Source organism: Dietzia massiliensis (genome assembly GCF_018390595.1).
In the GTDB taxonomy this organism is placed as follows: domain Bacteria; phylum Actinomycetota; class Actinomycetes; order Mycobacteriales; family Mycobacteriaceae; genus Dietzia; species Dietzia massiliensis.
Window position 1 is genome coordinate 1 of sequence record NZ_JAHBAV010000019.1, and the last position, 55,492, is coordinate 55,492.

Annotated in this window: 57 protein-coding genes (1 of these 57 cut by a window edge); 33 read left to right on the forward strand and 24 right to left on the reverse strand. The window is 71.0% G+C overall.

Annotated elements, in window-relative coordinates; all coding sequences use genetic code 11:
• Positions 1 to 2 precede the first annotated feature (2 nt).
• Entirely contained in the window at positions 3 to 734 is a 732-nt protein-coding gene (gene thiE / locus KHA85_RS07275) for a thiamine phosphate synthase (RefSeq protein WP_213185303.1), read from the reverse strand.
• Between the two features lie 41 nt (positions 735 to 775).
• Here thiE and thiO point away from each other — a divergent pair, with 41 nt between their 5' ends.
• From thiO to KHA85_RS07290, 3 genes are all read left to right on the forward strand, one after another.
• On the forward strand, positions 776 to 1,963 hold the full coding sequence (thiO, locus tag KHA85_RS07280; protein ID WP_213185304.1) for a glycine oxidase ThiO: 1,188 nt from the start codon (positions 776 to 778) through the stop codon (positions 1,961 to 1,963).
• Between the two features lie 62 nt (positions 1,964 to 2,025).
• Positions 2,026 to 2,226 carry a sulfur carrier protein ThiS gene (thiS, locus tag KHA85_RS07285; RefSeq protein WP_043566308.1) on the forward strand — a complete coding sequence of 67 codons (201 nt, stop codon included), beginning with the start codon at positions 2,026 to 2,028 and terminating at the stop codon, positions 2,224 to 2,226.
• A 61-nt stretch (positions 2,227 to 2,287) separates the two neighbouring features.
• A complete protein-coding gene (locus KHA85_RS07290) occupies positions 2,288 to 3,058 on the forward strand; it encodes a thiazole synthase (RefSeq protein WP_063973891.1) in 771 nt (256 codons plus the stop codon).
• Positions 3,059 to 3,083: 25 nt separating this feature from the next.
• Here KHA85_RS07290 and KHA85_RS07295 read toward each other — a convergent pair whose 3' ends face one another.
• Positions 3,084 to 3,737 (reverse strand): DUF1707 SHOCT-like domain-containing protein, encoded by a 654-nt coding sequence (locus tag KHA85_RS07295; protein ID WP_236885335.1) that lies wholly within the window; start codon positions 3,735 to 3,737, stop codon positions 3,084 to 3,086.
• 87 nt (positions 3,738 to 3,824) lie between these two features.
• Here KHA85_RS07295 and KHA85_RS07300 point away from each other — a divergent pair, with 87 nt between their 5' ends.
• The 4 genes from KHA85_RS07300 (at position 3,825) to KHA85_RS07315 (ending at position 6,561) form a co-directional block, all read left to right on the forward strand.
• Entirely contained in the window at positions 3,825 to 4,739 is a 915-nt protein-coding gene (locus tag KHA85_RS07300) for an ABC transporter ATP-binding protein (protein WP_063973888.1), read from the forward strand.
• Positions 4,736 to 5,497 carry an ABC transporter permease gene (locus KHA85_RS07305; RefSeq protein WP_007627314.1) on the forward strand — a complete coding sequence of 254 codons (762 nt, stop codon included), beginning with the start codon at positions 4,736 to 4,738 and terminating at the stop codon, positions 5,495 to 5,497. The genes KHA85_RS07300 and KHA85_RS07305 overlap by 4 nt, the downstream gene beginning before the upstream one ends.
• A 124-nt stretch (positions 5,498 to 5,621) precedes the next feature.
• Positions 5,622 to 5,918: a GNAT family N-acetyltransferase gene (locus KHA85_RS07310; protein WP_007627316.1), complete on the forward strand. Its 297-nt coding sequence runs from the start codon at positions 5,622 to 5,624 to the stop codon at positions 5,916 to 5,918.
• Positions 5,919 to 6,051: 133 nt separating this feature from the next.
• Positions 6,052 to 6,561, forward strand: coding sequence for a CD225/dispanin family protein (locus tag KHA85_RS07315; protein ID WP_061227930.1), 510 nt, complete (start codon positions 6,052 to 6,054; stop codon positions 6,559 to 6,561).
• A gap of 61 nt (positions 6,562 to 6,622) precedes the next feature.
• Here the strand turns inward: KHA85_RS07315 and KHA85_RS07320 are convergent, their stop codons facing one another.
• The 5 genes from KHA85_RS07320 to KHA85_RS07340 all read right to left on the reverse strand — a co-directional run bounded on the left by KHA85_RS07320 (position 6,623) and on the right by KHA85_RS07340 (position 10,687).
• Positions 6,623 to 7,039 carry a CoA-binding protein gene (locus tag KHA85_RS07320; RefSeq protein WP_213185305.1) on the reverse strand — a complete coding sequence of 139 codons (417 nt, stop codon included), beginning with the start codon at positions 7,037 to 7,039 and terminating at the stop codon, positions 6,623 to 6,625.
• Positions 7,040 to 7,193: 154 nt separating this feature from the next.
• Positions 7,194 to 8,087 (reverse strand): polyphosphate kinase 2, encoded by an 894-nt coding sequence (gene ppk2, locus KHA85_RS07325; protein ID WP_007627323.1) that lies wholly within the window; start codon positions 8,085 to 8,087, stop codon positions 7,194 to 7,196.
• Positions 8,088 to 8,093: 6 nt separating this feature from the next.
• Positions 8,094 to 8,894 carry an exodeoxyribonuclease III gene (locus KHA85_RS07330; RefSeq protein ID WP_063973757.1) on the reverse strand — a complete coding sequence of 267 codons (801 nt, stop codon included), beginning with the start codon at positions 8,892 to 8,894 and terminating at the stop codon, positions 8,094 to 8,096.
• 10 nt (positions 8,895 to 8,904) lie between these two features.
• Positions 8,905 to 10,023 (reverse strand): GNAT family N-acetyltransferase, encoded by a 1,119-nt coding sequence (locus KHA85_RS07335; protein ID WP_213185306.1) that lies wholly within the window; start codon positions 10,021 to 10,023, stop codon positions 8,905 to 8,907.
• Positions 10,016 to 10,687, reverse strand: coding sequence for a peptide deformylase (locus KHA85_RS07340; RefSeq protein WP_213185307.1), 672 nt, complete (start codon positions 10,685 to 10,687; stop codon positions 10,016 to 10,018). Before KHA85_RS07340 ends, KHA85_RS07335 begins: the two co-directional genes overlap by 8 nt.
• Before the next feature lie 167 nt (positions 10,688 to 10,854).
• Here KHA85_RS07340 and napA point away from each other — a divergent pair, with 167 nt between their 5' ends.
• From napA to KHA85_RS07355, 3 genes are all read left to right on the forward strand, one after another.
• Positions 10,855 to 11,184, forward strand: coding sequence for a nucleoid-associated protein NapA (gene napA, locus KHA85_RS07345; RefSeq protein WP_213185308.1), 330 nt, complete (start codon positions 10,855 to 10,857; stop codon positions 11,182 to 11,184).
• Positions 11,185 to 11,199: 15 nt separating this feature from the next.
• Positions 11,200 to 12,024, forward strand: a complete 825-nt coding sequence (locus KHA85_RS07350) for a LytR C-terminal domain-containing protein (protein ID WP_308936890.1) — start codon at positions 11,200 to 11,202, stop codon at positions 12,022 to 12,024.
• Positions 12,025 to 12,117: 93 nt separating this feature from the next.
• Positions 12,118 to 12,465, forward strand: coding sequence for a hypothetical protein (locus KHA85_RS07355; RefSeq protein WP_213185309.1), 348 nt, complete (start codon positions 12,118 to 12,120; stop codon positions 12,463 to 12,465).
• 129 nt (positions 12,466 to 12,594) lie between these two features.
• Here the strand turns inward: KHA85_RS07355 and KHA85_RS07360 are convergent, their stop codons facing one another.
• The 10 genes from KHA85_RS07360 to KHA85_RS07405 all read right to left on the reverse strand — a co-directional run bounded on the left by KHA85_RS07360 (position 12,595) and on the right by KHA85_RS07405 (position 25,284).
• Entirely contained in the window at positions 12,595 to 12,963 is a 369-nt protein-coding gene (locus KHA85_RS07360) for a cation:proton antiporter (protein ID WP_061227938.1), read from the reverse strand.
• Positions 12,960 to 13,253: a monovalent cation/H+ antiporter complex subunit F gene (locus KHA85_RS07365; RefSeq protein WP_213185310.1), complete on the reverse strand. Its 294-nt coding sequence runs from the start codon at positions 13,251 to 13,253 to the stop codon at positions 12,960 to 12,962. The genes KHA85_RS07360 and KHA85_RS07365 overlap by 4 nt, the downstream gene beginning before the upstream one ends.
• Positions 13,250 to 13,990 carry a Na+/H+ antiporter subunit E gene (locus KHA85_RS07370; RefSeq protein WP_213185311.1) on the reverse strand — a complete coding sequence of 247 codons (741 nt, stop codon included), beginning with the start codon at positions 13,988 to 13,990 and terminating at the stop codon, positions 13,250 to 13,252. Before KHA85_RS07370 ends, KHA85_RS07365 begins: the two co-directional genes overlap by 4 nt.
• A 1-nt stretch (position 13,991) precedes the next feature.
• The gene (locus tag KHA85_RS07375; RefSeq protein ID WP_061227941.1) at positions 13,992 to 15,617 is read right to left on the reverse strand and encodes a Na+/H+ antiporter subunit D; all 1,626 of its coding nucleotides are present in this window, start codon (positions 15,615 to 15,617) and stop codon (positions 13,992 to 13,994) included.
• On the reverse strand, positions 15,614 to 16,213 hold the full coding sequence (locus KHA85_RS07380) for a Na(+)/H(+) antiporter subunit C (protein ID WP_061227942.1): 600 nt from the start codon (positions 16,211 to 16,213) through the stop codon (positions 15,614 to 15,616). Before KHA85_RS07380 ends, KHA85_RS07375 begins: the two co-directional genes overlap by 4 nt.
• Positions 16,210 to 19,254, reverse strand: coding sequence for a Na+/H+ antiporter subunit A (locus KHA85_RS07385; protein WP_131885411.1), 3,045 nt, complete (start codon positions 19,252 to 19,254; stop codon positions 16,210 to 16,212). Before KHA85_RS07385 ends, KHA85_RS07380 begins: the two co-directional genes overlap by 4 nt.
• Before the next feature lie 130 nt (positions 19,255 to 19,384).
• Positions 19,385 to 19,960, reverse strand: a complete 576-nt coding sequence (locus KHA85_RS07390) for a hypothetical protein (protein ID WP_213185312.1) — start codon at positions 19,958 to 19,960, stop codon at positions 19,385 to 19,387.
• Positions 19,961 to 20,150: 190 nt separating this feature from the next.
• Positions 20,151 to 22,457 carry an AAA family ATPase gene (locus KHA85_RS07395; protein WP_213185313.1) on the reverse strand — a complete coding sequence of 769 codons (2,307 nt, stop codon included), beginning with the start codon at positions 22,455 to 22,457 and terminating at the stop codon, positions 20,151 to 20,153.
• A 38-nt stretch (positions 22,458 to 22,495) separates the two neighbouring features.
• Positions 22,496 to 23,719 carry an alpha/beta hydrolase gene (locus KHA85_RS07400; protein WP_213185314.1) on the reverse strand — a complete coding sequence of 408 codons (1,224 nt, stop codon included), beginning with the start codon at positions 23,717 to 23,719 and terminating at the stop codon, positions 22,496 to 22,498.
• Positions 23,720 to 23,832: 113 nt separating this feature from the next.
• Positions 23,833 to 25,284: a M20/M25/M40 family metallo-hydrolase gene (locus KHA85_RS07405; protein WP_213185315.1), complete on the reverse strand. Its 1,452-nt coding sequence runs from the start codon at positions 25,282 to 25,284 to the stop codon at positions 23,833 to 23,835.
• A gap of 82 nt (positions 25,285 to 25,366) precedes the next feature.
• On the opposite strand from KHA85_RS07405, the gene KHA85_RS07410 reads away from it, so the two are divergent.
• The gene (locus KHA85_RS07410) at positions 25,367 to 26,119 is read left to right on the forward strand and encodes a hypothetical protein (RefSeq protein WP_236885336.1); all 753 of its coding nucleotides are present in this window, start codon (positions 25,367 to 25,369) and stop codon (positions 26,117 to 26,119) included.
• A gap of 21 nt (positions 26,120 to 26,140) precedes the next feature.
• Here KHA85_RS07410 and KHA85_RS07415 read toward each other — a convergent pair whose 3' ends face one another.
• Together KHA85_RS07415 and KHA85_RS07420 are read right to left on the reverse strand one after the other, a co-directional pair.
• Positions 26,141 to 26,860, reverse strand: coding sequence for a DUF8017 domain-containing protein (locus tag KHA85_RS07415; RefSeq protein WP_213185316.1), 720 nt, complete (start codon positions 26,858 to 26,860; stop codon positions 26,141 to 26,143).
• Positions 26,861 to 26,867: 7 nt separating this feature from the next.
• Positions 26,868 to 27,344: an SRPBCC family protein gene (locus KHA85_RS07420; protein WP_213185317.1), complete on the reverse strand. Its 477-nt coding sequence runs from the start codon at positions 27,342 to 27,344 to the stop codon at positions 26,868 to 26,870.
• A gap of 295 nt (positions 27,345 to 27,639) precedes the next feature.
• On the opposite strand from KHA85_RS07420, the gene groL reads away from it, so the two are divergent.
• From groL to KHA85_RS07455, 8 genes are all read left to right on the forward strand, one after another.
• On the forward strand, positions 27,640 to 29,262 hold the full coding sequence (gene groL, locus KHA85_RS07425) for a chaperonin GroEL (RefSeq protein ID WP_106385087.1): 1,623 nt from the start codon (positions 27,640 to 27,642) through the stop codon (positions 29,260 to 29,262).
• Positions 29,263 to 29,552: 290 nt separating this feature from the next.
• A complete protein-coding gene (locus KHA85_RS07430) occupies positions 29,553 to 29,696 on the forward strand; it encodes a hypothetical protein (protein WP_007628063.1) in 144 nt (47 codons plus the stop codon).
• A gap of 48 nt (positions 29,697 to 29,744) precedes the next feature.
• Complete coding sequence (locus KHA85_RS07435; protein WP_007628061.1) at positions 29,745 to 29,900, forward strand: hypothetical protein; 156 nt, start codon at positions 29,745 to 29,747, stop codon at positions 29,898 to 29,900.
• A gap of 397 nt (positions 29,901 to 30,297) precedes the next feature.
• Complete coding sequence (locus KHA85_RS07440; RefSeq protein ID WP_213185318.1) at positions 30,298 to 30,471, forward strand: hypothetical protein; 174 nt, start codon at positions 30,298 to 30,300, stop codon at positions 30,469 to 30,471.
• 114 nt (positions 30,472 to 30,585) lie between these two features.
• A complete protein-coding gene (locus tag KHA85_RS07445) occupies positions 30,586 to 30,759 on the forward strand; it encodes a hypothetical protein (RefSeq protein WP_213185319.1) in 174 nt (57 codons plus the stop codon).
• A gap of 368 nt (positions 30,760 to 31,127) precedes the next feature.
• On the forward strand, positions 31,128 to 32,252 hold the full coding sequence (locus tag KHA85_RS07450; protein ID WP_213185320.1) for an alpha/beta hydrolase: 1,125 nt from the start codon (positions 31,128 to 31,130) through the stop codon (positions 32,250 to 32,252).
• A 175-nt stretch (positions 32,253 to 32,427) separates the two neighbouring features.
• Entirely contained in the window at positions 32,428 to 32,763 is a 336-nt protein-coding gene (locus KHA85_RS17930; protein WP_236885337.1) for a hypothetical protein, read from the forward strand.
• A complete protein-coding gene (locus KHA85_RS07455) occupies positions 32,733 to 33,323 on the forward strand; it encodes an alpha/beta fold hydrolase (protein ID WP_236885338.1) in 591 nt (196 codons plus the stop codon). Before KHA85_RS17930 ends, KHA85_RS07455 begins: the two co-directional genes overlap by 31 nt.
• On the opposite strand, the gene KHA85_RS07460 is transcribed toward KHA85_RS07455, so the two are convergent.
• A complete protein-coding gene (locus KHA85_RS07460; RefSeq protein WP_213185321.1) occupies positions 33,283 to 35,463 on the reverse strand; it encodes a prolyl oligopeptidase family serine peptidase in 2,181 nt (726 codons plus the stop codon). The two genes, KHA85_RS07455 and KHA85_RS07460, sit on opposite strands and share 41 nt — an antisense overlap.
• Before the next feature lie 182 nt (positions 35,464 to 35,645).
• Here KHA85_RS07460 and KHA85_RS07465 point away from each other — a divergent pair, with 182 nt between their 5' ends.
• Positions 35,646 to 35,792 carry a hypothetical protein gene (locus KHA85_RS07465; protein WP_165001061.1) on the forward strand — a complete coding sequence of 49 codons (147 nt, stop codon included), beginning with the start codon at positions 35,646 to 35,648 and terminating at the stop codon, positions 35,790 to 35,792.
• A 122-nt stretch (positions 35,793 to 35,914) separates the two neighbouring features.
• On the forward strand, positions 35,915 to 37,306 hold the full coding sequence (lpdA, locus tag KHA85_RS07470) for a dihydrolipoyl dehydrogenase (RefSeq protein ID WP_061227954.1): 1,392 nt from the start codon (positions 35,915 to 35,917) through the stop codon (positions 37,304 to 37,306).
• Between the two features lie 216 nt (positions 37,307 to 37,522).
• Here the strand turns inward: lpdA and KHA85_RS07475 are convergent, their stop codons facing one another.
• Positions 37,523 to 38,314, reverse strand: a complete 792-nt coding sequence (locus tag KHA85_RS07475) for a hypothetical protein (RefSeq protein ID WP_213185322.1) — start codon at positions 38,312 to 38,314, stop codon at positions 37,523 to 37,525.
• A 262-nt stretch (positions 38,315 to 38,576) separates the two neighbouring features.
• On the opposite strand from KHA85_RS07475, the gene KHA85_RS07480 reads away from it, so the two are divergent.
• Positions 38,577 to 39,311 (forward strand): HAD family hydrolase, encoded by a 735-nt coding sequence (locus KHA85_RS07480; protein ID WP_213185323.1) that lies wholly within the window; start codon positions 38,577 to 38,579, stop codon positions 39,309 to 39,311.
• Entirely contained in the window at positions 39,308 to 41,800 is a 2,493-nt protein-coding gene (locus KHA85_RS07485; protein WP_213185324.1) for a glycoside hydrolase family 65 protein, read from the forward strand. The genes KHA85_RS07480 and KHA85_RS07485 overlap by 4 nt, the downstream gene beginning before the upstream one ends.
• Positions 41,801 to 42,407: 607 nt before the next feature.
• Here the strand turns inward: KHA85_RS07485 and KHA85_RS07490 are convergent.
• Complete coding sequence (locus tag KHA85_RS07490; protein WP_213185325.1) at positions 42,408 to 43,001, reverse strand: carboxymuconolactone decarboxylase family protein; 594 nt, start codon at positions 42,999 to 43,001, stop codon at positions 42,408 to 42,410.
• 5 nt (positions 43,002 to 43,006) lie between these two features.
• Positions 43,007 to 44,461, reverse strand: a complete 1,455-nt coding sequence (ramB, locus tag KHA85_RS07495) for an acetate metabolism transcriptional regulator RamB (RefSeq protein ID WP_043566714.1) — start codon at positions 44,459 to 44,461, stop codon at positions 43,007 to 43,009.
• Positions 44,462 to 44,655: 194 nt separating this feature from the next.
• On the opposite strand from ramB, the gene aceA reads away from it, so the two are divergent.
• From aceA to KHA85_RS07540, 9 genes are all read left to right on the forward strand, one after another.
• Complete coding sequence (gene aceA / locus KHA85_RS07500; protein ID WP_007628038.1) at positions 44,656 to 45,945, forward strand: isocitrate lyase; 1,290 nt, start codon at positions 44,656 to 44,658, stop codon at positions 45,943 to 45,945.
• Between the two features lie 192 nt (positions 45,946 to 46,137).
• A complete protein-coding gene (locus KHA85_RS07505) occupies positions 46,138 to 47,058 on the forward strand; it encodes a 3-hydroxybutyryl-CoA dehydrogenase (RefSeq protein WP_213185326.1) in 921 nt (306 codons plus the stop codon).
• A gap of 1 nt (position 47,059) precedes the next feature.
• A complete protein-coding gene (gene metE / locus KHA85_RS07510; RefSeq protein WP_213185327.1) occupies positions 47,060 to 49,426 on the forward strand; it encodes a 5-methyltetrahydropteroyltriglutamate--homocysteine S-methyltransferase in 2,367 nt (788 codons plus the stop codon).
• Positions 49,427 to 49,443: 17 nt separating this feature from the next.
• Positions 49,444 to 49,752, forward strand: a complete 309-nt coding sequence (locus tag KHA85_RS07515; RefSeq protein ID WP_061227963.1) for a hypothetical protein — start codon at positions 49,444 to 49,446, stop codon at positions 49,750 to 49,752.
• Positions 49,753 to 49,793: 41 nt separating this feature from the next.
• Positions 49,794 to 51,050, forward strand: a complete 1,257-nt coding sequence (locus KHA85_RS07520) for a DUF445 domain-containing protein (RefSeq protein WP_213185328.1) — start codon at positions 49,794 to 49,796, stop codon at positions 51,048 to 51,050.
• A gap of 131 nt (positions 51,051 to 51,181) precedes the next feature.
• Complete coding sequence (locus KHA85_RS07525; RefSeq protein WP_174705754.1) at positions 51,182 to 51,712, forward strand: helix-turn-helix domain-containing protein; 531 nt, start codon at positions 51,182 to 51,184, stop codon at positions 51,710 to 51,712.
• 81 nt (positions 51,713 to 51,793) lie between these two features.
• Positions 51,794 to 53,023: a hypothetical protein gene (locus KHA85_RS07530; protein ID WP_213185329.1), complete on the forward strand. Its 1,230-nt coding sequence runs from the start codon at positions 51,794 to 51,796 to the stop codon at positions 53,021 to 53,023.
• A 165-nt stretch (positions 53,024 to 53,188) separates the two neighbouring features.
• Positions 53,189 to 53,470 (forward strand): DUF2516 family protein, encoded by a 282-nt coding sequence (locus tag KHA85_RS07535; protein ID WP_061227966.1) that lies wholly within the window; start codon positions 53,189 to 53,191, stop codon positions 53,468 to 53,470.
• The gene (locus KHA85_RS07540) at positions 53,467 to 54,177 is read left to right on the forward strand and encodes a MerR family transcriptional regulator (RefSeq protein WP_213185330.1); all 711 of its coding nucleotides are present in this window, start codon (positions 53,467 to 53,469) and stop codon (positions 54,175 to 54,177) included. Before KHA85_RS07535 ends, KHA85_RS07540 begins: the two co-directional genes overlap by 4 nt.
• Before the next feature lie 36 nt (positions 54,178 to 54,213).
• Here the strand turns inward: KHA85_RS07540 and purU are convergent, their stop codons facing one another.
• A complete protein-coding gene (gene purU / locus KHA85_RS07545; protein WP_213185331.1) occupies positions 54,214 to 55,080 on the reverse strand; it encodes a formyltetrahydrofolate deformylase in 867 nt (288 codons plus the stop codon).
• A 53-nt stretch (positions 55,081 to 55,133) separates the two neighbouring features.
• Between purU and deoC the strand changes: the two genes are divergently transcribed.
• On the forward strand, positions 55,134 to 55,492 hold the 5' portion of the coding sequence (gene deoC, locus KHA85_RS07550) for a deoxyribose-phosphate aldolase (RefSeq protein WP_213185332.1). Its footprint extends 340 nt past the window's final position; only the first 359 of its 699 coding nucleotides appear in the window; it begins with the start codon at positions 55,134 to 55,136; its stop codon lies beyond the right edge, outside the window.

Here is a 55,492-nt window from a genome sequence, read left to right on the forward strand (position 1 = left end):
GCTCAGGCCAGGGCGGCCCGGAGTTCGCGGGCTGTGGCGGTGGGGTCCGGGGCCGCGGTGATCGCGCGGACGACGACCACGCGGCTCGCCCCGGCGGCCAGCACCTCGGGCAAGGTGTCCGGGTCGATCCCGCCGATGGCGAACCACGGCTTGGGCGCCGCGGCCGGCCCGCCGCCCAGCCCGGCCGCGTGCCGCACGAGCCCGAGCCCCGGGGCGTGGCGGCCCGGCTTGGTCGGAGTCGGCCACACGGGGCCGGTGCAGAAGTAGTCCACCACCGGGTTCGCCGCCGCGGCGTCGACCTCGTCCGTCGCGTGGCACGACAGGCCGATCACCACGTCGTCGCCGACGATCCGCCGCGCCCACTCCACGGGTAGGTCGTCCTGCCCGACGTGCAGCACGTCGGCGCCGGCGGCCACCGCCACGTCGGCGCGGTCGTTGACCGAGAGCAGCGCACCGTGGGCGTCGCAGACCTCACGCATCACCGCGAGCGCGCGCAGCTCGTGCCCCGCCTCCAGCGGCCCGAGGTCGCGGTCGCCGGCCGAGTTCTTGTCCCGCAGTTGCACGATGTCGACGCCGCCTGTCAACGCGGCCGTGACGTCGCGGCGCAGGGCGGGGAAGTCGCCCGTCCAGCCCTGCGCGCGGGCGTCGTCGTCGAGGTGTCGGCGGGCGTCGATGCAGAGGTAGAGGAGGGCGTCGGCGAGGCGGGCACGGAGGCGGTCGGCGCGGGCGGTCATGGGTTCAACGGTAGGTGATGGCCCCTACTAGGCTGGCCGCCATGACCGTCGACCCCGCCCCGCCCGCCGCCCGTATCGGTGCGGGGCGGGTCGTGGTGGTCGGCGGCTCGGTGATCGGCCTGGCCTGCGCCTGGGCGATCGCCCGGTCCGGGGCCGCCGATGAGGTCGTCGTCCACGAGCCCGACGATTCCGGGCCCGGCGGCGTCCCCACCTCGGGCGCCGCGTGGGTCGCGGGCGGCATGCTCGCCCCGTTCAGCGAGGCGTGGCCGGGGGAGGAGGCGGTGTTCGCGCTCGGCGTGGACTCGCTCCGGAGGTGGCCGGGCTTCCTCGACGCGCTCGCCCCCCACGTCCCACCCGGTCCGCCCGTCCGCACGGCCGGGTACACGCACATGCTGGCGGTCGACGAGGCCGACGCCCGGGACCTCGACATGGCCATGGAGTGGGCCGCCAGCCAGCCCGACCCGACACGGGGCACCGACCCGGCCGGCACCAACGGCGGCGTCACCGAGGCCGATCTGCGTCGCGTGACCCGCCGCGAGCTCCGGGAGGCCGAGCCGTCCCTGGCCCGGGTCGCCCGCGCCGCCTACCGGATGGACTCCGAGGGCGCCGTCGACAACCGGGTCCTGCTCGCCGCCCTCACCCGTGCCTGTCGCGCCGAGGGAGTGACGTGGGTGCGCGGCGCCGTCTCCTCTCTCGACGACCTCGACGCGGACCGCGTCGTCCTCGCCGCGGGCACCGGCTCCGCCGACCTGGCGGGCCTGCCCGTGCGCCCGGTCAAGGGCGAGGTCCTCCGCCTGCGGTCCCGCCCCGGGTGTGAGGACCCGCCCCGCGGCGTCGTGCGGGCCTTCGTCCGGGGCCGGCCGCTGTACCTGGTGCCGCGCGCCGGCGGTCTCGTCGTGGGCGCCACCCAGTACGAACACGGCGACGACCGGCAGGTGACCGTCGCCGGGGTCCGCGACCTGCTCGCCGACGCCGAGACGATCTTCCCCGGCATAGGCGAGTACGAGCTGGCCGAGACGATCGCCGGGCTGCGGCCGATGTCGCCGGACAATCTGCCGATCCTCGGGGCCGACCCCCGCGACCCGCGGATCGTCCACGCCACCGGGCACGGCCGCAACGGGATCGCGTTGACGCCGGTCACCGCTGCGACCGTCGTCGCGACGCTGCTGGGGCGGGCCGTCCCGGAGTCGGCGGGCGCGGCGTCGCCCGACCGCTTCGCCCGCTCCTGACCCCGGTCGTGCCCGGCGGCTACGGTGGTGCCGTACGTCACGACTTCCTGCAGGAGGCCCCCATGATCGTCACCGTGAACGGTGAGGACCGCACCCTGGCCGATGGCGCGACCGTCCGCGCGCTCGTCACCGAGCTCGACCTGCCCGACGAGGGCGTCGCGATCGCCGTCGACGGCGTGGTGGTGCCCAGCTCGGGGTGGGACGACGCCGCGCTCGGCGCCGGCGCGGAGATCGACGTCCTCACGGCGGTCCAGGGTGGCTGAGGCCGCCCCCGGCCCCGTCGACGCGCCCGCCGCCCCCGACCACGGGGCGCGCGTCGCCGAGGTGCTGGACTCGCCGCTGGTCATCGCCGGTGAGGAGATCGGCTCCCGGCTCATCACCGGTACCGGCGGTGCCGGCAATCAGGAGGTCCTGCGTGAGGCGTTGATCGCCTCGGGCACCGCCCTGACCACCGTGTCGATCCGCAAAGTCGACCTGCGCCTCGGCTCGGACGGCCTCGGACTACTCGGGCTGCTGCGCGAGCTCGGCATCCGCCCGCTGCCCAACACCGCCGGGTGCCGGAGTGCCTCAGAGGCGGTCAAGACGGCCCGCCTGGCCCGCGAGGCGCTCGGCACCAACTGGGTCAAGCTCGAGGTGATCGCCGACGAGCGCACGCTCCTGCCCGACGGACTGGAACTCGTCGAGGCGGCCGAGGACCTGGTCGACGACGGATTCGTCGTCCTCCCCTACACCACCGATGATCCCGTCCTGGCCCGCCGACTGGAGGATGTGGGCTGCGCGGCCGTGATGCCCCTGGGCGCGCCGATCGGCACCGGCCTGGGGATCTGTAACCCGCACAACCTGGAGATGATCGTCGAGCGCGCCGGGGTGCCGGTGATCTGCGACGCCGGGATCGGTACCGCCTCCGACGCCGCCCTGGCCATGGAGCTCGGCTGCGACGGCGTCCTGCTCGCCACCGCCGTCACCCGCGCCGAGAACCCGCCGCTCATGGCCGCCGCGATGCGCGAGGCGGTCCGCGCCGGGTACGCCGCCCGCGTCGCCGGGCGCATCCCCAAGCGCTTCTGGGCGCAGGCCTCCAGCCCGCCGATCGACTGAGACGCCCGGGGCTCCGCCCGCCGGATCACTGCTCGACGCGCGGTACTCGGCGTACCTCGACCCCGCCCATCAGCGCGAGACCCGTGATCCTCAGGACAGGAGCGCCGGGCGGCGCTTGACGGACCGGCCGGGGATCGGGCTTCCATCGGCCCGACTCCTCCGCGAAACCGCCCATGAAGCCGATCCCGTCGACTTCCACGTGGACGTCGTCCGGGACGTTGATCTCGATACCGCCCATGATCGCGAACGCCCGGAGCACGGTCTCGCGGGACTGCAGCGACGCGCGCCTGAGGTCGATCTCGATACCGCCCATCAGCGCGACCGCGGTGTGTTCGGCCGGCAGGGTCCACGACCCGGTGCGCTCCACGCCGCCCATGACCGCGATGGAGGTGGCGGGCCCGCTGCCGCCCGTGACCCGCCGTTCGGGTGCGCGGTGCGGCCGCTCCGCCAACGTCGACTCGAGCTGATGGTGCGCGACCGGCAGGTCGTGGGTCAGCTCCAGCAGTTCGGACCGGAACCGGGCGCCGTACGCCGCAGCGGTCCGCTCGTCGAACTCGGCGAGGGTCAACCGGCCCTCCGAGTACGACTCCTGTAGTAGCTGAGCGGTCGCCTCCCGCTCGGCGTCCGAGGCGCGGACCGCCGGCAGCCGGCGGTCCGGTTCGGGCGTGACATCGTCCATGGTCAGGAGCCTAGACCTGCTCTTGCTGTACGCGGGCTGAGTAGGTGGACACACGACGCCGGGTCTGCGGCAGGCACACTGATGGCCATGATCGAGGTACGGAATCTCACCAAACGCTACGGCGGCTCCCTCGCCGTCGACGACCTCAGCTTCACCGTCCGCCCCGGCGTCGTCACCGGCTTCCTCGGCCCGAACGGTGCCGGTAAGTCCACGACGATGCGCATGATCGTCGGTCTGGACAATCCGACGTCAGGGGAGGCGCTCGTCAACGGCAGGCCGTACCGCGAACTCGAGCAGCCCGCGCACACGGTCGGGTGTCTGCTGGACGCCTCCTGGACGCACGCCAACCGTTCCGCGTCCGCGCACCTGAAGATGATCGCCGCAGCGGCCGGCCTGCCCGCGACCCGCGTCGACGAGGTGCTCGCCCTGGTGGGCCTGAGCGACGTCGCCGGCCGCAAGGTGGGCGGGTACTCGCTCGGCATGCGTCAGCGACTGGGCCTCGCCACCGCCATGCTCGGTGACCCCGAGGTGCTGCTGTTCGACGAGCCCGTCAACGGGCTCGATCCGGAGGGCATCCTGTGGATCCGGCGCTTCATGCACGCCCGCGCCGCCGAGGGCCGCACGGTGCTCGTGTCCTCCCACCTGCTGTCGGAGATGGCGCAGACCGCCCAGGACCTCGTGGTGATCGGTCGCGGCAAGCTGCGCGCGCAGACCTCGGTCGAGGAGTTCCTCTCGGCCGCCAAGTCCTCGGTCATCCTGCGCACGCCGCACGTCGACGAGTTCACCCAGGCCGCGCGTTCCGAGAACGTCCAGGCCACGTTCGACCCCCAGCAGGGCGTGTTCCTGATCGACGGCCTGCGGGCCCCCCAGGTGGGCGACCTCGCCGCCAGCCTGGGCATCACCGTCCACGAGCTGCACGAGAAGCGGGCGTCGCTGGAGGAGGCCTTCATGGCCCTCACCGACCAGGACGTCGAGTACCACGGTCAGGAGTCCACCCGATGAACCTGCTGAAGTCCGAGTGGATCAAGGTCACCACCACCAAAAGCGCCTACTGGCTGTACGCGATCGGTATCGCGTTGGCCGTCCTGCTGGCCGTGATCATCGGCCAGTTCGACCAGTCCGCCACCGACCCGATCGCCGGTGAGGCCGGCGGCGGCAGCGACCCGCTGTTCGCCATCCTCGGGGTCAGCGCGTTCACGGTACTGCTGGTGTGGATCGCCGCGATCGTCGGCGTCACCGGCGAGTACCGCTACCACACCGCCAAGGCGACCTACCTGACGACGCCGTCGCGCTGGCCCGCGATCGTCGCCAAGACCGTGCTGTTCACGATCCTGTCGATCGTCGTCACCGCCGTCTCGGTGATCGTCGCGCTGCTGGTGGCTGGGGCGCTGTCCGGCAACGAGTCGTGGACGCCGTTCTCCGGTGACGGACTCACCTACCTCTGGCGTTTCCCCGTCTACGCGGCACTCGGCACGCTCGCGGTCATGGGACTGGCGTACATCATGCGCAACGCCGCCGGGACGATCTCCCTGTTTCTCGTCTGGATTCTGGCGCTGGAGGGGATGGTGTCGCTCATTCCGAGGGTGGGTGAGGACCTCGCGGGATGGATGCCGTTCGCTAACGGTGATTACTGGACCCAGGGTGAGGCGGCCAAGGGCTACATCACCTGGGGTGAATGGCCGGCGTTCGCGCTCTACGCCGCGGTGTGCGTCGTCCTGTGGGCCGTGGGCCTGGTGATGACCCTGCGCCGCGACGCCTGACCTCGCGCCGCGACCTCTGACCCGCGCCGGGGTGCCCGCGGATTCACGCTCGCGATGCGCCGGACTGGGCCGCCCTTCAGGGGTAGGGTTGGAATCGATACTCGGTCGGCCCTAAGGAGTCGAGATGACCGGCGGAACTTCGCTCAAGCTCGTCCACAACACCGATAGAGACCGTTTCGAGCTGTGGGACGGCGAGACCTTCATGGGACTGGTCGGGTACGAGAAGGACGGCGACGTCTACATCCTCCTGCACACCGTGATCGAGGAGCGGTTCGGTCAGCAGGGCATCGCCCGACTGCTGGTGAGCCTGGTCCTCACCCGCCTGCGGCTCGACGGGCTGAAGATCCGCCCGGTGTGCAGCTACGTGCGCCGCTTCCTCGTGCGGTTCCCCGAGTACCAGTTGCTCGTCGCCCCCAACTGACACGCCGCGTCACGCCGCGCGCACCACGGCCGGCTTCGCCACGGCGGGGAGGATGCTCGCCACGACGGGGGAGGATGTCCGACCCGATCCGTAGTGTGGGCGGCGGAAGACCGGCCAGCGAACAGGACACCTCATGACTTACCCGCCGCAGGGCGACAACGCCGACAACGCCGACAACACCTCCTCGTCCGGGTACACGGACTACTCCGCACAATCCGGATACGGCGGCCAGTCCGGAGCGGGGCAGGGCTCGTACGGGACAGGCGGCTACGGCCAGGAGGCGTACGGGCAGCAGGCGTACGGGCAGGGCTCCTACGGGCAGGGTGGCTACGGCTCGCAGACGCCCGCGTACTCCGGTTCGGGCGGCTTCGCCGCGGCTCCCGGTGCCCGCCCCGGGCCGCCGTCGAACGTGGGGTGGGCGGTCGCCTCGATCCTGTTCTTCTGGCCCCTGTCGTTCATCGCGATGACGCGGGCGCTGGAGGTCTACCCGCTCTGGGCCGCCGGGCGGTACGCCGAGGCCGAGGCCGCCAGTGCGACCGCCAAGCGGCTCGGGATGATCTCGCTCGCGATCGTGGCGGTCCTCATCATCCTGTACCTGATCTTCATCTTCGCGATGGTCGGCCTGGCCTCGAGCGGCTACTAGCGCTCCGCCGAGGCGGGCGCGCTGCCGACCCGGTATCGAGTCGGCAGAACGCCCGGCCGCGTCAGGCCAGGCCCAGGCGCGGGGCCTCGATCGCCGGGCACGCGTCCATCACCACGTCGAGGCCCGCATCCCTCGCCCGCTTCGCGGCGGCCTCGTCGATCACGCCCAGCTGCAGCCAGACGGCCTTCGCGCCCGCGGCGATGGCGTCGTCCACCACGCCCCCGGCGAGCTCGGAGTTGACGAACACGTCCACGACATCGATCTCGCCGGGGACCGACGCCAGGTCCGGATACCCCTGTTGGCCGTGGACCGTCTCCGCCTTCGGGTGGACGGGCACGATCTCGTGACCGAGGTCGCTGACGAACGCGCCGATCCGGTACGCGGTGCGCGAGGTGTTCGAGGACAAGCCGACGACGGCCCACCGTCCCTTCTCGGACAGCAGACGCTCGATGACGGCCGGATCATTGGAATGGCTCATACCCCGTGCAAGGCCCCACGGCGCCCAGACATTCCCGCGCGAGCAATCAGTCCCCGACGGCGTCTGCGCGCGGGGCGCTTCCTTCGCAGGCTCAGTCAGTCCCCGACGGGCCTTATGCGCGGGAACATCGCTTCGCTCGCTGGCGCTCGCTCCGCTAGTCCCCGACGGCGTCCTTGCCGCGCTGGACGATCCGCGGGTCCGGCTCGAACACCACCTGGTGGTCCTTCTCCGGGTAGTCGAACTGGTTGAGGAAGTAGCGCATCGCGTTGATGCGGGCCCGCTTCTTGTCGTTGGACTTGATGGTCGTCCACGGCGCCCACTCGGTGTCCGTGCGCCGGAACATCTCCTCCTTGGCCTCGGTGTACTCGTCCCACTTGCCCAGCGACTCCAGGTCCATGGGGGAGAGCTTCCACCGGCGCACGGGGTCCAGCTGCCGGATCGCGAACCGGGTCTTCTGCTCCTCGCGGGTCACCGAGAACCACAGCTTGGTGAGCCCGATACCCGACTCGACCAGCATCTTCTCGAACATCGGCGCCTGCTGCATGAACGTCTCGTACTGCTCGTCGGTGCAGAACCCCATGACCCGCTCGACGCCGGCGCGGTTGTACCAGGAGCGGTCGAACAGGACCAGCTCACCGCGGCTGGGCAGGTGGGTGACGTAGCGCTGGAAGTACCACTGGTGCAGCTCGGTCTCGGTGGGCTTGATGAGCGCCACGACGCGGGCCTGACGGACGTTGATGTACTCGGTGAACCGCTTGATCGTCCCGCCCTTGCCCGCGGCGTCGCGGCCCTCGAACACGATCACCTGCCGGTGCCCGGACTCGGCCTGCCAGCGCTGGAACTTCAGCAGTTCGATCTGCAGGAGGTACTTCTCGACCTCGTACTGGTTGCGGTCCATCCGCTCGTCGTACGGGTAGTTCTCCCGCCACGTGTCGACCGCACGGCCGGTGATGTCGATGAGGTCGGGGTCCTCGCCGTGATCGTCACGGACGGTGAAGCCCTCGGCGCGCAGCCGGTCGATGTAGTGCCGTAGCTGGAACGTGGACATCGGCGTCTAGTCGAGTTCCACCACGACGGGCGCGTGGTCGGAGGCGCCCTTGCCCTTGCGCTCCTCGCGGTCGATGAAGGCGCCGGTGACGCGGGCGGCCAGCGCGGGGGAGTGCAGCTGGAAGTCGATGCGCATGCCCTTACGCTTGGGGAAGCTGAGCCCGGTGTAATCCCAGTACGTGTAGACGCCCGGACCGGGGGTGTACTCGCGGGTGACCTCGCGGAACCCGGCGCCGTCGAACGCGGCGAACGCCAGCCGCTCGGGGCCGGAGACGTGGGTCTTGCCCTCGAAGACCTCCATGTCCCACACGTCCTCGTCGAGCGGCGCGACGTTCCAGTCGCCCACGAGCGCGACCTGGGCGTCGGGGTCGGCGACCAGTTCGGCGGCGGCGTGGTCACGCAGTCGGGCCAGCCACTCGAGCTTGTAGGTGTAGTGCGGGTCGGACAGTTCACGGCCGTTGGGCACGTAGAGGCTGTAGACGCGGACGCCGTCGCACACCGCGGAGATCGCGCGCGCCTCCGGGTCCTGCGACTGCTCTGGATCTTTGTGGAAGCCGGGCATGCCGTCGAAGCCGAGCCGCACGTCCTCGAGCCCGACGCGGGAGGCCACGGCGACGCCGTTCCACTGGCTCAGGCCGTGGTGGGCGACCTCGTAGCCCAGTTCGCGGAAGTCCTCCTCGGGGAACTGCTCGTCCTTGCACTTGGTCTCCTGCATCGCCAGGACGTCGACGTCGGACCGGTCGAGCCAGGCGAGCACGCGGTCCTTGCGGGCTCGAATCGAGTTCACATTCCAGGTGGCCAGGCGCATGGGTGCGAGTCTATTGCGCGCCGCGCGGCGGCGTCACCGTGGGAGGCGGGGACTGGTCGACGACGACGAGGTGCCGCAGCGAATGGTGCGGTTCGAGTCCGAGCTTGGCCCACAGGCCGCGCCCGGCGGTGTTGTCCGCGAACACGTGCAGGTGACACTCCCGCGCGCCCAGGCCGAGTCCCCAGTCGACGAGCGAGCCGGTGACGACCTCCGCGAGGCCGCGGCGGCGGTGGGCGTCGGCGGTCTGCACGCAGGACACGGCGACGCGCGCCTGCCCGTCGGGCCCGGCGGTGACGGCGCCGCGGGCGATGGCGGCCAGCTCGCCGCCCTCTTCGAGGCGGGCGAACACGACGTGGCCGCCGGGGCCGGGATCGCCGCTGTCCGGTCCGTCGGTGAGGATGCCGGCCGTGGCGAGCATCGCGGGCCGCACGCGCTCGGGGTCCAGGCCGGCGGTGGCGTGGTAGAGGGCCAGCCAGTCGTCGTCGGGGCGGTCGGCCAGGGTGACGGCGGGCCGGGTGTCGGCCGGGAAGGCGGCGTCGACCACGGCGAGCAGCGCCTCGCTGTCCGCAGTGCAGAGGAACAGGTCACGGTCGGCGCGGATGCGCGCGGAGTCCACCGGCGCGCCGTCGAGCATCATGCGCTCGACCTTCACGAGCCGCTCGACGTCGACCAACCGCAGCGGCAGGCCGCGGGCGGCGTACCAGTCGCGCACCCCGTCGAGGTCCTCGCAACTGGCCCACGGCAGGACGGGCACGGCCGAGTTCCCGCGATACGACCAGTCGTCGCCGGCCCGACAGAACCAGCCGTCGACCAGCTCGTACTCGGGGCACGGCCACGCCAGCGCACCCGCGTACTCGTGCGCCCGGACGTCGCGGGCCCGCACCGGCCGCGGGGGCAGGACCTTGAGCACGGCGACGTCCGCGTCGGGGATCCGCAGCTCCTCGCCGGACTCCCGGCGGACGATCAGCTCCGGCTCGAGCGCCACCACGTGACCGATGACGTCCGTGTACAGGTGCGAGGCCTCACCGGGAGCCAGATGGCGACGCACGACCACGCGTTCGCCCACCGCCACCCGGCGGCCGGAGTTCCACCGGGACCGACCCGACAGACCCCGGTCCTGCTCAGCCATGGTCGGTGACGACCTCGTCGTCGTCGCCGTCCCAGTCCTCCTCGTCGGCGAACGGGTCCGGGTCGGTGGCCGGATCCCAGCTCAGGCCCGGCACACCCCAGCCCGCGTCGCGGATGTGGCGCTTGGCGGCCTTCTTGTTCCGCCCGATGAGATGGTCGGTGTAGACGAAGCCGTCCAGGTGGCCGACCTCGTGCTGCAGGCAGCGGGCGAACAGGCCGTACCCCTCCACGGACACCGGCTCGCCGTGCTCGTCGGTGCCGGTCACGCGCGCCCACCACGCACGCCCGCGCGGGAAGTTGACGCCCGGGACGGACAGGCAGCCCTCGAGGTCGTCCTCGGGGTCCGGCATGGTCTCGGGGATCTCGGACGTCTCGAGGACCGGGTTGATCACGCAGCCGCGCCGGTTGAGCCAGCCGCCGCGCGCCTCGACCTCCTCGCGGGAGAGTCCCTCGCCGTCCTCGCTGTCCAGGTCGGGGCAGTCGTAGACGAACACGCGCTTGCGGACGCCGATCTGGTTGGCGGCCAGGCCCACCCCGTTGGCCGCGTCCATCGTCTCGTAGAGGTCCCGGACGAGGTCCGCGATCTCCTCGGGGGACTCGGTGACGGGCTCGGTGGGCGCGTGGAGCGCGGGATCGCCGAGGATGACGATGGGACGGACGGCCATGGTGGCCGATTCTAGTGCGCCGGCGATGGCGGGGTGTCGCAGGCGTGTGGTTCACTACGGGGGAATCACAACGGTGTAATCCGGCTGGAGTCCTGGCCGGGTCGCCGGCCCGAGCGCCGGCTGGGGCGTCGGGTACGGCGCCCGTCGGTACACGAGGAGGTGCGCACATGGGTCGATCGGCTGCCGCGACGCGTGAGGCGTCCACCGGGGGCGACCGGGGGGACGAGCTGCACGCCGCCGACCCCGTCCTGTCGGAGCGGGATCAGAAGATGCTCGAGTTCGAGCGGCAGTGGTGGAAGTTCGCCGGCTCCAAGGAGGAGGCGATCCGGCAGCAGTTCGACATGTCGGGCACCCGCTACTTCCAGATCCTCAACGACCTCATCGACCGCCCCGAGGCGCTGGCCGCCGATCCCCTGCTCGTCAAACGCCTGCGCCGCATGCGTTCGAGCCGCCAGAAGGCACGCGCGGCGCGCAACCTGGGAATGCGCCTCGACTGACCTAGACTCGGGCGCGTGAGCTCCCAGTCCGAGAACCCGCAGTACGCCCCGCAGCCCGGCGATCCGGAGCACGGCGATCCCCGGTACGACGACGCACGGTACGGCGACCCCCGGGACGGCGGCCCGTACGACGCCAACGACCCCTACGACCCGGGCGCGGAGGGCGGGGTCGACGAGCCCAGCGGACCGCCGTACCGCGCCATCGCCATGGTGTTGCTGTCGGCGGTCGTGCTCGCTGTGGGCATCGGTCTGGTGCAGCTGTTCGGGGGCGACGACGACGAGGCGGCCCCCACCGCCGACGAGGGCACCTCCCAGGTCGAGCAGGACGGCTCGGCCGGTCAGGACGCGGACGGCCAGCCCGCGCAGGGTGAGGCCGGCGGGGCCGAGGGCGCACCCGCCCAGGGCGGCGCTCCCGTTGGTCAGGACGGCGCGGCGGGAGCGTCCGGCGAGGCCGGCGGTGACGCCCAGCCCGGCGATCCCGCCGCCCCGGCCGACCCGCCCGCGGCCGGGCAGCCTCCCGCCCAGCCCGGCGCGCCCGGACCGGACGTGACCAGCGTGCCGGTGCAGATCTTCAACAACAGCACCGTCACCGGCCTGGCAGCCCGCACGGGCGAGTCGCTGCGCGAGAACGGCTTCGCGGTGGGCGACGTAGCCAACATGCCGTCCAACCGCGGGGTGGTGGCGGAATCCACCGCGTTCTACGGCACCGCGCCCGGCGAGCAGCAGGCCGCCCAGGCCATCGCCGCCCAACTGGGGATCACCGCCAAGCCGCGTCCTGCGGATCTGGCGGGGGAGGCTCCCGGGGTGATCGTGATCGTCACCCAGGATCTCGACCGCTGACCCCTGAGGATATGATGAGCCCACGCGTCCGGCCCGCCCGCGGGACGCACGCCCAGTAGCGACTTGCAGCTTCCCGAGATCGAAGGAGCCCCCATGGCCCCGCGTCAGACCGCCCGCCGCATCCTGGTCGCGGGTCCCGCACTCGCCCTCGCGTTCGCCGTTGCCGCGTGCAGCCCCAACCAGGAGCCGGCCGATCCCGACGCGCCGTACACGCTGCCCACGTACTCCGAGGAGTCCGCGCCCCACTCCTCCATCCCGGAGACGCAGGAGACCGACGACCCGGACACGATCGAGGACTTCGAGGCCGGCACCACCGCGACCGGCATCCCCGGTGAGGGTGGCGACGAGGGCGGCGGCCAGGCCACCACTGACGACGGACTCCCGGTGCCGGGCGCCGGGCAGCAGGCCGGCAGCGCGGTCCCGACGCAGCCGGCTCCCTGATCTTTCGTCCGGTCACCGGACCCGCGAGCCCCGCACCCGAGGAGACGGGTGCGGGGCTCGCGTCGTGTGTGGCCGCAGGCGGCGCCAGGCCCGGCGCTCAAGCCCCGGCTCTGCGGCCCGCGGTGCGGCTCAGAGGGGTCCACGGCCGTCGAGACGGGGGCCGGTGTACTTCTCCAGCACGGGCGCCTCGTGGGTGATGGTCCCGTCCTCCACACTCTCGCGGTAGGCGAGATTGCCCACCCGGTTGGCGATCACGGGTGCGGCGCACACGGCCACGATCGCGGTGAGGACGAGCATGCCGAGGTCGATGTCCGGGAAAACCCGGATCCCCGCGCCGATGAGGACGAGGACCAGCCCGAGCACCTGAGGTTTGGCCGCCGGGTGCATTCGGCTGAGGGTGTCGCGGAACCGCACGAGGCCGATCGCGCTGCACAAGGTCAGTAGCGCGCCGGCGAGAACGAACAGCGCGGCGATGATCTCGATGAGGTCGTCGCTCATGAAATGGCCTCCTCGGGGCTGCCGATGTTGTCGCTGACGCGGAACCGGGCCACGGACACCGAACCCAGGAACGCGACCAGCGCCAGCGCGACGAGCGCCGCTGCGGGAGTGGTGTCCTTCGTCCACGCGATGTAGACGGCGATGCCCCCTTGAGCGACGGCGACCATCATGTCGAGGGAGATGAGCCGGTCGAGGGTGTTGGGTCCGCCGACCAGACGGATCATCGTCACGAACAGCGCGGCAGTCAGCGCGATGATCGCCAGGATCCAGAGGACGAGTGCGACGCTCACCAGGGTCCCTCCTCTTCCGTCGTGGGATCGAACGGCTTCTTCTCGTCGCCGTCGGGGCCTGCGGGGTTGTCGGGGCCGGCGGCCCGGTCGGCGTCGGGATCTGCCGGGTCCGTGTCGCCGGCGGGATCCACCGGCTCCGCGGGCGCCACGGTGCTCGCGGCGCTCGGGGCCCTGTCGGCGGGGGCCGAGTAGTGCCCGGGGCTCGGCCTCCAGTCCTCGTCTCGCTCGAAGGCGCGGAGGTAGAGCTTCTCCACGTGTGCGGTCTGGCGGCGGAACTGCTCCACGGCCTCGTCGGTACCGGCGTCCAGGACGTGCACGTAGACGTAGCGGGCCACCGGGTCGACTCGGACCACGATGCCGCCGGGCAGCAGGTTGAGGGTGTTCACCGCCAGGGCGAGGGTGAAGTCTGACTTCAGTCGCATCGGCGCGCGCAGCACCGCGGACCGGGGTGGCGCCTTCGGCCGGATCGACTGCCAGGAGACGATCAGCGACGACCGGATCAGGTAGAACGCCACGACCAGCACGAGCCAGACCGTGGACAGCGGCCGGAGCAGACCCTCGACCGGCACCCGCGGCAGGGGCAGGACCACCATCACCAGGATCGCCACGAGCAGTCCGGAGACGACGGTGCCGATGTCGAAGCCGCCCCACAGCAGTACCCAGGCGAAGGCGAGCCACAGCGTCATGAAGACGCGGGCGCCGAGCACCCGCAGGTCGGGAGAAGGCTTGCGTCCCATGTCAGCGCACCCCCGTCACGGAGTCGACGTACCGGTCGGGTGAGGTGTCGGTGGGGACCGTGTAGAGGTACTCGGCGCGCTCGCGCAGGGTGGCGGCGGCGCCGTCTGCCACCCGGAGCAGCGGTCCGGCGAAGATCGTCATGAGCAGCGAGACCACGATGAGCGCCCATGTCGGGGCGAGCATGCTCCAGGGCATCTTGCCGACCTCCTCACGCTCGTCGAACTCGACGTACTCGTCGGAGGGGAGGAGGGACAGCGGCCGGGCCAGCGCAAGGGCACCCTCCGGGGCGTCGGCCCGCGGCCGCCAGAAGGCCTTGGACCACACGCGCGCGACCACGTAGAGCGTCAGCAGGCTGGTGACCATGGCGCCCGCGATGAGCACCCACAGCAGGGCTCCGCCCTTCTCCGCGCCGGCCTGGACGACCGCGAGCTTGCCGATGAACCCGGAGAACGGGGGGATGCCTCCGAGGTTGAGCGCGGGGACGAGGAACGTGACCGCGAGGACGGGACTGGCGACGCCGAGGGATCCGAGCCGGCGCAGGGACGACGACCCCGCCTGGCGTTCGATCAGACCGACCACGAGGAAGAGGGTCGTCTGGACGATGATGTGGTGCCCGACGTAGTAGATCGCCGCGCTGAGCCCGGCTTCGCTGGACAGCGCGATGCCGAAGATCATGTAGCCGATGTGACTCACCAGCGTGAACGACAGTATTCGCTTGATGTCGGACTGGGCGATCGCGCCGAGGATGCCCACGACCATCGTGAGAAGACCGGCGACGAGCAGTACCCCGTCCATCCCGCCCCCGGGGAACACGAGGGTGTGGAAGCGGATGATCGCGTACACGCCGACTTTAGTGAGCAGGCCGGCGAACACGGCGGTGACCGGGGCGGGAGCGGTCGGGTAGGAGTCGGGCAGCCAGGTGGAGAGCGGGAAGACCGCGGCCTTGATACCGAACGCCACGAGGAACACTGCGAAGATCGTGTTGCGCAGGCCTTCCGGCACCTCCGCCATCCGCGTGGCCAGCTGAGCCAGGTTGAGCGTGCCGACGGCCGAGTACGTCAGCGCGATCCCCAGCAGGAAGACCATGGACGAGACCATCGACACGACGGTGTACGACACCCCCGCGCGGACGCGTTCCTGGCTGGCCCCGAGCGTGAGCAGGACGTAGGACGCGGCCAGGAGCATCTCGAACCCGACGAACAGGTTGAACAGGTCGCCCGCGATGAAGGCGGCGTTGAGTCCCGCCGCCAGCGCGAGGTAGGTGGGCAGGAAGATCGAGGTGGGCTGGTCGCCGTCGCCGTCGCGGACACCCTGCCCGACGGCATAGATGATGACCGTCAGCAGCACGATGGCGGCCACACACAGCATCAGGGCGCTGAGCCGGTCGGCGACCAGGGTGATGCCGACCGGGGCGTCCCACCCGCCCACCTGCACCGTGTGCATGCCGTGCGAGTCCGTGAGCACCAGCAGGAGCCCGGAGATGACGAGCAGGGCGGACAGGGTCGTGATGGTGATGATGTTCTGGACCCGCGGCCGGCGGGAGACCACCAGGCACAGCGCGGCCGCGAGCAGCGGCAGGAGGACGACGGAGGGGATGAGGTACCCGAAGAGGTCGGGAGAGATCACAGTTCCTCCTCCTTACCGGCCTTCTTGTACCGCCGCTCTCGTCTGTCGACCTCCCGCGCCTCGGCCTCGGCTTTCGCCCTGGCCTCTGCGCGGGCCTCCGCCCGGGCTTCGGCTTCGGCCTCGGCTTCCTCGAGGTCCTCGTCGTCGTAATCCACGTGGTCGCCGAGTTCGGTGGGCTGGCCCGTGGTCTGGTCGTCCGAGGCGTCGCGGTCCGGAGCGGACCAGGCGTCGGTGGGGGAGCGTTGGGCGATCTTGGTGTCCTCGGCGTCGTCCGCGACCTCGTCCACAGTGGTGAACTGATAGGAGCGGTAGGCCAGGGCCAGGATGAACGCACCCACGCCGGCGGTGATGACGATCGCGGTGAGGATCATCGCCTGGGACAACGGATCCGAGTCGACGGTGTTGTCGCCCCATGACCGGCCGCGGATGGGCGGGTTCCCCGGGGCTCCACCGGCCGCGAGGATGAGCAGGTTGACGCCGTTGGACAGGATCATGATGCCGAGCAGGATCTTGATGATCGCGCGCTCGAGAAGCAGATAGACACCGGTGGCGCTGAGGACACCGGCCATGAGTAGGAGTGCGAAGTCGGCGGTCATGGCATCCCCTGGGGTGTGGTGCCCTGGTTCTCGGCGGCCTCGAGACGCGCGGCGCGGCGCGCGGCCAGGTCGGACCGTGGAGCTTCGCTGTCGACGCCGGGGACGCGGCGCAGGGCGGCGGTGGAGGGCGAGTCGGTGGCGTCGACGTAGACGGCCCTGAGCTCCTCGAGGTCCTCGGCGTCGAGGTCGAGCCGCGCTCCCAGGCTGCGGAGGATGTCGAGGACCAGGCCGACGACGATGAGGTACACGCCCGCGTCGAAGAACAGCGCGGTGACGAGCTTGACCTCACCGAACACGGGCAGCGTCCACTCGAAGGTGGCGCTGGACAGCGGCGGCGCACCGAGGGCCATCGAGGCGGCGGCGGTACCGGCGGCCAGCAGGAGGCCGGCGCCGAGGATCCGTCCGGCATCGATCGGGACGGCCTCGCCGAGTTCGTAACGGCCACCCGCGAGGTAGCGCAGAACGAGCGCGAGACCCGCGACCAGCCCCCCGGCGAAACCGCCGCCGGGGTTGTTGTGGCCGGCGAAGAAGAAGAACAGGCTCAGGATCATCATCGTGGGGAAGATGAGACGGGTGGTGACCTCGAGGACGAGCGAGCGGGCGCGGGGGTCGCGCACGGTCGCGCCGACCAGCCACCGGCCGGGCGAAGCCCCCGGTGCCTCGATGACGATCCGGGCCGCCTCCATCCCGCGCCGTCCGGAGCGGGTCTTGTCGGCGTCAGCGATGCGTGGCCCGGAGCCGTAGCGACGATTGCGGAAGACGAGGCTGGCCACACCGGTCGCGGCGACCAGCAGCACGGTGATCTCGCCGAGGGTGTCCCAGGCGCGGATGTCGACGAGGGTGACGTTGACGGCGTTGGCGCCGTTGCCGATCCGGTAGGCGATGTCCGGGAAGACCGTGGACACGGCCGGGTCCTGGCGGGCGTTGATGGCGTACGCGCCGACGATGACGACGAGGAGTCCCACGCCGATGCCGAGCCAGGCGCGCAGGCGGCGGAAGCCGTCGGACAGGGGCACCTCGGCGGGCATCGTGCGCAGGACCAGCACGAACGTGACCATCATCAGCGTCTCGACCAGCACCTGGGTGAGCGCGAGGTCGGGAGCACCGTGGAAGGCGAAGATCACGGCGACGCCGTAGCCGGTCACGGACATGCTGACGACGGCGGCGAGGCGGTTGCGCAGGACGGTGGCGGCCACCGCGGCGACGGTCATGGGGATCATGACGAACAGCACGACCGGATTAGCGGACAGTTCCATCCGCAGGCCCTCGCGGGTGCCGACCAGCAGGGACACGAAGGGGAACACCACGAGCGTGAACAGGATGATGCCCAGGGTCAGCGGGAGGGAGCCGCGCTGGATGCTGGCGGTCAGGCGCAGAGACAGGATGTCGAAGAAGCGCAGGACGGCGTCGTAGATGCGGTCCGCGTTACCCAGGGCGGGCGTCTCGAACTGCATCCGCTCCACGGTCCGCTGCGCGACGTAGAGCATGGTGCCGAGGACGTATACGACCGCGGTGAGCGCGAGCGGGACACCGAACCCGTGCCACAGCCCGAGGTGGTAGGGCTCCTCGCCCGCCCACGGGCTGCCTGGCGGGAACGCGACGTCGACGAACCGGGTGAGCAGCGCCTCGACGGGGGCCGACCACACACCGAGCACGAGGCCGGCGACGGAGAGGAGCGCGGGCACGGAGAGGAAGAGCGGGGTGGCCGGATTCGACTCGGCGACCGCGGGGCTGGTCCCGTCCGGGAAGAACGGCTTGGAGCGGAACGCGCCCATGACGAGGCGGGCGGTGTAGGAGAAGGTGAGGACCGAGCCGACGACCAGGCCGGCGGTGACGACGAGCGCCGGCATGCCGTGGAGCCGCTCCTCGGTCAGCGTGGTGGCGAACGCGGACTCTTTGCCGACGAATCCGAGGAAGGGCGGCAGACCGGCCATCGACGCGGCGGCGAGGGTGAAGAAGACGGCGAGAGCGGGGCTCTTGCGTCCCAGACCGGACAGTTCGCGGATCTCCCGGGTGCCGGTGGTCCTGTCGATGACGCCGACGGCCATGAACAGCGCGGACTTGAACAGCGAGTGCGCCAGCAGCATCGTGAGTCCGGCGAGCATCGTGTCGCGCGATCCGATGCCGACCAGGACCAGCAGGAACCCCAGCTGGGACACGGTTCCGAAGGCGAGCACCAGCTTGAGGTCGGTTTCCCGCAGGGCGCGCCAGCCGGCCATGAGCAGGGACACCAGGCCGAGAACGATGAGCGCCAGCTGCCACGTCGACGATCCGGACAGGCCCGGGCTGAAGGCGGCGACGAGGAAGACCCCGGCCTTGACCATCGCCGCGGAGTGCAGGTAGGCGCTCACCGGCGTGGGTGCGGACATGGCTCCGGGGAGCCAGAAATGCAGGGGGGCGATGGCGGATTTACTCGTCGCGCCGACGATCACCAGGCCGAGAGCCCAGTGGACGAGAGAGCCGGACGGCGGAGAGGCGACGATCTCGCTGAGCAGGTAGGTCCCGGCCTCCTGGGCCAGGATGATCATGCCGACCAGCATCGCCAGGCCGCCGAGTGTGGTGACGAGCAGGGCTTGTGTGGCGGCGCGGCGGGATGTCGCCCGCTCCGCGTAGTGGCCGACGAGCAGGAAGCTCAGGACGGAGGTGATCTCCCAGAAGGTGTAGAGCAGCACCATGTTGTCGGCCACGACCAGGCCGAACATGACTCCGGCGAACGCGACCATCTCGGCCGCGAACAGGTGCAGACGTGGCTCGGTGTCGTCGAAGTACCAGGTGCAGTAGAACAGGACGAGCGCGCCGACGCCCAGTGCGATGAGGGACATCAGTGCGGACAGCGCGTCCATTCGCAGGTCCAGCGTCAGGTGGATGCCGGGCGCCCACTGGAGGGTCTCCGTGGGCACACGGTCGAGATTGGCGGCCACCCATACCGCGCCGCCGGCGGGGACGAGCGCCAGCAGCGGGAAAGCGCGGCGTCCGAGCCTCAGCACCAGTGGGATCGCGATCAGGGCGGCCACGGCATGGGCCACGAGGATCACGATCACCGGCGGCTCCTCTCCTTGCGTCGATCGGACGACGACATGCGGATGGACCCGCCGGGAGGGGGCGGGCGACCGGTGTCGACCGGGGCGTGGTTACTGCGCTTACTTTACAGAACAGCGTTTCGAGCCGCTTTCACCGCAGGTGAAGACGGGTCGCTGCGCTGAGCAGCGCGGAGATGGACGCCTCCGCCGCGGTCTGGCCGAAGCCGAGTGCCCACGTCTCGCGCCTGCCGCTCGTCGCTCGCAGGATGGTGCACCACGACGACGTCGCCTCGTCGAACCCGCGCCCCTCGTACTGGTGGAACCGCTCGATCTCGGCGGGCGCGCCGACCCGGCTCAGCATCTCCGACATCGCCGTGAGGTCGCCACAGGACTCGGTGGTGAGACGGTGAGCGCGGAAGTCTCCGGGCGCGTCGTCGGCGGTGCGGGTGGCCAGGATCGCCTCGTAGGCGGTGATCCCACGACCGAGCGGGCGCCGCGAGAAATCGGCCAGGTGGAAGTGGTCGGACGAGGGGGCGTAGGTGTCGACGAGGGCCCGCCAGTCCATCCCGGCCGCCTCCTCGGCGAATCCGCGGGGCATGCGCCGCCCGAAGCGTTCGGCGAAGGGGCAGGGCGTCTCGGCGTCGCGGGCGGTGGTGGCATCGGAGCCGGCGCTGCGGATGGTGCGGCCGTTGATGGCGCCGCGGAGGTGGTGCGCGGGGGCGTTCATGGTGTTCTCGCTTCTCGACGTCGGTGAGGATGACCGACGGAGAAAGAGCAACCACGCAACGGGGGTGCCGGTCTGTCAGGCCCCGTTACGTCCGGTTACTACGAGAATCTTCCGCATGGTCCCCACCATAGGCCGCCGCCCGCGGACCCGGCAAGCCCGTGTGGCCGACGCCTCGGGGTCCCGGGCCCGCTCAGTCGGCGCGCCGCTCCGCGTAGAGCCGCAGGTTCTCGACCTGGTCGGGGTCGAGCGACGGCCGCACGGCGCTGCGGGCGCGGGCCACGTCGTCGGCGGTGACCTCGGCCGCGTCGATGTCGCGGCGCATGGCGGTCAGCGCCGACTCGCGCAGCAGGGCCGCGCAGTCGGCGGCGGAGTATCCGTCGAGGTCGGCGGCGAGCTCGTCCAGGTCCACGTCGTCGGCCAACGGGACGTCACGGCCGGCCGCGCGCAGGATGTCGGCGCGGGCCTCCGCGTCCGGCGGCGGCACGAACACCAGTCGCTCGAGCCGCCCCGGTCGCAGCAGTGCGGGATCGATGAGCTCGGGTCGGTTGGTGGCGCCGAGGATGACCACGTCGCCCAGCGGTTCGGCGCCGTCGAGTTCGGTGAGCAAGGCGGCCACGACGCGGTCGCCCACGCCGGAGTCGCCGGTCTGGCCGCGACGTGGGGCGAGGGCGTCGATCTCGTCGAGGAACACCAGGGACGGCGCCGAGTCGCGGGCTTTGCGGAACAGGTCGCGGACCGCCTTCTCCGACGACCCGACCCACTTGTCCATGAGCTCGGCGCCCTTGACCATGTGCACGGTCAATCGCCCACTCGCCGCGAGCGCACGGACCACGAACGTCTTGCCGCAGCCGGGCGGGCCGTACAGCAGGACACCCCGCGGTGGCTGCACGCCGAGGCGCTCGAAGGACTCGCGGTGCTGCAGCGGCCACAGCACCGTCTCGGTGAGCGCCTGACGCACCTCCTCCATGTCGCCGACGTCGTCGAGCGTGATCGAGCCCAGGCTCAGCTCCTCCGTCCCCGAGCGGGAGAGCGGCCGGATCACGCTGATGGCGCCGAGGAGGTCCTCCTGCTCGAGGCGGGCGCCGGAGAGGGCGTCGTCCGCGGCTCCCGTGCCGTCGGTGCCGCCGTCGGTGCCGCCGGCGGCACGGGCGGCCGCGCGCAGGGCCGCCTCGCGGGTCAGCGCCCGCATGTCGCCCGCCACGTAGCCGGGCGTGCGGTCGGCGACGGCGGACAGGTCGAGGTCCGCGGTGGGCACGTCCCGCAGCATGACGGCCAACAGGGCGGCGCGGTCGGCGGCGTCGGGCAGCGGCAGGTCCAGGACGCGGTCGCACACGTCGGGCTCGCGCAGTCGGGAGTCGGCGTCCTCCGGCCGGACGCACGTCGCGACCAGCGCCGCACCCGGGGCCGCGACCACCGACCTCAACCGGTCCAGGACCAGGGTGGAGACCGGCTCGGACTCGGCCGGCAGCAGCGCGTCGACGTCGGTCACCAGCAGGATCCCGCCGTGTTCACGCGTGCGCTCGGCGGCCGCCCGCACCGCCTCCAACCGTGACGCCGGGTCGAGGGAGCCGACCGACGGCCCGTCGATCACCTCGAGACGCCGGTCGCCGGCGACCGACCGCACGAGCGTCGCCTTGCCGACCCCCGGCGGCCCCGCCACCAGGACCCCGAGGTGCGGCGACGCGCCGAGCGTCCGCAGCAGTTCCGACCGGTCCAGCGCGAGCGAGAGCCACTGCTCCAGCACCTCGGCCTGGTCGCCCACGCCCACGAGATCCTCGCGCGCGACGGCCGTGATGGCCGAACCGTCGGCCCCACCCGCGCTCCCGGCACCCGCGGTCGGCCCGGCGGCCGCGGTCCCGGACGACCCCGGAGCGTGGACGCGGCCCGCGGCGGGACCGGCGGGGGAGAGGGAACTCGTCGTCGTCGCCGTCGTCCCCGCCGCGCCCGTCACCACCGCGGTGGTGGGCTGCACGGACACGATGCCGTCGGGAACGGTCGCGGTCACGGTGAGCAGCTCCGTGCTCCACTGCGCGCCCATCGTGTTGCGTAGGGTGCGGGTGGTGTCCCCGGTGGGGAAGTCGGGCCCGAGGTCGCGGGGCAGCAGCGTCACCGAATCGCCGACGCGCACCACCTTGCCCAGCAGCGCCGACCGCAGCACCCGCTCGGCGACCCCCCGCCCCGCCGGCGGGAGCCCCTGCACCTCGATCGACTGCGCACCCGTGACCTGCGCGGCCCGCACGGTGACGCGTGCGTCCTCGCCGAGACCACAGTTGGCGGCCACGACTTCGTCCACCACGAGGATCCCGCTCGGCGAACCCGGCTTCGCGGCGGCCACCACCGCCCCCGTGGTCCGGGCGCCGACGATCTCGATCGCGTCCCACTCCCGCATCCCCAGCGCGAGGATCACCTCGGGGTGCGCGCGCACGATGCCCCGGCGGGAGTCGGCCGCGGAGGCGGACAGTCGCAGGGTCAGGTCCAGATCCGGGCGCGCGTTCACGCCGCCGAGCCTATCGGCGCGCCGTCACGGCCCGGCGGTCAGAGGCCGACGCTGTGCTTGATGGCGTTCCACGCGACGGGGATCTGGCGCGAGTAGTAGGACCAGTTGTGCATGCCCGTGGGGAGGTGGTCGATGCGCGCCGGGATCCCCAGCTGCCGCAGGCGGCGGTCGGCGTCCCACGTGCACCGGTCCGTGGCCTGCTCGAGCGCCATGCCGGCGACGAAGTTGGCCGCGTCGTTGTTGTACGCCTCCCAGTCACCGGGGTTGGCCACGCCGGTGCTGGACGAGAGATAGATGGCCTTGCCGCGCAGGTTCTCCGCGTTGATGAGGGCGTCGTGGGCGGCCCACTGCTCGTTGCCGGGCTCGCCCCACATGTTGGTGAGCGTCGCGCCGCGGCTCTCGACCGTGTAGCGGGTGAGGATCTGGCCGAGCGCGTCGGTGGAGTAGCAGCCGGAGACGCCGAACACGCCGTTGTACAGGTCCGGGTGCCGGGTCGCGATGGTCACGGCCGCGCCGGCGCCCATCGAGATGCCGCCGATCGCGCGGTTGGTGTTGGCGCTGAGGCGGGGCTCGGCGATCCGCGGGAGGTCGCGGGTGATGAACGTTTCCCACTTGCTGATGCCCAGCACGGGGTCGGGCGCGTTCCAGTCGGACCACATGGAGCCCTGGCCACCCGTGGGGATGATGAGGTTGACGTTCTGATCGGCGAACTGCTCGGCCGCGCCCCACTGCATGAAGCCGCTGGGCAGCTCGGAACCCACGCCGTCGAGGAGGTAGAGGAACGGCGCGCCGGCGCCGCCGCCCGGGGCGCGGAAGACCTCGACGGTGATGCCGCGCTGCATGTCCGCGGAGTCGATGAGCCAGCGCTCGTAACGGCCGTTCTTCTCCAGGACCTCGACGAACTTCGTCTCGCGGATGTTCGGGTTGGGCTGCGGCGACGGCGGCGGCGGGCCGGCGAACATGTTGGGCGAGAAGCCGAGCCGGTGGGCGATGTTCATCATCGACGAGCCCGAAGAGCCGGGGAGGTTGCCGAAGTAGAGGAGTTGGCTCAGGCTCTCGGGCGAGATGGTGCCGAGGGCGTCGTTGGCGACCTGCTCGGGGCTGATCGAGCCGGGCAGGCCCTGGGCCTGCGCCGATGCCGGGAGGAGGCCGACGCTCAGGGCCGCGGCGGCGGCGGTGGCGAGCAGGGCGCGGCCCGCTCGGCGGGCGGCGGAGGCCCGCCGGGTGCTCGGCACGGCGGCGCCGGGTGCGGGGACGGTCATGGCGGCTCCTTGCTCCGGGCAGCCGGGACTGGACAGCCGCCACTGCCCCACTATCGCACTGTTCCGTCACACTGTTACCGGGAGCGCGTGGTGGCTCGGTGCCCCGCCCCCGGTCAGCGGTAGCGCTGGAGGAACGCCGCTTCGGCGAGCGCGATGCGTTCGATCTCCCGGGGGTCGACGCTCTCGTCGGGGGAGTGGATGGCGGCCGCCGGGTCCTCGACGCCGAACAGGGCGATGCTCGCGTCCGGGTGCGCGCGCTGCAGCGCCGTGCACAGCGGGATCGACCCGCCCGAGCCGACCTCCGCGACCTCCTCGGCGCCGTAGGCCTGCGCGAGGCACTGCGAGAGCAGATCGTGCACCGGGTCGAAACCGCCGGCGGGCACGGAGCGGAACGGGTGGCCGACGGCCTCGGGCTCGACCGTCACCCGGGCGTTCCAGGGGCGCCGGCGCTCGATGTGCGCGGTGAGCAGCCCCTGCGCCTCGACCGGGTCCATCCCCGGTGGGACGCGGAGGTTGATCAGGGCACGGGCGTGGGGCTGCACGGCCGCGATCGAGCCCTCGACCGGCGGGCAGTCGATGCCCAGCACCGTCACCGCGGGGCGGGCCCACACGAGGTCGGCCACCGGCGCGGCCGTGGAGACATCGACGCCGTCGAGGACGCCGGCATCGGCGCGGAACGTCTCCTCGGGGTAGGCCTGTCCGTCCCACCGCCCCGAGAAGTCGAGTCCGTCGACGGTGGTCGCCCCGGTCTGCGGGTCGCGCATGGAAGCGAGAATCGAGAGCAGTGCGGCCAGCGCGTCGGGCGCCGCGCCGCCGAACTGGCCGGAGTGGACCCCGGCCTCGAGGGTGTCGACGACGACGACGACGTTCGCGATCCCCCGGAGGCTGGTCGTCAGCGTGGGGGTGCCCACCGAGACGTTCCCGGAATCGGCGATGAGTATGGCGTCCGCCGCCACCAGGTCCGGCCGATCGGCCACGAGATCGTCCAACCCTCCGCCACCGGTCTCCTCGGAACCCTCCACGACGATCCGGATCCCCAGGCCGTCCAGCGGGTCCGCCCCGGGCGAGCCGCCCTCGTCGTCGTCGTCCTCTCCGGGTGCTCCCACGGCGGCGAGGGCGCGCAGGGCGGTGAGGTGGACGACCAGGTTGCCCTTACAGTCGGCCGCGCCACGGCCGTACCACCGGCCGTCACGCTCGGTCAGCTCCCACGGCGAGGAGGTCCACGCCCCCACGTCGCCCGCCGGTTGCACGTCGTAGTGGCTGTACAGCAACACCGTGGGCCGACCCGGCGCGGCGGGGCGGTGGGCGAACACGGCCCGCGACCCGTCGGACGTCTGGACCACCTCCACCGCGTCCGGTCCCAGACCCGGCACCGGCAGCTCGGCGAGCAGATCGCGGACCATCTCGCACGCCCGCTCGCAGGCCTCCGGCTCGGCCCCGTGCACCGACGGCACGGCGACGAGCGCGGCCAGGTCCGAGCGGGCGCGGTCGAGTTGCGCACCCACCGCGGCGGCCAGCGGCGCGAGCTCGGCGTGGGGGTCGGCGAACGCGGAGGAGTCGGTCATGGGCAACAGGATAGAGGTCGGGTCCGACACGGCCGCGCAAGATGAACAGCAAGTGAACGCGGAATGAAGTATGTTTGGAGTCATGAGCAGCTTTGTGATCGTCGTCACTCCGGCGGACGAGGAGTTCCGCGAGCTCGCGCACGTCGCCGAGCTCCCCCCGCGCCTCCGCGCCGATCTCGAGGCCCTGCGCGACGAGGTCGCCGAGCGTTTCCCCGGGGCGGAGGCCATCGGCGAGACCGGCGCGCTGTGCGCACGGCCCGAGATCGAGGGCGTCAGCGTCGTCATCCGTCCCGAGGTCATCACCCGCCCCCTCGTGGTCAACGCCGTCATGCGGTTGGCCGCGCCCCGCCAGCTCCGCGTCACCGCCCCCGAACTGGGGCTCGCCGCCGACCCGCGCGAGCGCATCGACGTCGACGTGAACCGGCGACCCACCATGGTCGGGGCGGGGATCGCCGACCACTCCGTCCGCGGCCGGCCGCGCGGCACGCTGCCGTGGGTCACCCGCGAGCTTCTCGGTCAGCTCGTGGAGCATCTCGAGATCGACGGGGACCGGCTGGAGCTGGAGGTCGACGACGAGCGGTGGTTCCGCTACGAGCGTTCCGGCGGCGCGCTGGTCGTCGAGGCCGCCGACGGCCCGGACGTCCCCGTCCGACGCGTCATGGTCCCCGTGGACGTGGCGCCCTCCGCGGCCGACGCCGGCTGGGCGTGGGCGCGGTGTGGCGCGGACTGGGCCCGGTTCCTCGAGGCGGGCACCGGCTCCGGGGAGGCGTCGGCCGACGTCGATTCCGCCGCCGCGCGCGTGACTGAACCGAGCAGCCCCGCATCGGCGGCCTGAGTCCTCGCCGATCCCGCGCGGCTACACCGAGTTGTCGTAGCGCAGCGAGGCCACGACGGCGTCGATCGTCCCCGTCGGCTGAACCCCGGGCTCGCCCTCGTCGGACATGAGCACGAAGACGGTGGACGCCGGTGCGCCGTCCGGGGTGCGGGTGGAGACCGCGATCGTGTCGAAGCGGATGACCGGCGGCGTGCACGCGTTGCGCGGCGGGCGCACCTGACCGCGCAGTGACACGTACCAGGCGGGCACCCCGGAGACCGCGATGCTGCGCGCCTCCGGAACCGGGACGTCCGCTCCCGCCTCGGTGAAGCGCCGGTCGATGGAATCTGCCATCGACCGCGACGCCGACTCGGCCTGCTCGCGCGCCTCGCCCGGCAGCGTCGTCGCACTGATGCCGACCAGCGTCCGGAAGCTCAGACCCCCGAGCGCGCAGTAGTCCCTGTCCGCGATGGCGTTGGCGGTGGTCACGTAGCCCGAACCCCAGTCAGTCCCCGGGTCGTGGCCGTCCTCGTCGACACCGAACGGATCACCGACCTCCCAGTCCGGCGGAACGGAATACACGAGACCCGTGGCGCTGCGCACGTCCTGCCAGTCCGCCGACAGAGGCGCGGCGGCCAGGGTGGGGCCAGGCTCCTCCCGGGTGGGCTCGTCCGGCTCGCCCTCGCCGCCGGGCCACAGAGTGCACCCGGTGAGCGTCGCGACGAGCGCGCCGGCGAGCAGTGCCGCGGCGGGGCGGGACATCTCGCCCTCAGTTCCGCTCGGCGAGAGCCTTGATGCGCTGTAGCGAGGTGGACACGCCACGGTCCATCTCGGCGGTGAACGACTTCTGTCCGCCGAAGAGCTTGTCGGTGAGGAACCGGGAGATGAAGGTGAGCCCGTCCGGCACCTCGCGGCGCTCGGTCAGTCGCGTGCCACCGGACGGCGTGGGCTCGAGCTCGAACACCCACACGGTGGTGTTCTCGTTGATGCGGTTGGCGAACCGGCGACCGGGCTCGAACTCCACCACCCGGCTCGTGGTGGGCCAGACGATAGGGCCGCGCTTGTTGAGGTTGATCGCCCACGTGCCCTTCGTGGTGCGGCCGCCGGGCGAGAAGATCTTCCACGCCTGGCTGCTCCACTCCGTGGCGTTGCGGACCTCGGAGACGACCTCCCAGACCCGGGCCGGAGGGGCGTCGATCTCGATGGAGCTCTCGATGACGCCGATGGCGGCGGGTTCGGTGGGCATTCGGCGGGCCTTTCGACACGGGTGGGTGGGACGGCGTCTCGATGGTAGGGCAGGGCTCGGGTCGGTGAGGGACGTTCGTGTGAGGCGTTCGCCGGTCGCGGACCCGTCGATCCTTTGCACTCGTCGGGGGCGAGTGCTAGAAAAGCGATTGGCACTCGGTTACCCTGAGTGCCAGCAAGATCTGAAACTGAGGTCGCAAGGTGAGGGGCGGATCCGACACGGTCCGCACCGTCCGTCGCGGGCACCGACGCTGACCACACGCGTGTCACCCCATACCCGGAGGATGATTCACCCCATGGCAAAGATGATCGCGTTCGACGAAGAGGCCCGGCGCGGCCTGGAGAGCGGGCTCAATCAGCTCGCCGACGCCGTCAAGGTCACCCTCGGCCCCAAGGGTCGCAACGTCGTGCTGGAGAAGAAGTGGGGCGCCCCCACCATCACCAACGACGGTGTCTCCATCGCCAAGGAGATCGAGCTCGAGGACCCGTACGAGAAGATCGGTGCCGAGCTGGTCAAGGAGGTCGCCAAGAAGACCGACGACGTCGCCGGCGACGGAACCACCACCGCCACCGTCCTCGCCCAGGCGCTCGTGCGTGAGGGCCTGCGTAACGTCGCCGCCGGTGCCAACCCCATGGGCATCAAGCGTGGCATCGAGAAGGCCGTCGAGGCCGTCACCAAGCACCTCATCGACTCCGCCAAGGAGATCGAGACCAAGGAGCAGATCGCCGCGACCGCCGGCATCTCCGCCGCCGACCCGGCCATCGGTGAGCTCATCGCCCAGGCCATGGACAAGGTCGGCAAGGAGGGCGTGATCACGGTCGAGGAGTCCCAGACCTTCGGCCTGGACCTCGAGCTGACCGAGGGTATGCGCTTCGACAAGGGTTACATCTCGCAGTACTTCATGACGGATCCGGAGCGCCAGGAGGCGGTCATGGAGGATCCGTACATCCTCCTCGTCTCGGGCAAGGTCTCCACCGTCAAGGACCTGCTCCCGCTGCTGGAGAAGGTCATCGGCGAGAACAAGTCGCTGCTGATCATCGCCGAGGACGTCGAGGGCGAGGCCCTGTCGACCCTGGTCGTCAACAAGATCCGCGGCACGTTCAAGTCCGTCGCCGTCAAGGCCCCGGGCTTCGGTGACCGCCGCAAGGCCATGCTGCAGGACATCGCGATCCTCACCGGTGGTCAGGTCATCTCCGAGGAGGTCGGCCTCTCGCTCGAGACCGCCGACATCTCGATGCTCGGTAAGGCCCGCAAGGTCGTCGTGACCAAGGACGAGACCACCATCGTCGAGGGCGCCGGCGACCAGGGCCAGATCGAGGGCCGGGTCAACCAGATCCGTGCCGAGATCGAGAACTCCGACTCGGACTACGACCGCGAGAAGCTCCAGGAGCGCCTCGCGAAGCTCGCCGGCGGCGTGGCCGTCATCAAGGCGGGCGCGGCCACCGAGGTCGAGCTCAAGGAGCGCAAGCACCGCATCGAGGACGCCGTGCGTAACGCCAAGGCGGCCGTCGAGGAGGGCATCGTCGCCGGCGGTGGCGTCGCCCTGGTGAAGTCCGAGGCCGCGATCGAGGGCCTGTCCCTCGAGGGCGAGGAGGCCACCGGCGCGAACATCGTCAAGTTCGCCCTGAGCGCCCCGCTCAAGCAGATCGCCCTCAACGCCGGCCTCGAGCCGGGCGTCGTGGCCGAGAAGGTCCGCAACCTCCCCGGTTCCGAGGGCCTCAATGCCGCCACCGGCGAATACCAGGACCTCCTGGAGGCCGGCGTCAACGACCCGGTCAAGGTGACCCGCTCGGCGCTGCAGAACGCCGCGTCGATCGCCGCGCTGTTCCTCACCACCGAGGCCGTCGTGGCCGACAAGCCCGAGCCCGCCGCCCCGGCGATGCCGGGTGGCGACGAGATGGGCGGCATGGGCTTCTGATCTAAAAGCCCATGCGCGACTGACGCGCCCACACGCGCGCAGAGCAGGGTCCGTGGCCCGCACCGGTACACCGGTGCGGGCCACGGCCTATTTCGGGTGTCGGTCCCACTTTCGGGCGTCGGTCCACTCCGGCGGGCCGTAACACCACCGACACGTTCAGAGTGCTGCGTAAAAGGTCCGTGACCTGCGGTAAAGAGACTGTTTCAGCTATGGCGGCGGGTTCGACCGTTTCTTAGTGTCCTCTTCAGACGCCTCAGAAGGCGTCGTGAGTCACTGAGAAGGAGAACTCCATGCCCAACTTCGGCCAGCTGTCCGACCTCTTCGGGGGAATCACCGACGTTCTCGGCGCCCTTGTCTTCTTCACCGGCTCTCTCGGCGGCGAGGGCGGGGTGAACGACTTCATCGGCGCGATCACGAGCATCAGCGCCGAGTAGCCGCACCCAGACACGTCACCGCACAGTCACAGATACAAGGAGCAGACAATGACCTTCCCCGAGTTCGGATCCCTCGCCGGCGTCAGCGGCGCCCTGGGCTTCCTCAACGACTTCCTCGGGGCCTTCGGAGACCTGTTCTCCGGCCTCGACTACTTCACCGGAGGCGACTTTCAGGAGGCCCTCGCGGGCGGATTCCTCCAGTGACTCCCTGAGCTCCGTCGAGGGTGGCGACTCTCCCCGACGGCCAGATGCGGCCCGCGCGATTCTCCCTCGCGCGGGCCGCATCGCTGTAGGTGTGGAGAGGGTGTTCACTCAGCGGGAGTCCCAAAGTGAACGGGGGATGGCCCAGGTGAACCGCTGACCTGCGGAGATGTCCCCAAAGGTGACGCGCCAAAAAACTCTTCTCAAAGCGCCACGATTAATGAGACTTCTTAAGGCTCCGTGGTTTACAGTCACTCAGGGCACACGCCCGGCGTCGGGCAAGGGCCAGCGCCAAACGGGTGGGTTGAGACGCACGTCACGATTGACATCAGTGCGACTTAGGTTAACCTTACCCGGGGCCCCGTCAGCGGGGCGACATCACAGCAAAAGGGAGATACACATGCCTGACTTCAGCGCCATCAGCGCCGCGCTCACCGCGGTCACCAACGCCATCAGCGGCCTCGTGGCCCTGACCGGGTCCCTGACGGGCGACGGCCTGGGCCCCGCGCTCGAGGGCATCGGTCTCGGCGACCTGGGCAGCGCGGCCGAGACGGTCGTGACCGACGCCGCCTGATAGCCCAGTTGGCCCGAGTCAATCGGACCTCCAGGCAGGGCCGCTGTTGCCGCGGCCGCTTCAAACTTCGACTCTGATTCGGACTTTCCGGATCGCACTCTCAAGGAGAAACACATGGGTATCGACCTCGGTTCCATCGGTGGCGACAACGGCCTGCTCGCCAAGGGCGGCATCGTCGACCTCGGCGGTACGTTCCTCGGCGCCGTCAACAACCTGGTCAAGGCTGTCGGCTACTTCGTCGGCGGCGACTTCCAGAAGGCGCTCGACGCGGGCTTCATGAAGGCCTGAGTCGGACGACTGACTCGAGAAAGGGCTCCGGGCTGAGGCTCGGAGCCCTTTTTCGTGCTCGCGCCCGCCGCGGGCCGGCCGCGCGACCTGCGCTTGATATGGAATCGTTCATATCGGTAACACGGATCCGCGCCGAGTCGATAATGTTGACGTGAGCCGCACGGGAGGCTCCGAGGTTTCCGCCGGCCGGTGCCGGTGTGTCATCCTCGGGGTCGAACCCTGCGGGTGAACTACCCAGTCTTGGCAGCGCACTGGTGATACTAGTGTGTCTAATGGGACTTGTGTGACTACTGGGAATCGGGTTAGCGTTTTCCACGAGAAGGTGCCCGGGTCCGTCTGTGAACAACGAGAATGTAAGGCGTCGAAATATGCGTTCAGTGAAGCGGTTCGGCAAGAAGGTCGCAGCAGCGGCCCTCGCCGCGGCCATGGTCCCCGTCGTCGCCACGGGCACGGCTCAGGCCCAGGGCGGCACGATCCAGTACACCAAGGCCACGGCCAAAAATAAGGTCGCCGAGACCGAGCTCCCGGACGGTCGACTGATCGTGTCGGTGTGGTCGGACAAGATGGCCGTCGAGGTGCCGAACATCGTCCAGCGGCCGCGCGACGGCAACCCGCACGCGCCGGTCCTCTACCTGGTCAACGGTGCCGGTGGCGGCGAGGACTCGGCCACCTGGCAGGCACAGTCCGACGTCAAGCAGTTCATGTCCGACAAGGACGCCTGGACCGTCACCCCGATCGGCGGCGCCTTCTCGTACTACACGGACTGGCAGAAGCACGATCCCAATGTCCAGACCCGCTTCGCGCGTGACACCGACCGTCCGATGGCGTTCGAGACCTACCTCGCCAAGGAACTGCCGGATCTCTTCGAGGGTCGCTACGGGGGGAACACCGGCGACGCCCGCGGCCGTGGTCTCGCCGCGATCTCCATGACCGCGACCTCGGTCCTGACCATCGCCCAGAAGTACCCGGGCCGGTTCGACGCCATCGGCTCCTACTCCGGTTGTGCCGAGACGTCCACCCCGATCGGCCACGAGTTCATCAACATCGTCACCGGCATGCGGGGCGGGGCCGACCTCAACAACATGTGGGGGCCCTTCCCGGGCGAGCCCCGCGCGGGTACCAACAGCTGGTTCGACAACGACCCGGTCTGGGGCGCCTGGCGCTTCAAGGAGCAGATGGACCGCGGCCAGCTGCCCGCCATGTTCATCTCGACCGGAAACGGTCTGCCCGGACCGCACGAGTCGCTCGAGAACTGGCGCCTGCGCAACAGCATCCCGGCGCTGGCCAACCAGGCGATCGTCGGCGGTGTCATCGAGGCGGCCACCCAGTACTGCACGGCCAATCTGGCCCGCCGCTTCGGTGAGCTCGGCATCCCCGCCCACTTCGACTTCGCGCCCAACGGCACGCACTCGTGGGGCTACTGGGAGGACGACCTCAAGCAGTCCTGGCCCATGATGGCGAACGCCATGGGTGCCCGCTGGGGCGCTCTCTGATCGACCGGCGCCACGGCGGCTCACCCGCGCCCGGAGCCCACGGACCCCGCTCACCTCACATCAGGTGGGCGGGGTCCGTTCTCGTATGCGGCCGCCGCCACCGGGGCCGGGCCGTCGCGCGGCCCCGCCGCGGGCCGGCTGCGGCGAACGGAGCGTAGTCCGGCATCCTGTACCCATGACCACGATCGAAGACCCCGCCCGGGTCGAACTGCACCACCCGGACGGCAGCACCAGCCCGCTGCTGATCGTGGAGGCCGACCAGCGGGACGAGCGCCGGCCGTCGGTCCTGGTGCTGCCGGGCATCGCCGTCGGCGCCCGTTACTACCTCCCGCTCGCCCGCGCGCTGGCGGCCGAGGGCGTCGACGTCGCGATCACCGAGCTGCGCGGCCAGGGAGACAGCACCTACCGCATCGGTCGGCGTAGCGCCCCGGCCGGCTACCACGAGAGCGCCCCGAGGACGTCCCGCTCGCGCTCGACGCGATGGAGCGGCGCCTCGGCCGCCGACCCGTGATCCTCCTGGGGCACAGCATGGGCGCGCAGATCGGTGTGTACCACCTCGCGCGTCACGACCCACGCGTCGCCGGGCTCGTCGCGGTCGCGGCCCAGTCACCGTTCCACCGCGGCTTCCCTGGGCCCGTCGGCCGCAAGCTGCGCGCGGGTTCGGTGTTCCTCCCGGCGTTGGGCTGGCTCTCCGGGCACGTGCCGGGACAGTTCTTCGGCGCGAAGGGACGGATCCCCGCCGACCGCATCCGGGACTGGGCCCGGCTCGCCGCGGCGGGCGTCATGCAGCCGGCCCGCGCCGATCTCGACTACCCGGCGGGCCTGTCGCGCGTCACCGTGCCGGCGCTGGCGGTGGTGATCGCCGACGACCCGCTCGCCCCCGCGAGTGCCGCGCGCAACCTCCTGGCCATGCTGCCCTCCGCGCGCACGACCCTCGAGCTCGAACCCGAGGCGCTGGGGCACAACTCATGGGCGCGCCGACCCGCCGAGGTGGTCGCCCGGGTGCTCGCGTGGACGGACCGGGAGGTCGTCAGGCCCGAGGGAGACGACGACGAGGTAGTCGACGCCTGAAAAACTCGTACGTGAGGACCGCTTTCCGCGCCTCCTGCGTGTTGTCGGCGGCGCCGGCGTGGCCGCCCTCGACGTTTTCGTAATAGGCGACCTCGTGACCCGCGGCCTCCAGGGCGGCGGTCATCTTCCGCGCGTGGCCCGGGTGCACGCGGTCATCCCGTGTCGAGGTGGTCATGAGCACGGGCGGGTAACGGACCTCCGAGGCGGGCCGGATGTTCTGGTAGGGGGAGTACGCGCCGAGGAAATCGTCCCAGTCGGACGAGTCCGGGTCGCCGTACTCGGCCATCCACGACGCGCCGGCCAACAGTAGGTGGTAACGCTTCATGTCCAGCAGCGGTACAGCGATCGCCAGCGCTCCGAAGAGTTCCGGGTAGCGGGTGAGCATGACGCCCATGAGCAGCCCGCCGTTGGATCCGCCGGTCGCGCCCAGCTGGTCGCGGGTGGTCACCCCCGTCTCGACGAGGGCGCGCGCGACGGCCGCGAAGTCCTCGTAGGCGCGCGGCCGCTTCTCGCGCAGGGCGGCCCGGTGCCACGACGGCCCGTACTCGCCGCCGCCGCGGATCCCCGCCACGACGTACACGCCGCCCTCCTCGAGCCACAGAGCGCCGCGCAGGGCCGCGTACGCGGGCCGCATCGACACCTCGAAGCCTCCGTAGCCGTACAGGATGGTTGGTCGGGGGCCGTCCGGGCCGGGCCCGCGCATGACGGTGTACGGGACCTCGGTGCCGTCATCGCTCACGGCGGTGTGGCGGGTGACCTCGATGCCGGCCGTGTCGAACCGGTGCGGGGTCGCGCCGAGGGTGGTGGTGCTGCCGTCGGCGCGCAGGAGCACCAGCGACGGTGGCACGACCGGCCCGGAGACCGCGAGCACGGCGTCGTCGGGGTGCGGCCGCTCGCCGTCGGACCGCCCTCCTCCCGCCGGCCCGGAGTCCTCCTGCTCGCCGTCCCGCATCCCGGACAGCCGGTCGCAGGACAGCACGTCGATCGACACGTGCTCGGGCAGGCCCTCCACCGGCAGCGGCGTCCAGTCGCCGTCGGCGGTCCCGGGGATGGTGTAGGCCTCGATCCGCGACTCGGTGTCGTCGAGGACCGTCAGCAGGATCCGGCCGCGGCCCCAGGTGATGTCCTCGACGGTCGTGGACGGGGTGGGGGAGAACAGGACGACCGGCTCGGGCAGGCGCCCGGGGTCGGCGTCGACGGCGGACCACGGCACCACGAGCACCGACCCGCCGGGATGGGTCCGGCCCGCGATCTCGAGATCGGTGCGGGGCCGCAGGAGGAGCCAGTCGCCGCATGAGGTGACGTCGCAGTCCTCGGGCACGGGCACGGCGCGCGGCCCGGTCGTGGCGGGGTCGGTACCGGAGGTCCAGAAGACCTCCTGCGAGGTGTGGAAGTCCGGCGCCCTGCTGGCGAGGAATCTCCCCGTCGTGGGGTCGTGGGAGGCGCCCACCGCGACGTCGTCGGTCTGGCCCTCGAAGATCACGGGCGTCTGCGCGGGGTCGGTGCCGCGCCGCCACAGTCGTACGACGCGCGCGTAGCCCGAATCGGTGGCGTCGGATCCCTCCGGGTCGAGCGGCGCGGCGAGGAGCACGGTGTCGCGGTCGACCCACGACACCGAGCACTTGGCCTCGCTCAGTCGGAAGCCGTCCTCCGAGGCGGGGACGAAGCGTCGCGCGAGGAGGTCGAACTCGCGGATCTCGACGGCGTCCGCGCCGCCGCGGGACAACCGCAGCAGTGCGCGGTCGTCGGCGGGCCGGCGGACGACCGTCCCCGAGTACACCCAGTTGACGCCTTCCTCGTCGGCGAGCGCGTCGACGTCGACGAGCGTCTCCCACGCCGGGTGGTCGACACCTGGCGCGCCCTCTGCGAGGACCGACCACGGCACGCGGCGCCACAGTCCGCGTCGGTGGTCGCCGTCCTTCCACAGCGTGTAGGCGTGGGGGCCGCGCAGGACGGGCCAGGCGATACGGTCCGTGGCGTCGAGGATCTCCAGCGCCCGGGTGTAGGAGGCCTCGGCGTGCTCGCCGGTCGCGAGATCGGCCACCGTCCGGTCGCTGCGCATCCGCACCCACTCCAGGGCGTGGGGCGCGTCCACGTCCTCCAGGTGGAGGTACGGATCTGAGCTCGGGGAAACCGTCATGACCTCGATGATGCCGTGGTCGTGTCGGAGTGACCGAGCCGACATGTCGGATGGGGGTCCGGATCTTCACAGACTCTTGTTATGAGGCTGCGCCGTCAGTAGCATCATCCCCACGTTCGGGTCGTCTGACCCGGCCATTCTCGGGGATCCGGGAATGCACCCTCGATAAACGGAGACACATAATGGGTTCCCTCAAGCTCGGATCGGTCACGGAGTCCCTCGGCGGAGGCACCGGCAGCTCCACCGAGACCATCACCGATCAGATCGCCGAGACCGTCGGCGACCTGGTCGCCACCGCGCTCCGGCAGGTCCTGGGCAACCTGTCCTGACGGCGCCCGCAGACATCCCGACGCCGCCCCTTCCACCCGGAGGGGGCGGCGTCGGGCATTTCGGGTGCGATCGGGGGCGGCTCGGGGTGCCTGCGACACGCGTTGCGCATAGTCTGTGTGTCGTGGCTGACACTCATTTCGACCTGATCGTCCTCGGCGCGGGCCCCGGTGGCTACGTCGCCGCAATCCGTGCCTCGCAGCTCGGCCTCAAGGTGGCCGTCGTCGAGGAGAAGTACTGGGGCGGTGTGTGCCTCAACGTGGGTTGTATCCCCTCAAAGGCACTGCTGCGTAATGCGGAGCTGGCCAACACGGTTCAGCGTGACGGCAAGCTGTTCGGTATCTCCGGCGACGTCTCCTTCGACTTCGGCGCCGCCTACGACCGCAGCCGCAAGGTCTCGGACGGCATCGTCAAGGGCGTCCACTTCCTCATGAAGAAGAACAAGATCACCGAGATCAACGGCTACGGGACGTTCACCGACGCCAAGACGATCGAGGTCGACGGCACGGAGTACACGTTCGACAACTGCATCATCGCCACCGGCTCCGTGGTCAAGACCCTCCCGGGCATCGAGCTGAGCGAGAACGTGGTCAGCTACGAGGAGCAGATCCTCTCCCGCGAGCTGCCCGACTCGATCGTCGTGGTGGGCGCGGGCGCGATCGGCATGGAGTTCGCGTACGTGATGAACGCCTACGGCGTCGAGGTCACGATCGTCGAGTTCATGGACCGCCTGCTGCCGAACGAGGACGAGGAGGTCTCCAAGGAGATCGCCAAGCACTACAAGAAGCTCGGCATCAAGCTCCTCACCGGGCACAAGACCACCAAGATCACCGACAACGGTGACTCGGTGGACGTGGAGATCGAGAAGAAGGACGGCGGGGAGACCCAGACGGTCACCGTGGACAAGGTCCTCATGGCCGTCGGCTTCGGTCCCCGCGTCGAGGGCTTCGGCCTGGAGAACGCCGGCGTCGAGCTCACCGACCGCGGCGCGATCGACATCGACGACCACATGCGCACCAACGTCGACGGCATCTACGCCATCGGCGACGTCACCGGCAAGCTGCAGCTCGCCCACGTGGCCGAGGCGCAGGGCGTCGTGGCCGCCGAGACCATGGCCGGCGCCGAGACCCAGACCCTGGGCGACTACCGTATGATGCCGCGCGCCACGTTCTGCCAGCCGCAGGTCGCGTCCTTCGGGCTCACCGAGGCCCAGGCGAGGGACGAGGGCTACGACGTCAAGGTGGCCAAGTTCCCGTACTCCGCCAACGGCAAGGCGCAGGGCCTCGGCCATGCGGTCGGCTTCGTGAAGATCGTCGCCGACGCCACCCACGGAGAGCTGATCGGCGGCCACCTCATCGGCCCCGACGTCTCCGAGCTCCTGCCCGAGCTGACCCTCGCGCAGATGTGGGACCTCACCGCCGCCGACGTCGCCCGCAACGTGCACACGCACCCGACGCTGTCCGAGGCCATGAAGGAGGCCGTCGAGGGCATCGCCGGCCACATGATCAACCTCTGACGGTCCGCCCGTCGCTCCGCCCCGCTGCTCACCGGTTCGTCCGGCCGGGCGGCGGGGCGGAGTGCCTTCCGGCGTGTGCCCGGCGCGGGGTCCAACCCGTCCACAGCTGACGGAACGATCGGGCCCCGGCCGACGAAAAGACCGTTCCGCACGGACCCACTCGGGCGACGTGTGCGAAACGGTCTTCTCGATGGCGCGGACCCGCCGGCCGCGGGGTCACTCGGCGTTGACGAGCTTCTCCATCTGCGCGGTGTAGATCGCGTCGAGGGCGCCGGCGGCGGTCGGCAGGATCGGGTCGGCCGCGGGATCGTCACCGCGGGCCGCGTACTCCACGCTCACCGTGGTGTCGCGGGCGTACCCGTGGATCGCGATGGCCCGGCTCAGGGTCTTCGTGCCGTCCGGCTGCGTGGTGATGAAGTCGCTGGTGACGCGGAAGCCCTCGGCGCCCGCGATCTCCGGCGCGTCCTGCACCGACATGACGAGCTCGACGTCGGGGTTCGAGGTGCTGCGCGCGGTGTCGCACGCCTCGTAGAGGGAGCGGTCCATGAAGTCGTCGAGCCGGCCGCTCACCATGCCGATGCCGAACCGGTGCTCCGTCTCGTCCGTCTCGGACTGCTTGTAGCGCACCGCCGCGGTCACGCCGTCCGTGGTGGCGTGGTTGGAGACGGTCTCGAGGCGCGAGACCTTGTCGCAGGCCGGGTCGTCCATGAGCTGGCGCTGCTGGTCGGCGACGAGCTTGTCGACGGCCTCCTGGAGCATCGGCCGGTCGAGCACCTGGACGATGCCACCCCCCGGGGCCTCGCCCTCGGCCAGCACGAGCTCCTCGACGGGCGCCTGCGGGGCCGAGTCGTCGACCGTCGGCGAGGCCGGCGCCGAGGTCGACGTGTCGCCCGACTGCTCGGCCTCGGTGCCGGAGTCGTCCGACGAACAGGCCGTGAGAGCTGCCGCGGTGACCAGCGCGAGGCCGGCGGTCGCGACGCGGCGGGGGGTGCGGGTGCGGAGGCGCATCTCTCTCCTTTGTCTTCGGTTACCCACATAGTGCCACCGTCGTACCGCTATCTGTGCATCGTGCCCCGCGTGCGGCGCGCTGCGGAAAACCCGCGGGCACGCCCGTGGAACGCCGGAAACATCAAAAGCGACCGCGGGGGCCCGAAGTCGGGGGCACCGCCCGCAGAGGTGGAAGCGGTGGAAGTGCCCCGGTGTGACTACCCTTGGTGCCGCACGCGCGGAGCCTCTCGGCGCCGATGACCCCTGATATAGGACAGACGATATGGACCATGACGGTGTGGACGCCGTGCTCTTCGACCTCGACGGGGTGATCACCCCGACGGCGGAGAAGCACATGGAGGCGTGGAACCGGATGTTCAGCGCGTACTTCGACGCCCGCGGGATCGACCCGTACTCGGATGAGGACTACTTCCGCTTCATCGACGGCAAGCCGCGCCTCGAGGGCATCGCGTCGATGCTCGCCGCGCGGGGCCTCACCCTGCCCGAGGGGAGTGACGACGACGAGGCGGGCCCGGACGCGGACACCGTGCACGGGCTCGGTATCCGCAAGAACGTGATCTTCCGTGAACTGCTCGACGAGGGGATCGAGGCCTACCCCGGCTCGGTCGCCTACCTCGACGCGCTCGACGCCGCCGGCATCGCCTCGTGCGTCGTCTCGAGCTCGAAGAACGCCGAGGCCGTGCTCACCGCGGCCGGGCTGCGCGACCGGTTCGACGTGATCGTCGACGGCGTGGTCGCCGCCGCCGAGGGCATCCCCGGAAAGCCGAAGCCCGACACGTACCTGCGGGGTGCCGAGCTGCTCGGCGTCCCCGCGGAGCGCTGCGTCGTGATCGAGGACGCCGTCTCGGGGGTGCAGGCCGGCGCTGCCGGCGGGTTCGCGCGAGTGGTCGGCGTGGACCGCGGGGCCGGGCGCGAGACCCTGCTCGCGGAGGGGGCCGACCTCGTCGTCGTCGACCTGGCCGAGCTCATCCCCGGACTCGCGGAGGCACGCCGGTGACCCGCGTCCCCATCTCCCGTGGCCCGGTGCACGACACCGTCGGCCAGTCGGTGCCCGGCAACATCCGCACCACCTACGGTGTGAACCTCCGCAGCCACCTCGAGGTGCCGGAGATCAACCGCTCCACCCACCCCGCCGACCCGTGGCGCTGGGTCGAGACCAGCCCCAAGGCCTCGCCGCGGGGCGTGTCCGAGACCCAGTTCGCGGTGGCCAACGGGTACCTCGGCATGCGCGGCAACCCCGAGGAGGGGCGCGACTCCGCCCAGCACGGCACGTTCGTCAACGGCTTCCACGAGACGTGGCACATCCAGCACGCCGAGGACGCGTACGGCCTCGCGCGCGAGGGCCAGACGATGATCCAGGCCCCCGACACCAAGACGATCCGCGTCTACGTCGACGACGAGCCCCTGCGGCTGGGCGTGGCCGACCTCGAGCACTACGAGCGAAGCATCGACTTCCGCGACGGGATCCTGCGCCGCGAACTCGTGTGGCGCACGCCGGCCGGCAAGAAGGTCGTCATCCGCACCACCCGCATGGTGTCGATGGTCGAGAAGCACCTCGCCGTGATGACCTACGAGATCGAGCTCCCCGAGGAGCCCGCGCCTGTGGTGATCTCCTCGCAGGTCCTCAACCGGCAGGACGGCGAGGACGAGTACGGCTCCGCCGACGACGTCCCCGACGAGGGCTTCGACCCGCGCCGCGCCGAGGGACTGGACCACCGCGTCCTCGAGTCCCAGCTCTGCGAGGGCCAGCGCGGTTACCAGGTGCACGGCTACCGCTGCGCCAACTCCGGAATGACCATCGCCGTGGCCGTCGACCACCTCCTCGAGACCGAGGACGACGTGGCCCTGAGCCACGAGATCGACGACGACTCGTCGAAGGTCGTCTACCACGCGCACGTCACGCCGGGGCGCGTGCTCAAGCTGACCAAGCTCGCCGCGTACCACACGTCCGAGGTCGTGCCCGCGGGCGAACTCGCCGACCGGTGCTCACGCACCCTCGGTCGGGCTCGCGAGCGCGGCGTGGACGACCTGCACCGCACCCAGCGGGACTGGTACGACCACTTCTGGGACCGCGCGGACGTCGAGGTGGACGGCCCCGCGGAGACGCAGCAGGCCATCCGATTCAACCTCTTCCAGCTGGCCCAGGCCTCGGCGCGCGCCGAGTACAACGGCATCGCCGCCAAGGGCGTCACCGGCAGCGGCTACTCCGGCCACTACTTCTGGGACACCGAGACGTATGTCCTGCCGTTCCTGACCTACACGATGCCGCGGTTCGCCCGGAACGCCCTGCGCTTCCGGTACAACATGCTCGACAAGGCGCGGGAGCGCGCGAAGTTCCTGTCCGTCAAGGGCGCCCTCTACCCGTGGCGCACGATCAACGGCGAGGAGGCGTCCGCCTACTACGAGGCCGGTACCGCTCAGTACCACATCAACGCCGACATCGCGCACGCCCTGATCAAGTACCTGTGGGCCACCGAGGACCGCGAGTTCATGATCCGCGAGGGCGTGGACATGCTCGTCGAGACCGCGCGCATGTGGGTGTCCCTCGGGTTCTTCGACGGCGACGGCATGTTCCACATCCACGGGGTCACCGGGCCCGACGAGTACACCACCGTCGTGGACAACAACCTGTTCACCAACGCGATGGCGCGGTTCAACCTCGTGGCCGCGGCTATCGCCTGCAAGCGGATCGCCGAGCTGGAGGACGGTAAGTGGGAGGCGATCTGCCGGCGCCTGAAGATCCGCGACGAGGAGATCGCCGAGTGGAAGCGCGCCGCCGAGAACATGGTGATCGCGTTCGACGAGGAACTGGGCGTCCACCCGCAGGACCAGGACTTCCTCGCCAAGGAGGTCTGGGACCAGGACCTCGAGGAACCCCGCCGGCCGCTCCTGCTGCACTTCCATCCGCTGGTCATCTACCGGCATCAGGTGCTCAAGCAGGCCGATGTCGTGCTGGCCATGTTCCTGCGCGGTGACGAGTTCAGCGAGGAGCAGAAGCGGGCGAACTTCGAGTACTACGACCCGTTGACCACCGGCGACTCCACCCTGTCGGCCGTGGTGCAGGCGATCATCGCCGCTGAGATCGGCTACTGCGACGAGGCGTTCGAGCACTTCCAGAAGGCCCTGGTTGTGGACCTGGCCGACGTGCACGGCAACGCTTCCGACGGCATCCACGTGGCCTCCACCGGCGGGGTCTGGTCGGCGCTGGTCAGCGGCTTCGGCGGAATGCGCGACTACCGTGGCGACATCTCGTTCGACCCGCGGGTGCCTGCGCAGTGGGGGTCGCTGACGTTCCGGATGACGGTGCGGGGCACACACGTGCGGGTCCGCTGCGACCACCACGAGATCACGATCGCCAACCTGAACGGCGCCGATTTCGACTGCACGGTGCAGGGCCGCGAGGTGCACGTGCCGGCGGGGCAGACGGTGACCGTCGGCCTCGACGACCGCGCCCGCGTCTGCCTGTCCTGCGCGGAGCAGAACTGAGCGCGTAGCCCTCGCCCGGCCGCGTTCGTCGCCCGGACCCGGCTCGACAGCCGACTGGGCGGGCCGCGCGCTGTCGGGCGGGCCGGGGCGCTGTGGCGCGGTCGGCTGCGTCCGCCGGGTGGGGGGTGCTGTGGCGGGGCCGGCTGCGGCTCGAGGCTGAATCGCTGTGGTCGTCGCGCCGGCTCAGCTCGCGATTTCAGGCCCCGCCGCACGCTGCCTATCGGATCGCGCTACGCGTAAGGGCTCCCATGGGCGTCGCGCGATCGGATGGGCGGCGCGGGATCAGATGGGTGAGGCGGGTCCGATCGGTGAGTCCGCTGCCGGGGCGGGTCGGTCGCTGCGGGGCCGGCGATCCGGAGCGCGGCGCGCGATCTGCCCCTCGGATCTCGTTTCGCTCGTCGCATTGCGATTCGCTCGCGGAGTTCCTGGGGCAGATCGATTTCGGAGGAGCGAGGTGTAATCCGAGGGGCGGATCGTGGAGGCCGGGTGCACTGGCGAGAGCCGGGCGACTGCCGGCCGACTGCCGGGCGACTGCCGGGCGACTGCCGGGCGACTGCCGGGTCGGGCCCGTCGCAAACCGGGGGGCGGATCGTGGAGGCGGGCGGCGTCAGCGGGGGCGGTCCGGCTGGATGCGCAGCGCCTGCAGGGACGTGGCCAGGCCGTCGTATTGCGCGACCAACTGCACCAGCGCGACCAGCTCACCCGGGTTCAGGTACTCGGCGAGCGCGGACCACGTCTCGTCGGACACGTCCTTCGTCCGCACCAGCTCGTCGACGGCCGTGAGCAGCACCTCCAGCCGGTCCGGCCAACCCGCGGAGGCGGGGTCGCGGGTGGTGCGGGCGATCTCGTCGTCGTCCAGTCCCACCCGCGCGCCGATGCGCTCGTGGTGCGCCCGCTCGTACACGCTGCCCCGCAGGTGGGCCACGCGCAGGATCACGAGCTCGGTGGTGCGGCGGTCGAGGATCCCGAACGGCATCATCATCCCCGAGTAGGCGAGCCAGGCGGGGAAGAGGCGGCGGGCGCGGCCGAGCGTGGCGAACAGGTGGACGTCGCGTGAGCCGGTGACGCGCGCGCCGATGCGGTTGACCGCCCAGCCGAACGGGCCGAGCTCGCGGAATCCGCCCGGCCGGATACGCGCGGGGCCGGCGGCAGGGGCGCTGTCGCTGCGGGCGCTGCTGTCGTCGCTACTCGACTGGCTCATGGCCGTCAGGGTAGGTCAGGTGCGGACCCGGCGGAGGCGGGTTCGCCGAGGAGATACGGCGAGAGCGACGAGCGGTGGGCGTCCACGCGCAGCTCGTGATTGAGCGGCGGGAAGGCGCGCTGCGGGCAGGCGGGGCGGTCGCACATGCGGCAGCCGGAGCCGATCTTGGTGGCGGCGTCGACGTCGTCGAGGTCCAGCCCCTGCGCGTAGACGGTGCGGTGGGCGTGGCGGGCCTCGCAGCCCAGCCCGATCGCGAACGTCTTGCGCGGCTGCCCGAACCTCATCGGCCGGGTGGTCACGGTGCGCGAGACCCACAGGTGCAGCCGGCCGTCGGGCATCTGGGCGACCTGCCGCATGATCTTGCCGGGGAACGAGAACGACTCGTAGATGTTCCACAGCGGGCACGTGCCGCCCGAGGTGGTGAAGTGGAACCCGGAGGCGGACTGGCGCTTGGACATGTTGCCGGCGCGGTCGACACGCACGAAGCTGAACGGCACCCCGGCGGCGCCCGGCCGCTGCAGGGTCGACAGCCGGTGGCAGACGGTCTCGTAGCCGGTGGCGTGGAAGGCCATGAGCCGCTCGATGTCGTAGCGGAAGTCCTCGGCGGTGTCGAGGAACCGCTGGTAGGGCATGAGGACGGCGGCGGCGAAGTAGCTGGCCAGTCCGCGAAGGGCGAGCGCGACGGCGGCAGGGGAGGTGAAGGCCCCCTCCTCGACGAGGCTGTCGAGCAGGTCGCGGTGTTCGAGGAACGCGAGCTCGGAGGCCACGCGGAACGCCTGCTGACCGGGCGTGAGGTGCGCGGACAGGTCGAGGCGGCGATCCTCGGTGGAGAACACGTGCCAGAGGCCGTCGGGCAGGTCGACGCGGCGGGAGATGCGCACGCCGTGGGCCTCGGCGAGGCGGTTCTCGAGCTCGACGCGCACGTCGCCGCGGTTGAGCCGGATGCGGGTGGTGAGGTCCTCGGCGGCGGTGTCGAGGGAGTCGATGTAGTTCTGCCGTTGGTAGAAGTAGTCGCGCACCTCCTCGTGCGGCATGGACAGCACGGACCGGTCGACCGTAGACTCGGGCACGTTACGGGTCTCGGTGAGCGCGGCGAGCAGGTCGGCGGAGTTGCGGTAGCGCTGGTGCAGGAGCATGAAGGCGCGGGCGAGCGCGGGGTGCGCCCGGACGAGGTCGACGACCTCGTCGGCGGGGACCTCGGTGGACAACTGGGTGTCGGTGAGGGCCTCGGTCACCGCGGCGATGAGCCGGGTGTCCGAGTCGGAGGCGAAGAACGTGGAGTCGACGCCGTAGACCTCGGAGATCTTGACCAGGACCCGGGAGGTGACGGGCCGGGTGTCCTTCTCGAGTTGGTTGAGGTACGACGACGACAAGCCGAGCGATTGCGCGAACGCCGCCTGGGTCAGGCCGTTCTCCTCGCGCAGTCGACGCAGTCGCGCCCCCATATGTGAGGCCGTCATCGGCTTCCCCCTCTCCGTCCGTGGCGCACCACACAATCTTCGCAAACTTTGCAAAGAAGGCAAAGAAACTCGCCACATTCGCACTTGCCGCAGGTAGACGCGCCGTAGCGAGTGTGGCATTGTGTCTGTCGTAAGGGGCCGTAACTCGCAAGAGTGCGAATACGGACCCGTCCCCGAGACAGAAAAGAGTCGCGATGTCGAACGTCGGCAAGGCACGTACCGCTGAAGAGATCCAGAAGGACTGGGACACCAATCCCCGCTGGAAGGGCATCACCCGCAACTACACGGCCGAGCAGGTCGCCGAGCTGCAGGGCACCGTCGTCGAGGAGCACACCCTCGCCCGTCGTGGCGCGGAGATCCTCTGGGAGAAGGTCAACACCAAGGACTTCGTCAACTCCCTCGGTGCGCTGACCGGTAACCAGGCCGTGCAGCAGATCCGCGCGGGCCTCGAGGCCGTCTACCTCTCCGGCTGGCAGGTCGCCGGCGACGCGAACCTCTCGGGCCACACCTACCCGGACCAGTCGCTGTACCCGGCCAACTCGGTCCCGACCGTCGTCCGTCGCATCAACAACGCCCTGCTGCGTGCCGACGAGATCGCCCGCGTCGAGGGTGACACCTCGGTCGAGAACTGGCTCGCCCCGATCGTCGCGGACGCCGAGGCCGGCTTCGGTGGCGCCCTGAACGCCTACGAGCTGCAGAAGGCCATGATCGCGGCCGGCGCCGCCGGTGTGCACTGGGAGGACCAGCTCGCGTCGGAGAAGAAGTGCGGCCACCTCGGTGGCAAGGTGCTCATCCCGACCAACCAGCACATCCGCACCCTGACCTCGGCCCGCCTGGCGTCGGACGTCGCGAACGTCCCGTCGGTCATCATCGCCCGCACCGATGCCGAGGCCGCCACCCTCATCACCTCGGACGTCGACGAGCGCGACCGTCCGTTCATCACCGGTGAGCGCACCGCCGAGGGCTTCTACCACGTCAAGAACGGCATCGAGCCCTGCATCGAGCGCGCGAAGGCCTACGCCCCGTTCGCCGACATGATCTGGATGGAGACCGGCACCCCGGATCTCGAGTACGCCAAGAAGTTCGCCGAGGGCGTCAAGGCCGAGTTCCCGGACCAGCTGCTGGCCTACAACTGCTCGCCCTCCTTCAACTGGAAGGCGAACCTGGATGACGACACCATCGCCAAGTTCCAGAAGGAGCTCGGCGCGATGGGCTTCAAGTTCCAGTTCATCACCCTGGCCGGCTTCCACTCGCTCAACTACGGCATGTTCGACCTGGCCTACGGCTACGCCCGCAACCAGATGAGCGCGTTCGTGGAGCTGCAGGAGCGCGAGTTCGCCGCGGCCAAGGAGCGTGGCTTCACCGCGGTCAAGCACCAGCGCGAGGTCGGTGCCGGCTACTTCGACCTCATCGCCACCACGGTCGACCCCAACACGTCCACCGCGGCGCTGAAGGGCTCCACCGAGGAGGGCCAGTTCCACTGAGCTAGTGGACCTGGCCGGTGAACCGATCCGATCAACGATCGGCTCGCCGACATGACGTGACAACCGGGGGCCGTGGCCGTCTCGACGAGGCGGCCCGGCCCCCGGTCGTCTCTGGCGCTCACCCCGCCGCGGACCGGCGGACGGGCCGGCGCGCCCCCTTCACGACCCTCCTCCCGAAGGACCCAGGACACCATGAGCAGCAGCCGCGACGCCGCGACGGACGCGGGACGGATCACCCGCGTCGGCGTGGTGGGGGCCGGGCAGATGGGCTCGGGCATCGCCGAGGTCTGCGCGCGTGCCCACGTGGACGTCCTCGTGTGGGAGTCCACCCGCGAGCTCACCACCGCCGGCCGTGCCCGGATCCTGCAGTCCCTCGACCGCGGGGTGTCCTCGGGCAAGATCACCGAACGTGAGCGCGAACAGGCCGCCCTGCGCCTGCGCTTCACCACCGACCCGGGCGACTTCTGCGACCGTCAGCTCGTGATCGAGGCGGTCGTCGAGGACTCCGCCGCCAAGTCGGCCGTCTTCCGGCAGCTCGACGAGATCGTCACCGACCCGGGGGCCGTGCTGGCCACCAACACCTCCGCCGTCCCGGTCGCCGCCCTCGCCGGGTGCACGGCCCGCCCCGAGCGCGTGCTCGGCATGCACTTCTTCAACCCCGTCCCCGTGCTCCCGCTGGTCGAGCTGGTGAGCACCCCCGAGACCGGCGCCGCCGTCCGCGACCGTGCCGAGGCGTTCGCCGAACAGGTCCTCGGCAAGCAGGTCGTGCACTCCGCCGACCGCGCCGGGGCCGTGGTCAACGCGCTGCTCGTGCCGTACCTGCTCTCCGCGATCCGGATGGCGGAGTCCGGCCACGCCACTGCCGAGGACATCGACCGGGCCATGGTCCTCGGCTGCGCCCACCCCATGGGGCCGCTCGCCCTGGCCGACCACGTGGGACTCGACACGGTCAAGGTGATCGCCGAGGCGATGCACGCCGAGTTCGGCGAGCCGCTGTACTCACCGCCACCGCTGCTCGTGCACATGGTCGAGTCGGGCCGGCTGGGTCGGAAGACGGGCCAGGGGTTCCACAGCTATCCCGTGCCCCGGGCGATGGCCCGCGCCGCGCGCTGAGATGACCTCGTCGTCGTCGCCCTCGTCGCCTCACCTCGAACCCACGCGCGCCTCGTCGGTCCTGGGCTACCCGCGCATCGGGCCGCGCCGCGAGCTCAAACGCGCGCTCGAACGCTACTGGCACGGCGACGGCACCCGCGCCGAGCTGCTCGCCACCGGCCGCCGCCTCCGGGAGGCCACCTGGCACGACCTTGGCGCCAAGGGCCTCACGCAGATCCCCGGCAACACCTTCAGCTTCTACGACCACATCCTCGACGACGCCCTGCTCGTCGGCGCGATCCCCGCCCGCTTCCGCGACCTCACTCGCGACCTCACGCCCGTCGACACGGTCTTCGCCCTGGCCCGCGGCCGCGCCGACGTCCCCCCGCTCGAGCTGGTACCGCTCCAGGGGACCTCCTACTTGTACCGCCAGCCCGAGTTCGACGAGGCTTCCGAGCTGGCGCTGCGGCCGGGCGAGCTGCTCGCCGAGGTCGCCCGCGCGCACGAGCTGGGGCTCGAGATCCGGCCCGTCATCACCGGCCCGGTCTCGCTGCTGCTGCTCGGCAAGGCCTCGCCCGACGCCGCGCCGGGGTTCGCGCCGCTCGACCTGCTCGACCGGATGCTCGAGCAGTACGAGGCGCTGCTCGGCGTGCTGCACGCGGCGGGCGTGACGTGCGTGCAGTTCGACGAGCCCTGCATGACCATGGAGCGCACGCCGGACGAGATCGCCGCGTTGCGCGGGGCCTACGACCGGCTCGCCGCGGTGCCGGCGAGGCCACGGATCCTCGTCACCGGCGAGTACGGCGACCTCGGGGACGCGCTGCCCGCGCTCGCGGCCACGGGAATCGAGGCGATCGGCCTGGACCTGGTCCACGGGCGGCGGACGGCCGCCGAGCTCGCCGCCGTGCCGGGCCTGGCCGCCAAGCGCTTCTACGCCGGCGTCGTGGACGGTCAGAACGTGTGGCGCACGGACAAGTTCGCGACGCTCGACTACCTGCGCGAGCTGCGGGCCGTGTTCGCCGACGTGGTGGTGTCGACCTCGTGCACGCTGCTGCACGTGCCGTACGACGTGCACGCCGAGACCGACCTGCCGGCCGAGCTCGTGGACTCGCTGGCCTTCGCCGAACAGAAGGTCGCCGAGGTGGTGTCGCTGGCGCACGCGCTCGAGGACGGCCCCACGCCGCGCTGGCGTCCGCTGCCCGTGCTGCCCAGTGCGCGCCGCGAGGATGTGCGCGCGAGGACCGCCCGGGTCGACGACGACGACAAGGTTCGGGTTCCCTACGCCGATCGGGCCCCCCGGCAGGCCGGCAGGCTGGGTCTGCCGACGCTCCCGACCGCCACCCTCGGCTCGTTCCCGCAGACCGTGCAGATCCGGCGGGCCCGCCGCGACCTGGCGGAGGGGCGGATCGACTACGCCCGGTACTGCGACTACCTCCGTGCGGAGATCGCCTCGGTGATCCGGCTGCAGGAGGAAATCGGACTGGACGTGCTGGTCCACGGCGAGGTCGAGCGCAACGACATGGTGCAGTACTTCGCCGAACTGCTCGACGGGTTCGCCGCCACCCGCAACGGCTGGGTGCAGTCGTACGGTTCGCGCTGCGTGCGGCCGCCCATCCTCTACGGGGACGTGGCGCGGCCCGCGCCGATGACCGTCGAGTGGACGGGCTACGCGCAGTCGCTCACGGACCGGCCGGTCAAGGGGATGATCACCGGGCCCGTGACGATGCTCGCGCGGTCGTTCTGCCGCACCGACCTCGCGCTGCCCGAGGTCGCCACGCAGCTCGCGCTGGCGGTGCGCGACGAGGTGGCCGATCTGGAGGCGGCCGGCACGGCCATCATCCAGATCGACGAGCCGGCCATCCGGGAACTGCTGCCGCGGCGCGGTGCCGACCGGCGCGCCTACCTCGACTGGGCGGTGGGCACCTTCCGCCTCGCCTCCGCCGGCGCGCGACCCGACACGCAGATCCACACGCACATGACGTACTCGTCGCTGCAAGTGATGACCGAGGCGATCGAGGAGCTCGACGCCGACGTCACCAACATCGTGGCCACCCGCTCGATCGAGTGGGTGCTGGACGCCCTGACCGACCACACCCTGACCCGACAGGTCGCGCCCGGCGTGTACGAGTCGCGCTCGGGGTTCGTGCCGGACATCGACCTGCTGCACGAGCGGCTGCTGCGCGCGGTGGACGCCGTAGGGGTCGAGAGGCTGTGGGCGGTGCCCGACGGCGGGCTCAAGAGCCGCTACACGTGGCAGTTGGAGCCCAGCCTGCGGAACCTGGTGACCGCGGCCCGTCGGATCCGACGGGCGGTTGCCCGGCAGGGGCAGGGGTCTAATAAGATCGGGGCAGAGCAAGTCCCGGGACACGCGCCCGGGATCGGTAGTTGACGAAAGAGGACGACATCATGGCCGGTCAGACGCTCGAGCACACTGGTGCCGCCATCGTCGAGGAGTACTACCCGGAGTACGCGACGAAGGTCGCGCCCACCTACCCTCTGTACTCGACCGAGATCTACGTCGGGTCCGCCATCATCCTGCTGAGCATGAGCATGCTGGGCCTGCCCATCACCGCGATCGGCTACTACACGCAGGACGCCGGCGTCTCGCTGGGCATGGCGGTCGCCGCGGTCGTGGCCACCACCGTCGTGTTCCTCATCGGCCTGTTCGTGTGCATGTACGGCTTCCGTAAGCACGGCCGCGAGGACTCCCACTGACGCTCGACCCGGTAGTCGCCGCCGGGGGACCCGCGCTCAAGGTGGGTGACCCGGCGACCGACGCCGAGCGGAGGTCCGCCCTCCGTCGCATGAAAATGGTCGCGACGGGGTTCCTTGTCGTGGCCGGGGTGATCTACCTCGTCGCCGAATACGCACTGCACAACGGCGCTCCCTCCTGGGTGGGTTACGTCCGCGCCGCCGCCGAGGCCGGGATGGTCGGCGGCCTGGCCGACTGGTTCGCCGTCACCGCCCTGTTCCGCCACCCCCTGGGCATCCCCATCCCGCACACGGCACTCATCCGCCGCAAGAAGGACCAGCTGGGAACCTCGCTCGGCGGGTTCGTGGGGGAGAACTTCCTCGACCCCGAGATGGTCAGCGAGAAGGTCCGCGGCGCCCGCATCCCCGAGCGCGCCGGCGAGTGGCTCGCCGAGACCGACAACCGCGCACTGGCCTCAGACCAGGCCGCCAAGGCCATCCGCTCCGTCCTGGCGGTGCTGCGCGACGAGGACGCGGTCGCGATCATCGAACGCACCATCGTGGCCCGGATCGCCGAGCCCGAGTGGGGCCCGCCCGCCGGCCGCATCCTCGCCGAACTCCTCGACGAGGGCCGCCACCTGCCGCTGCTCGACCTCATGGCCGACCGGGCCCACGAATGGGTCGAGGCACACCCCGAGACGATCGACCGCTGGGTCCGCGAGAAGGCGCCCACCTGGGCCCCGCAGTTTGTCAACGAACTACTCTCCGACCGCGCTTACCGCGAGCTGCGCGAGTGGACGTGGCAGATCAAGGTCGACAAGCAGCACGCCGTGCGCCTGGCGTTGATCGGGTTCGTCGAGGACTTCGCCCGCGACCTGCAGCACGACCCGTCCACCATGGCCAAGCTCGAGTCGTTCAAGCACGAGGTCATGAACCGCGAGGAGGTGCGCCGCGCCGCCGGGTCGGCGTGGTCGGCCGCCAAGCGGATGATCGTCGAGGCCACCGAGGACACCTCCTCCACGCTGCGGGTGAAGATCGACGACCTCCTGCGCCGCCTGGCCGAGATGCTCGTCGGGGACGAGAAGATGCGCTCGCGGCTCGACGACTACATGACCCGCACGGCGCGCTACGTCGCGGAGAACTATGCCGGCGAGGTCACCTCGATCATCTCCGACACCGTCGAACGCTGGGACGCCGACGAGGCCTCCGACAAGATCGAGCTGCTCGCCGGCAAGGACCTGCAGTTCATCCGCATCAACGGCACGGTCGTCGGGGCCCTGGCCGGGTTCGCGATCCACGCGGCCACCGAGCTGCTCTTCTGAGACCTTCTGTGACCCATCTCACGGGATCGTCGTACACATGGCGCTTGCTGGAGTTAGCACTAGTTGCTAGCGTTGGGGGCAGCCGAGGAGAGACGAACGGTTTGGCCGCAACGGCGGAGGGAGGTGACTCCATGGCCGCACACGATGGTGCTGAACGCGGCGGACCCGCGCACGACGTCACGGGATCCGGCGTACCGGCAGACGAGCCGACAGCAGCAACCCTCGCCCGCCGTAACAAGCCGACGGGTGAGGTGCCGCGCCACACGGATGTCACCGCGCTCGTCGACGGCGACCGCCGTTCGTCCGACTCGCAGGACATCGGATCGTTCATCCGCGCCCAGCGGGAGGCCGCCCAGGTGTCCATCCGGCAGCTCGCGGAGCGTGCCGGCGTCTCCAACCCGTATCTGAGCCAGATCGAACGCGGGCTGCGCAAGCCTTCCGCCGAGGTCCTGGGTCAGATCGCCCGAGGTCTGAGGCTGTCCGCGGAGGTGCTCTACGCCCGCGCCGGGATCCTCGAACTCAAGCAGGGGAGTCCGGTGAGGGACGCGATCCTCACCGCCCCGGACCTCACAGAGCGACAGAGGGAGGTGCTCGTGGAGATCTACGAGTCGTTCCTGGCGAACAATGCGACCGCAGCCGACCAGGTCGTCGACGTCCCCTGATCCGGGACCTGCCGACGGCGGCCCGCCGGGCCACGTGACACCGCAGATGAGAACACCGCACGACACGAACGAGGAGTCGACATGAGCAAGAAGACCACCGGCAAGAAGTCCACGTCCAAGGCCGAAGAGACCGGCGCCGACGCCTCCCGGGAACCCGCCGTCGGCGGCCCGCTCGGCCAGGCGATCGCCGCCGTGCGGACGCCGGTCTACGCCTACGTCGGGGCCAACGACCTCGCGATCCAGGCGGTCTCCGGGCTCGTGAACGACCTGCGCCGCCGCGCCGAGGGCGCCGTCTCCGACGCGCAATCCAAGGTCACCTCGCGCGTCTCCGACGTCCAGAACCGCCTCACCGAGCGCGTGACCGGTGCCCAGGAGCGCGTCAGCGAGGTGCCCGAGCGCGTCCAGTCGCTGCCCGCGGAGGTCGAGGAGCTCGTCAACCGCTTCCGCCCCGAGGAGCTGCGCAAGATCGCCGACGCGTATGTGCAGGTGGCCGCCGGCATCTACGGCGGACTCGCCGCCCGCGGCGAGGACGTCGTGAGCCGACTCCGTGAGGAGAACCCGCAGCTCGAGGCCGGACTCGCCCGCGTCAACGAGCAGGTCGCCCGCGCCGCCGGCGCGGTCGAGGAGCAGCGCGAGCTGGGCGAGGAGGCCCTCGGCACGGTCGCGCGCCAGACCCGGTCGATCGGCGTGAAGGCCGCCGGACGCGTCTCCAAGGCCGCCCGCCAGGCCGCCGAGTCCGCCGGCGACGCCGCCGACACGGCCGCCGAGCGCGTCGACGAGGTGGCCGATCGGGTCGACCGGACCGCCGACAAGGCCGCCGACCGCGTCGACGAGGCCGCTTCCACGGTCTCCGCCGAGGTCGCCCGCAGCACCGCGGAGGTCGAGGCCCGCACGACCCCGGCCAAGAAGGCGCCCGCGAAGAAGGCCCCGGCCAAGAAGGCGGCGGCCAAGAAGGCGCCCGCGAAGAAGGCCCCGGCCAAGTCCACGACCACCACGGCGGCCACGACGACCTCGACCACCGACAAGCCGGTGGCCGCCAAGCCCACGGCCGATGAGGCCGCGGCCGCGAAGGCGGCGGCCAAGACGACCGCCAAGAAGTCGACGGCGACCAAGTCCACGGCGACCAAGTCCACCGCCAAGCCGACCGGCGGCAAGCCCGCCGCCACCACGCCGACCGGGGCCAAGGCGAACGACTCGAAGCCGGCCGGTTCGGACTCGGACGCGCCCTCGCCGGTCGAGCTCGCCGACAACGACCCGGCGCTGACCACCGCGGATACGCCGTTGCCGCCCGCCGGCACCGATCGCCCCTGACGCGATAGGAACACGCGCCCGGCCCGAATGGCATTCGCGCCCGGTCGCGTGAGGCACCGCCGCCCCGGCCCGCTCCCTCGGGAGTAGGCCGGGGCGTTGCGCGTCTCGGACGGGTGTGAACATCGCCGCGCGGTCGTGTCCGACCCGGCCACTACACTGGGACCCGTGATTGACACGCTTACCGGCACGTGGGGAACTGTCCAGCTCATCATCCAGGGCGCGCTCGTCGTGTGGGCGCTGGCCGGGCTCGTGCTGGCCGCGCTGCCGCCCGCCTCGGCGTACTCCGTCGAGGGGAAGTGGCCCAAGCCGGCATGGATCGCCATCTGTGCAGTCGCCGCCCTGCTCTTCGCCGTCCGGCCGCTCGGTTTCCTCAGCATCATCGCGATGGTGGCGGTGGGCGTGTTCTTCGCCGACGTGCGTCCCGCGGTCGGCGGTCGACGCAGGTGAAGACGCCGGAGGCCGGGCCGCCGCAGCGGATCGAGGAACTGGCCGAGGACTCCGGCACCACCGTGCGCAACATCCGCGTCTACCAGGAGCGCGGTCTGCTGCCCCCGCCCGTCCGCCGAGGACGCACCGCCTTCTACGGGCCGGACCACAAGCGGCGCCTCGCTCAGATCCTGCGTCTCCTCGACCGCGGCTACACGTTCGCCACGATCGAGGAGTTGTTCATCGCCGAACGGCACGGCTTCACGCTCACGGAGCTTCTCGAGCTGGAAGCGGTCCGGCCGACGCGCCGCTCCACCGGTGGGCGCCGGCGACTGCCGCGAGGGGGAGTGGACGCGGTCGCCGGGTTCGAGCTACCGGAGCACCTCCTCGACCGGGGCGAGTCGATCGGCCTCGTCAGCGATTCGGCCGCGGCGGACCACTTCTTCGCCGACCGCTACATGCTGGAGATGTTCCGCGAGCTGATCGTGCTGGGGGTCGGCGAGGAGGGGATCGACAAGATCGGCCACCTGTTCATGGAGGGGCAGAGCACCGCGGCCGAGGCGATCGACGTTCTCGTGCAGACCATGAAGGACGCCGGGATGGACCAGTCGACCATCATCAGGCGGGTGACCGGCATCCTTCCGCGGGCCGGCGCCGCCGCCCGGCTCATCTTCCTGTCCGCCGCCCAGACCCTGCTCACCGACAGGCACGGCTTCCCCAAGAGTTGAGCGACGTGAGCGCCGGACGGCCGCCGATCGGACGGTCTAGGTGAACACCACGGTCCGGGCACCGTGCACCAGGACCCGGTCCTCCAGGTGCCAGCGCAGCCCGCGGGCCAGCACCAGCTTCTCGGCGTCGCGGCCCTGGCGCACCATGTCCTTCACCGTCGCCGTGTGGTCCACGCGGATGACGTCCTGCTCGATGATAGGCCCCTCGTCGAGGTCGGCCGTCACGTAGTGGCACGTCGCGCCGATGAGCTTCACGCCCCGGACGTGCGCCTGGTGATACGGGCGGGCGCCGACGAAGCTGGGCAGGAAGCTGTGATGGATGTTGATCGCGCGACCGGCCCACCGGGTGCACAGGTCGTCCGGCAGGACCTGCATGAAGCGGGCGAGGACGATCGCGTGCGGGTCGATGTCGTCGACGAGTCCGGCGACCTGCTCGAACGCCGGGCCCCGCTCGGCGGGGTCGGCCGGGAACGGAACGTGGTGGAACGGCACGCCGTGCGCCTCGGCCATCCCCCGCAGGTTGTCGTGGTTGCCGATCACCGCACGGATGCGGGCGGGGTAGTCACCGCTCTCGACCCGACCCAGCAGGTCGTGGAGGCAGTGGCCCTCCTTGGACACGAGGATGACGACGTCCTTCGGCTCGGACGAGTCGGAGATCTGCCAGTCGGCCTCGGGTCCCAGCTCGCTGGCCACCCGTTCGAAGCGACGGCGGAGTTCGTCGATCTCCATGCCGATCGATTCGGCGTCGACGGACTGGCGGGTGAAGAACCAGCCGGTGTCCTCGTCCGCGTGGTACGCCGCCTCCATGATGGTCCCGCCCAGTTCGGCGAGGAAGGTGGCGATCCGGGCGACGATACCGATGCGGTCGGGGCAGCCCAGCGTGAGGACGAAGCGTCGTGACATGGGTGTCCATTGTGCCACCAGGCGTGTCGGCCGCTCCCGCTAGGCTGGCCCGCATGGACGCCACTCCGACCGCTCAGCTCACCCGCGCCCGCGTCGCCTCGATGATCGACCACACCCTGCTCTCGCCTGACGCGTCCCGCGAGGACGTGCAGGCCTGCCTCGACGAGGCCCGCGAGCTGGGCGTCAAGGCCGTGTGCGTGAGCCCGGCGATGCTGCCGGTGCGGCCCGGCCAGCAGGTCGTCGCCACGGTCGCGGGGTTCCCGTCAGGCAAGCACCACTCGCTGGTCAAGGCGATGGAGGGCCGGCTCGCGGTGGACCAGGGCGCCACCGAGGTGGACATGGTGATCGATGTGGGCGCCGCCATCGCGGGCCTCGTCGACGAGGTGATGGCCGAGGTGCTGGCGATGCGCGA

Bases quoted from the DNA above. Each gene is read 5' to 3' on its own strand.
- KHA85_RS07340 (WP_213185307.1), bottom strand. From the start codon at position 10,687: ATGGCCGTCCGTCCCATCGTCATCCTCGGCGATCCCGCGCTCCACGCG.
- thiE (WP_213185303.1), bottom strand. From the start codon at position 734: ATGACCGCCCGCGCCGACCGCCTCCGTGCCCGCCTCGCCGACGCCCTC.
- KHA85_RS07310 (WP_007627316.1), top strand. From the start codon at position 5,622: ATGACCGGCGGAACTTCGCTCAAGCTCGTCCACAACACCGATAGAGAC.
- KHA85_RS07445 (WP_213185319.1), top strand. From the start codon at position 30,586: ATGGGTATCGACCTCGGTTCCATCGGTGGCGACAACGGCCTGCTCGCC.
- KHA85_RS07320 (WP_213185305.1), bottom strand. From the start codon at position 7,039: ATGAGCCATTCCAATGATCCGGCCGTCATCGAGCGTCTGCTGTCCGAG.
- ramB (WP_043566714.1), bottom strand. From the start codon at position 44,461: ATGACGGCCTCACATATGGGGGCGCGACTGCGTCGACTGCGCGAGGAG.
- metE (WP_213185327.1), top strand. From the start codon at position 47,060: ATGACCTCGTCGTCGTCGCCCTCGTCGCCTCACCTCGAACCCACGCGC.
- napA (WP_213185308.1), top strand. From the start codon at position 10,855: ATGGGTCGATCGGCTGCCGCGACGCGTGAGGCGTCCACCGGGGGCGAC.
- KHA85_RS07515 (WP_061227963.1), top strand. From the start codon at position 49,444: ATGGCCGGTCAGACGCTCGAGCACACTGGTGCCGCCATCGTCGAGGAG.
- KHA85_RS07405 (WP_213185315.1), bottom strand. From the start codon at position 25,284: ATGACCGACTCCTCCGCGTTCGCCGACCCCCACGCCGAGCTCGCGCCG.
- KHA85_RS07460 (WP_213185321.1), bottom strand. From the start codon at position 35,463: ATGACGGTTTCCCCGAGCTCAGATCCGTACCTCCACCTGGAGGACGTG.
- KHA85_RS07360 (WP_061227938.1), bottom strand. From the start codon at position 12,963: ATGAGCGACGACCTCATCGAGATCATCGCCGCGCTGTTCGTTCTCGCC.
- KHA85_RS07505 (WP_213185326.1), top strand. From the start codon at position 46,138: ATGAGCAGCAGCCGCGACGCCGCGACGGACGCGGGACGGATCACCCGC.
- KHA85_RS17930 (WP_236885337.1), top strand. From the start codon at position 32,428: ATGACCACGATCGAAGACCCCGCCCGGGTCGAACTGCACCACCCGGAC.
- KHA85_RS07430 (WP_007628063.1), top strand. From the start codon at position 29,553: ATGCCCAACTTCGGCCAGCTGTCCGACCTCTTCGGGGGAATCACCGAC.
- KHA85_RS07440 (WP_213185318.1), top strand. From the start codon at position 30,298: ATGCCTGACTTCAGCGCCATCAGCGCCGCGCTCACCGCGGTCACCAAC.
- KHA85_RS07415 (WP_213185316.1), bottom strand. From the start codon at position 26,860: ATGTCCCGCCCCGCCGCGGCACTGCTCGCCGGCGCGCTCGTCGCGACG.
- thiO (WP_213185304.1), top strand. From the start codon at position 776: ATGACCGTCGACCCCGCCCCGCCCGCCGCCCGTATCGGTGCGGGGCGG.
- thiS (WP_043566308.1), top strand. From the start codon at position 2,026: ATGATCGTCACCGTGAACGGTGAGGACCGCACCCTGGCCGATGGCGCG.
- KHA85_RS07295 (WP_236885335.1), bottom strand. From the start codon at position 3,737: ATGGACGATGTCACGCCCGAACCGGACCGCCGGCTGCCGGCGGTCCGC.
- KHA85_RS07400 (WP_213185314.1), bottom strand. From the start codon at position 23,719: ATGACCGTCCCCGCACCCGGCGCCGCCGTGCCGAGCACCCGGCGGGCC.
- KHA85_RS07465 (WP_165001061.1), top strand. From the start codon at position 35,646: ATGGGTTCCCTCAAGCTCGGATCGGTCACGGAGTCCCTCGGCGGAGGC.
- KHA85_RS07355 (WP_213185309.1), top strand. From the start codon at position 12,118: ATGGCCCCGCGTCAGACCGCCCGCCGCATCCTGGTCGCGGGTCCCGCA.
- purU (WP_213185331.1), bottom strand. From the start codon at position 55,080: ATGTCACGACGCTTCGTCCTCACGCTGGGCTGCCCCGACCGCATCGGT.
- KHA85_RS07455 (WP_236885338.1), top strand. From the start codon at position 32,733: ATGGAGCGGCGCCTCGGCCGCCGACCCGTGATCCTCCTGGGGCACAGC.
- aceA (WP_007628038.1), top strand. From the start codon at position 44,656: ATGTCGAACGTCGGCAAGGCACGTACCGCTGAAGAGATCCAGAAGGAC.
- KHA85_RS07525 (WP_174705754.1), top strand. From the start codon at position 51,182: ATGGCCGCACACGATGGTGCTGAACGCGGCGGACCCGCGCACGACGTC.
- KHA85_RS07305 (WP_007627314.1), top strand. From the start codon at position 4,736: ATGAACCTGCTGAAGTCCGAGTGGATCAAGGTCACCACCACCAAAAGC.
- KHA85_RS07315 (WP_061227930.1), top strand. From the start codon at position 6,052: ATGACTTACCCGCCGCAGGGCGACAACGCCGACAACGCCGACAACACC.
- KHA85_RS07390 (WP_213185312.1), bottom strand. From the start codon at position 19,960: ATGAACGCCCCCGCGCACCACCTCCGCGGCGCCATCAACGGCCGCACC.
- KHA85_RS07380 (WP_061227942.1), bottom strand. From the start codon at position 16,213: ATGACCGCCGACTTCGCACTCCTACTCATGGCCGGTGTCCTCAGCGCC.
- KHA85_RS07300 (WP_063973888.1), top strand. From the start codon at position 3,825: ATGATCGAGGTACGGAATCTCACCAAACGCTACGGCGGCTCCCTCGCC.
- KHA85_RS07370 (WP_213185311.1), bottom strand. From the start codon at position 13,990: ATGGGACGCAAGCCTTCTCCCGACCTGCGGGTGCTCGGCGCCCGCGTC.
- KHA85_RS07475 (WP_213185322.1), bottom strand. From the start codon at position 38,314: ATGCGCCTCCGCACCCGCACCCCCCGCCGCGTCGCGACCGCCGGCCTC.
- KHA85_RS07435 (WP_007628061.1), top strand. From the start codon at position 29,745: ATGACCTTCCCCGAGTTCGGATCCCTCGCCGGCGTCAGCGGCGCCCTG.
- KHA85_RS07450 (WP_213185320.1), top strand. From the start codon at position 31,128: ATGCGTTCAGTGAAGCGGTTCGGCAAGAAGGTCGCAGCAGCGGCCCTC.
- KHA85_RS07335 (WP_213185306.1), bottom strand. From the start codon at position 10,023: ATGGCTGAGCAGGACCGGGGTCTGTCGGGTCGGTCCCGGTGGAACTCC.
- KHA85_RS07490 (WP_213185325.1), bottom strand. From the start codon at position 43,001: ATGAGCCAGTCGAGTAGCGACGACAGCAGCGCCCGCAGCGACAGCGCC.
- groL (WP_106385087.1), top strand. From the start codon at position 27,640: ATGGCAAAGATGATCGCGTTCGACGAAGAGGCCCGGCGCGGCCTGGAG.
- KHA85_RS07330 (WP_063973757.1), bottom strand. From the start codon at position 8,894: ATGCGCCTGGCCACCTGGAATGTGAACTCGATTCGAGCCCGCAAGGAC.
- KHA85_RS07410 (WP_236885336.1), top strand. From the start codon at position 25,367: ATGAGCAGCTTTGTGATCGTCGTCACTCCGGCGGACGAGGAGTTCCGC.
- KHA85_RS07480 (WP_213185323.1), top strand. From the start codon at position 38,577: ATGGACCATGACGGTGTGGACGCCGTGCTCTTCGACCTCGACGGGGTG.
- ppk2 (WP_007627323.1), bottom strand. From the start codon at position 8,087: ATGTCCACGTTCCAGCTACGGCACTACATCGACCGGCTGCGCGCCGAG.
- KHA85_RS07530 (WP_213185329.1), top strand. From the start codon at position 51,794: ATGAGCAAGAAGACCACCGGCAAGAAGTCCACGTCCAAGGCCGAAGAG.
- KHA85_RS07420 (WP_213185317.1), bottom strand. From the start codon at position 27,344: ATGCCCACCGAACCCGCCGCCATCGGCGTCATCGAGAGCTCCATCGAG.